This is a genomic window from Streptomyces sp. NPDC091280, from assembly GCF_044768565.1.
In the GTDB taxonomy this organism is placed as follows: Bacteria; Actinomycetota; Actinomycetes; order Streptomycetales; family Streptomycetaceae; genus Streptomyces.
In genome coordinates, this window is the sequence record NZ_JBIVUZ010000004.1 from 1 (window position 1) to 57,671 (window position 57,671).

Annotated in this window: 39 protein-coding genes and 1 tRNA gene (1 of these 40 running past the window's edge); 14 read left to right on the forward strand and 26 right to left on the reverse strand. The window is 73.1% G+C overall.

Features of this window, described 5'->3' with window-relative positions; translation table 11 throughout:
- From ACIQPR_RS13435 to zapE, 5 genes are all read right to left on the reverse strand, one after another.
- The coding region (locus ACIQPR_RS13435; protein WP_403646502.1) for an SPFH domain-containing protein at positions 1–250 on the reverse strand (250 nt) is incomplete at its 3' end.
- 97 nt (positions 251–347) lie between these two features.
- Positions 348–1,838, reverse strand: coding sequence for a SulP family inorganic anion transporter (locus tag ACIQPR_RS13440; RefSeq protein WP_403646504.1), 1,491 nt, complete (start codon positions 1,836–1,838; stop codon positions 348–350).
- Positions 1,839–1,846: 8 nt separating this feature from the next.
- Complete coding sequence (locus ACIQPR_RS13445) at positions 1,847–2,425, reverse strand: carbonic anhydrase (protein ID WP_403646507.1); 579 nt, start codon at positions 2,423–2,425, stop codon at positions 1,847–1,849.
- Between the two features lie 87 nt (positions 2,426–2,512).
- Positions 2,513–2,911, reverse strand: a complete 399-nt coding sequence (locus ACIQPR_RS13450) for a hypothetical protein (RefSeq protein WP_403646510.1) — start codon at positions 2,909–2,911, stop codon at positions 2,513–2,515.
- Between the two features lie 154 nt (positions 2,912–3,065).
- Positions 3,066–4,172: a cell division protein ZapE gene (gene zapE / locus ACIQPR_RS13455; RefSeq protein ID WP_403646513.1), complete on the reverse strand. Its 1,107-nt coding sequence runs from the start codon at positions 4,170–4,172 to the stop codon at positions 3,066–3,068.
- A gap of 37 nt (positions 4,173–4,209) precedes the next feature.
- On the opposite strand from zapE, the gene ACIQPR_RS13460 reads away from it, so the two are divergent.
- The 4 genes from ACIQPR_RS13460 (at position 4,210) to msrB (ending at position 7,555) form a co-directional block, all read left to right on the forward strand.
- Complete coding sequence (locus tag ACIQPR_RS13460) at positions 4,210–5,004, forward strand: pyrimidine reductase family protein (RefSeq protein WP_403646516.1); 795 nt, start codon at positions 4,210–4,212, stop codon at positions 5,002–5,004.
- Between the two features lie 155 nt (positions 5,005–5,159).
- Positions 5,160–5,633 carry an indole-3-glycerol phosphate synthase gene (locus tag ACIQPR_RS13465; RefSeq protein ID WP_403646519.1) on the forward strand — a complete coding sequence of 158 codons (474 nt, stop codon included), beginning with the start codon at positions 5,160–5,162 and terminating at the stop codon, positions 5,631–5,633.
- A gap of 112 nt (positions 5,634–5,745) precedes the next feature.
- Complete coding sequence (gene murC, locus ACIQPR_RS13470; RefSeq protein WP_403646521.1) at positions 5,746–7,134, forward strand: UDP-N-acetylmuramate--L-alanine ligase; 1,389 nt, start codon at positions 5,746–5,748, stop codon at positions 7,132–7,134.
- A gap of 13 nt (positions 7,135–7,147) precedes the next feature.
- Positions 7,148–7,555 (forward strand): peptide-methionine (R)-S-oxide reductase MsrB, encoded by a 408-nt coding sequence (msrB, locus tag ACIQPR_RS13475; RefSeq protein ID WP_403646523.1) that lies wholly within the window; start codon positions 7,148–7,150, stop codon positions 7,553–7,555.
- Positions 7,556–7,621: 66 nt separating this feature from the next.
- On the opposite strand, the gene ACIQPR_RS13480 is transcribed toward msrB, so the two are convergent.
- Positions 7,622–9,184, reverse strand: a complete 1,563-nt coding sequence (locus tag ACIQPR_RS13480) for a hypothetical protein (protein WP_403646525.1) — start codon at positions 9,182–9,184, stop codon at positions 7,622–7,624.
- 197 nt (positions 9,185–9,381) lie between these two features.
- Here ACIQPR_RS13480 and ACIQPR_RS13485 point away from each other — a divergent pair, with 197 nt between their 5' ends.
- The 3 genes from ACIQPR_RS13485 to ACIQPR_RS13495 all read left to right on the forward strand — a co-directional run bounded on the left by ACIQPR_RS13485 (position 9,382) and on the right by ACIQPR_RS13495 (position 16,049).
- Positions 9,382–11,223 carry a putative T7SS-secreted protein gene (locus tag ACIQPR_RS13485; protein ID WP_403646528.1) on the forward strand — a complete coding sequence of 614 codons (1,842 nt, stop codon included), beginning with the start codon at positions 9,382–9,384 and terminating at the stop codon, positions 11,221–11,223.
- 71 nt (positions 11,224–11,294) lie between these two features.
- Positions 11,295–11,588, forward strand: a complete 294-nt coding sequence (locus tag ACIQPR_RS13490) for a WXG100 family type VII secretion target (protein ID WP_403646530.1) — start codon at positions 11,295–11,297, stop codon at positions 11,586–11,588.
- A gap of 72 nt (positions 11,589–11,660) precedes the next feature.
- Positions 11,661–16,049, forward strand: a complete 4,389-nt coding sequence (locus ACIQPR_RS13495) for an FtsK/SpoIIIE domain-containing protein (protein ID WP_403646533.1) — start codon at positions 11,661–11,663, stop codon at positions 16,047–16,049.
- Between the two features lie 64 nt (positions 16,050–16,113).
- Here ACIQPR_RS13495 and ACIQPR_RS13500 read toward each other — a convergent pair whose 3' ends face one another.
- Positions 16,114–16,746, reverse strand: a complete 633-nt coding sequence (locus tag ACIQPR_RS13500; RefSeq protein ID WP_403646536.1) for a hypothetical protein — start codon at positions 16,744–16,746, stop codon at positions 16,114–16,116.
- Between the two features lie 3 nt (positions 16,747–16,749).
- A complete protein-coding gene (locus ACIQPR_RS13505; protein ID WP_403646539.1) occupies positions 16,750–17,046 on the reverse strand; it encodes a hypothetical protein in 297 nt (98 codons plus the stop codon).
- A gap of 114 nt (positions 17,047–17,160) precedes the next feature.
- Between ACIQPR_RS13505 and ACIQPR_RS13510 the strand changes: the two genes are divergently transcribed.
- Both ACIQPR_RS13510 and ACIQPR_RS13515 read left to right on the forward strand, forming a co-directional pair.
- Positions 17,161–17,850 (forward strand): hypothetical protein, encoded by a 690-nt coding sequence (locus ACIQPR_RS13510; RefSeq protein ID WP_403646542.1) that lies wholly within the window; start codon positions 17,161–17,163, stop codon positions 17,848–17,850.
- A 156-nt stretch (positions 17,851–18,006) separates the two neighbouring features.
- Complete coding sequence (locus ACIQPR_RS13515) at positions 18,007–19,266, forward strand: alpha/beta hydrolase (RefSeq protein WP_403646546.1); 1,260 nt, start codon at positions 18,007–18,009, stop codon at positions 19,264–19,266.
- Between the two features lie 51 nt (positions 19,267–19,317).
- Here ACIQPR_RS13515 and ACIQPR_RS13520 read toward each other — a convergent pair whose 3' ends face one another.
- On the reverse strand, positions 19,318–19,776 hold the full coding sequence (locus ACIQPR_RS13520; RefSeq protein WP_403646548.1) for a cupin domain-containing protein: 459 nt from the start codon (positions 19,774–19,776) through the stop codon (positions 19,318–19,320).
- A gap of 165 nt (positions 19,777–19,941) precedes the next feature.
- On the opposite strand from ACIQPR_RS13520, the gene ACIQPR_RS13525 reads away from it, so the two are divergent.
- Positions 19,942–20,562: a TetR/AcrR family transcriptional regulator gene (locus tag ACIQPR_RS13525; protein ID WP_403646551.1), complete on the forward strand. Its 621-nt coding sequence runs from the start codon at positions 19,942–19,944 to the stop codon at positions 20,560–20,562.
- A 37-nt stretch (positions 20,563–20,599) separates the two neighbouring features.
- Here ACIQPR_RS13525 and ACIQPR_RS13530 read toward each other — a convergent pair whose 3' ends face one another.
- The 3 genes from ACIQPR_RS13530 to ACIQPR_RS13540 form a co-directional block, all read right to left on the reverse strand.
- Positions 20,600–22,981, reverse strand: coding sequence for a hypothetical protein (locus tag ACIQPR_RS13530; protein ID WP_403646553.1), 2,382 nt, complete (start codon positions 22,979–22,981; stop codon positions 20,600–20,602).
- A 3-nt stretch (positions 22,982–22,984) separates the two neighbouring features.
- Positions 22,985–23,057 (reverse strand) — tRNA-Gln (locus ACIQPR_RS13535).
- 98 nt (positions 23,058–23,155) lie between these two features.
- Complete coding sequence (locus ACIQPR_RS13540; protein WP_403646556.1) at positions 23,156–24,187, reverse strand: YbhN family protein; 1,032 nt, start codon at positions 24,185–24,187, stop codon at positions 23,156–23,158.
- Between the two features lie 221 nt (positions 24,188–24,408).
- Here ACIQPR_RS13540 and ACIQPR_RS13545 point away from each other — a divergent pair, with 221 nt between their 5' ends.
- Positions 24,409–25,884, forward strand: a complete 1,476-nt coding sequence (locus ACIQPR_RS13545; RefSeq protein WP_403646559.1) for a glycoside hydrolase family 3 N-terminal domain-containing protein — start codon at positions 24,409–24,411, stop codon at positions 25,882–25,884.
- A gap of 3 nt (positions 25,885–25,887) precedes the next feature.
- Here the strand turns inward: ACIQPR_RS13545 and ACIQPR_RS13550 are convergent, their stop codons facing one another.
- A complete protein-coding gene (locus ACIQPR_RS13550; RefSeq protein WP_403646562.1) occupies positions 25,888–27,144 on the reverse strand; it encodes a glycosyl hydrolase in 1,257 nt (418 codons plus the stop codon).
- Between the two features lie 8 nt (positions 27,145–27,152).
- Between ACIQPR_RS13550 and ACIQPR_RS13555 the strand changes: the two genes are divergently transcribed.
- Positions 27,153–28,181 (forward strand): N-acetylglucosamine kinase, encoded by a 1,029-nt coding sequence (locus ACIQPR_RS13555; protein WP_403646565.1) that lies wholly within the window; start codon positions 27,153–27,155, stop codon positions 28,179–28,181.
- Positions 28,178–30,400 carry a glycoside hydrolase family 3 N-terminal domain-containing protein gene (locus ACIQPR_RS13560; RefSeq protein WP_403646568.1) on the forward strand — a complete coding sequence of 741 codons (2,223 nt, stop codon included), beginning with the start codon at positions 28,178–28,180 and terminating at the stop codon, positions 30,398–30,400. Before ACIQPR_RS13555 ends, ACIQPR_RS13560 begins: the two co-directional genes overlap by 4 nt.
- Here ACIQPR_RS13560 and ACIQPR_RS13565 read toward each other — a convergent pair.
- The 6 genes from ACIQPR_RS13565 to ACIQPR_RS13590 form a co-directional block, all read right to left on the reverse strand.
- Positions 30,390–31,274 carry a carbohydrate ABC transporter permease gene (locus ACIQPR_RS13565; RefSeq protein WP_403646571.1) on the reverse strand — a complete coding sequence of 295 codons (885 nt, stop codon included), beginning with the start codon at positions 31,272–31,274 and terminating at the stop codon, positions 30,390–30,392. The two genes, ACIQPR_RS13560 and ACIQPR_RS13565, sit on opposite strands and share 11 nt — an antisense overlap.
- Positions 31,271–32,287 (reverse strand): carbohydrate ABC transporter permease, encoded by a 1,017-nt coding sequence (locus ACIQPR_RS13570; protein ID WP_403646574.1) that lies wholly within the window; start codon positions 32,285–32,287, stop codon positions 31,271–31,273. Before ACIQPR_RS13570 ends, ACIQPR_RS13565 begins: the two co-directional genes overlap by 4 nt.
- Positions 32,287–33,657 carry an extracellular solute-binding protein gene (locus ACIQPR_RS13575; RefSeq protein ID WP_403646577.1) on the reverse strand — a complete coding sequence of 457 codons (1,371 nt, stop codon included), beginning with the start codon at positions 33,655–33,657 and terminating at the stop codon, positions 32,287–32,289. The genes ACIQPR_RS13570 and ACIQPR_RS13575 overlap by 1 nt, the downstream gene beginning before the upstream one ends.
- Before the next feature lie 128 nt (positions 33,658–33,785).
- Positions 33,786–34,418 (reverse strand): peptidyl-prolyl cis-trans isomerase, encoded by a 633-nt coding sequence (locus ACIQPR_RS13580; protein ID WP_403646580.1) that lies wholly within the window; start codon positions 34,416–34,418, stop codon positions 33,786–33,788.
- Positions 34,415–38,647, reverse strand: a complete 4,233-nt coding sequence (locus ACIQPR_RS13585; RefSeq protein ID WP_403646582.1) for an NEW3 domain-containing protein — start codon at positions 38,645–38,647, stop codon at positions 34,415–34,417. The genes ACIQPR_RS13580 and ACIQPR_RS13585 overlap by 4 nt, the downstream gene beginning before the upstream one ends.
- Before the next feature lie 132 nt (positions 38,648–38,779).
- Positions 38,780–39,664, reverse strand: a complete 885-nt coding sequence (locus ACIQPR_RS13590; protein WP_403646585.1) for a MurR/RpiR family transcriptional regulator — start codon at positions 39,662–39,664, stop codon at positions 38,780–38,782.
- Between the two features lie 133 nt (positions 39,665–39,797).
- Between ACIQPR_RS13590 and ACIQPR_RS13595 the strand changes: the two genes are divergently transcribed.
- Positions 39,798–40,562, forward strand: coding sequence for a sugar isomerase domain-containing protein (locus ACIQPR_RS13595; protein ID WP_403647893.1), 765 nt, complete (start codon positions 39,798–39,800; stop codon positions 40,560–40,562).
- A gap of 64 nt (positions 40,563–40,626) precedes the next feature.
- Here the strand turns inward: ACIQPR_RS13595 and ACIQPR_RS13600 are convergent, their stop codons facing one another.
- The 7 genes from ACIQPR_RS13600 to ACIQPR_RS13630 form a co-directional block, all read right to left on the reverse strand.
- The gene (locus ACIQPR_RS13600; RefSeq protein WP_403646587.1) at positions 40,627–43,725 is read right to left on the reverse strand and encodes a beta-N-acetylglucosaminidase domain-containing protein; all 3,099 of its coding nucleotides are present in this window, start codon (positions 43,723–43,725) and stop codon (positions 40,627–40,629) included.
- A gap of 98 nt (positions 43,726–43,823) precedes the next feature.
- Entirely contained in the window at positions 43,824–44,906 is a 1,083-nt protein-coding gene (locus tag ACIQPR_RS13605; RefSeq protein ID WP_403646590.1) for a class I SAM-dependent methyltransferase, read from the reverse strand.
- Positions 44,903–46,105 (reverse strand): glycosyltransferase, encoded by a 1,203-nt coding sequence (locus ACIQPR_RS13610; protein WP_403646593.1) that lies wholly within the window; start codon positions 46,103–46,105, stop codon positions 44,903–44,905. Before ACIQPR_RS13610 ends, ACIQPR_RS13605 begins: the two co-directional genes overlap by 4 nt.
- Positions 46,102–46,914 carry an alpha/beta fold hydrolase gene (locus ACIQPR_RS13615; protein ID WP_403646596.1) on the reverse strand — a complete coding sequence of 271 codons (813 nt, stop codon included), beginning with the start codon at positions 46,912–46,914 and terminating at the stop codon, positions 46,102–46,104. The genes ACIQPR_RS13610 and ACIQPR_RS13615 overlap by 4 nt, the downstream gene beginning before the upstream one ends.
- Before the next feature lie 3 nt (positions 46,915–46,917).
- Positions 46,918–47,220: an acyl carrier protein gene (locus ACIQPR_RS13620; protein WP_403646599.1), complete on the reverse strand. Its 303-nt coding sequence runs from the start codon at positions 47,218–47,220 to the stop codon at positions 46,918–46,920.
- On the reverse strand, positions 47,217–51,716 hold the full coding sequence (locus ACIQPR_RS13625) for a beta-ketoacyl synthase N-terminal-like domain-containing protein (RefSeq protein ID WP_403646602.1): 4,500 nt from the start codon (positions 51,714–51,716) through the stop codon (positions 47,217–47,219). Before ACIQPR_RS13625 ends, ACIQPR_RS13620 begins: the two co-directional genes overlap by 4 nt.
- 1 nt (position 51,717) lies before the next feature.
- Positions 51,718–57,671: the 3' portion of an SDR family oxidoreductase gene (locus ACIQPR_RS13630; RefSeq protein WP_403646605.1), read on the reverse strand. The gene runs 913 nt beyond the window's last position; only the last 5,954 of its 6,867 coding nucleotides appear in the window; its start codon lies off the right edge, out of view — the gene reads right to left on this strand; the stop codon is at positions 51,718–51,720.

A 57,671-nucleotide genomic window follows, 5' to 3' on the forward strand; every position in this document is an offset into this window, starting at 1 on the left:
TGACGTTGTCCCGGGTGATGCCCTCCTGCGCGGGCACCGGCATCGTCACGATCTGCATGTTGACCTTGCGGAGCTTGTCCACGAACGGGACGACCGTGGTGAAGCCCGGCCCCCGCACCTCGCCGACCGCCCGCCCGAGCCGGAAGACGACCCCGCGCTCGTACTGCTTGACGACCCGGGCCGCCGCAGCGACGTAGACCACGCACGCGGAACCGGCCGCCGCGCCCGCCACCAGCAGTTCCTGGAGCATCCTGACCCCCTAGCGGAGAGGCCTTTTGTCTGCTCCTGCAAGGGTATGCCCGGTGCCCGCCCCGGGGCCACGATCCCCGGAGCGGGCACCGGCACCGCTACTTCACCGCCGTGACCTCCGGCGGTGTCGTCATCGCCGGTGTCATCTTCACCGGCTCGGTGCCGGCCGCGCTGTGCCGGCCGGCCCAGTTCTCCAGGGCCGTACGGCAGGCGTGGTCCAGGTGGTGCAGGCCGGAGAGGTGGAGTTCCACCGGCCGGTCCTGGGGGAGTGCCTCCAGGCTGTCGAGGATCTTCGGCAGCCGAAGGAAGGTCGCGTTGCCCGAGAGGTAGGCCTGCACCGGGCCCGCGCCCTTGTCGACGACCTCCAGCTTGATGTGCGAGGCCTCCCACGCCGTCTTGCCGATGGCCAGCGCGAGCCCGATGAGCACGCCCTCGAACATGCTGACCGCGACGATCGACACCGCCGTGACGACCAGGATCAGCGCCTCGCCCCGGTGCTCGCGCCACAGCGACACGATCGACCGGACGGAGATCAGCTTGGCGCCGGCGTGCATCAGGATGCCCGCCAGGGCCGGGATCGGGATGTAGGCGAGGACGTCCGGCAGCAGGGCCGCGAACAGCAGCAGCCAGACACCGTGCATCACCCGGGACGCCTTCGTCCGGGCGCCCGCCTGCACGTTCGCCGCGCTGCGCACGATCACGGCGGTCATCGGCAGCGCGCCGAGCAGTCCGCAGATCGCGTTGCCAGTGCCCTGGGCGACCAGTTCCTTGTCGTACTCGGTGCGCGGCCCGGAGTGCAGCCGGTCCACCGCCGCCGCGCTGAACAGCGACTCCGCCGACGCGATCAGCGTGAACGCGACCACCGTGCCGAGCAGTCCGATCTGCGCCAGCTCACCGAACGCGCTCAGCGGCGGCGGCTGGATCGAGCCGAGCAGCCCCTGCACCTCGACGGTCGCCACCGGCAGCCCGAGGACGAGCGCGGCGAGCGTCGCCAGTCCCACGGCGGCCAGCGGGCCCGGCACCGTACGGACCCTGGCCGGCAGCCGCTTCCACAGCACGAGGACGGCGATGGTCGCGGCACCGAGCGCGAGCGAGGTCAGCGCCTTCGTGTTCCCGGCGGCGTCCACGAGCGCGCCGGGCAGCTCGACTATCTTGTCGACCCCCGAGGCGGGGGCCTTCGCCCCCGCGACCGAGTACAACTGCCCGGCGATCAGCACCAGTCCGATACCGGCGAGCATGCCCTCGACGACCGAGACCGAGATGGCCCGGAAGTAGCGCCCCAACTTCAGGACGCCCATGAGGACTTGGAGGACACCGGTGGCGAGCACGATGACCCCGAGGGCGGGCAGTCCGTACTCCCGCACCGCCTCGAAGACCAGCACGGTCAGACCGGCGGCGGGCCCGGACACCTGGAGGCTGCTGCCCCGCATGAGTCCGGTGACGATCCCGCCCACGATGCCGGTGACCAGGCCGAGTTCGGCCGGTACACCGGAGGCGACGGCCACGCCTACGCAGAGCGGGAGCGCGACCAGGAACACGACGAGGGAGGCGGCGAAGTCCTGCCTCAGACAAGGGAACTTGGTCATCATCGGCGCGCTCACAGGGCCTTGAAGGCGTCGGCGGCCGGGTCGTGCACCTGGACCGCGCCGGTGTGCACCTCGTAGAACCAGGCGTGCAGGGCGAGTTGACGGTCCTTCAGCTTCTTCTCGATGTACGGGTACGAGCGCAGCCTCAGCAGCTGGGTGAGGACATGGCTCTGGACGCCTTCGGACACGGCCGGGTCCTCGACCGCTCCCTGCGGCTTGGGGGTGGCCCGGGTGAGCCAGTCGCGCACGGCGGGCACGGCGTCCAGGTCGTCGCCGCGCACCAGGGCGCCGACCGCGCCGCAGTGCGAGTGGCCGCAGACCACGACGTCGGAGACGCCGAGGACCTCCACGGCGTACTCGATGGTGCACGCCTCGCTCGTGGGGTGCTCGGAGGCGTAGGGCGGGACGATGTTGCCCGCGGTGCGCAGTTCGAAGAGCTGGCCGGGGCGGGCGCCGGTGATCAGGGCCGGTACGACCCTGGAGTCGGAGCAGGTGATGAACAGCACCTGCGGGGACTGGCCTTCGGCGAGTTTGGCGAACTCCTCAGGGCGTTGTCCGAACGTACGGGCGTTGTCGATGAGGGGCTGCATGGCGTGAGTACTCCTCCTGGCGCGCCCTCTGGGCGCGTCGGGCTTGCATGACAGTGTGCGTGGGGGAAGTGACTGCCTGCTCGGCTCTCAGCAGCGGAAGACCTGAAGTGCCGCCGGAGAGTGCGCTGTCGAGGATCTCGCTGTGCGGTGGTGCGCCGCGCCGGGCGCCGGCCGGGTGCCTACGGCCGCCGGATCCTCTTCCAGCAGGGGGCGTTCGGGCGTCTCGGGTCCGCAGTCGACGGTGCGGAAACGGTCGCGCAGCCGCATCGGGGCGGTGGGGGTCCCGGCGGCGCCGCAGTCTCGGAACGTGATCGTCTCGGCGCGCGGGGCCTTGCCGATGGCCTTGGGCGCGGGCTGTGCTTTGGCCTCGGCATGACGCACTGTGTGCGCGGATGCGAAGGAAGTGGTGGGCGCGAAGAACTGGAGCGCGAGCAGGACGGCGGTCAGCAGGGTTACGACGGTTCTGGCCGTCCTACCTCGGAACATGCGCCCCCCTTCGGCCCGTTCGTGTTTCTCGTGCAGACCAAGGCCTGGTCAATGGCTGGTCAAGTGACACGGTATCCCGGCGAAGTTGTTTGCAGGGTTAACGGAACGTTTCCGAACCAAGAGAGCGTGAAAAGAGCGCCTGGGCTGGCGTGAACTAGGCGGTTTCGACGAGGCCCTTGGCGTCCCGGGCCAGCGCGGTGAGGCGCGAGATCGCGCGGAAGTACTTCTTGCGGTAGCCGCCGTTCAGCATCTCCTCGCTGAACAGCCGGTCGAAGGGCAGACCCGAGGCCAGGACGGGCACTTCACGGTCGTAGAGCCGGTCGGCCAGGACGACGAGCCGCAGGGCGGTCGACTGGTCGGGTATCGGCTGGACGTCGGTGAGGCAGACCGCCGTGAGTCCGTCGGTCAGGGCGCCGTAGCGGCTGGGGTGGACCTTGGCGAGGTGGGCGAGCAGGTGCGGGAAGTCGTCCAGGGAGGCGCCCTCGGTCGCGTACGCCGCCTTCGTGACCTGCTCGTCGGTGAACGGCGCCGGGGCCTGCGGCAGGCCGCGGTGGCGGTAGTCGTCGCCGTCGATGCGCAGCGAGCGGAAGTGCGCGGACAGGCCCTGGATCTCGCGCAGGAAGTCGACGGACGCGAACCGGCCCTCGCCGAGCTTGCCTGGCAGGGTGTTGGAGGTGGCGGCGAGCGCCACGCCCGCGTCGACCAGCTTGCCCAGCAGGGTCGACACCAGGACGGTGTCGCCCGGGTCGTCCAGCTCGAACTCGTCGATGCACAGCAGGCGGTGGCCCGACAGCGTCTGGACGGTCTGCTGGAAGCCGAGCGCGCCCACCAGGTTCGTCAGTTCGACGAAGGTGCCGAAGGCCTTGAGCGCGGGCTCGGCCGGGGTCGCGTGCCACAGGGAGGCCAGCAGGTGGGTCTTGCCGACGCCGTAGCCGCCGTCCAGGTAGACGCCCCGGGGGCCCGCCGGGGTCCTGGTCTTGGGCGCCCTGCCGAGGCCCAGGAAGCCGCGTCGGCCGCTGCCTGCCGCGTGCGCCCCGCCGAGGCCGGCGGCGAAGCTCTCCAGAACGCCGACCGCCTCGGTCTGGCTGGGCTGGTTCGGGTCCGGGAGGTAGGTGGCGAAGCGCACCGAGTCGAAGCGCGGCGGCGGCACCATCTCGGCGACCAGCCGGTCCGCGGGGACGTACGGCTCGCGGGCGCACAGGGACAGCGGGGCCGCGTCTGCTATCGGGCTGATCCCGGAGGCGGCGGAGGAGGACGACACGGTTCACCACTCTAAAGGCCGTGCCACACTGCACGACATGCGACGCCTGTTCCCTGTGACCGACGAAACAGCAGCCCAGGCCTCGGACGGGGCCCCCGATACGGGTGGGACGGACCGGGAGTGGGGGCTCGCGGAACTCGCGAAGGCGTACGCCTATCCCGCCGCCGACGGGCCCTGGCTGCGCGCCAACATGGTGTCCACGCTCGACGGGGCCGGTCAGCACGAGGGCCGCTCGCAGCCCATCTCCGGGCCCGCCGACATGCGGATCTTCGGCACCCTGCGGGCGCTGGCGGACGTCGTGGTGGTCGGCGCGGAAACGGTACGCCAGGAGGGTTACCGGCCCGCACGCGCGCGTGCCGAGTTCGCCGGGGCGCGGGCGGCGGCCGGGCAGGGGCCCGCCCCGGTGATCGCGGTCGTCACCGCGAGCCTCGACCTGGACTTCTCGCTTCCGCTTTTCGTCTCGCCCCTGGTGCCGACGCTCGTCCTGACGGGCGCGGAGGCGGCCCCGGAGCGGATCGAAGCGGCGCGGAAGGCGGGCGCCCGGGTGGTGGTCGCCGGTGACGGCGCGGGCGTGGACCCCGCACGGGCCGTACGGGCGCTGGCCGAGCTGGGGCACACCCGGCTGCTGACCGAGGGCGGGCCGCGGCTGCTCGGGCAGTTCGTGGCCGCCGGGGTGCTCGACGAGCTGTGTCTGGCCCTGTCGCCGATGCTCGTGGCGGGGGAGGCGCAGCGGATCGCCGGAGGGCCGTCGGTTAGGGTTCCTCAGCGCTTCGAACTGGTGTCCCTCCTGGAAGAGGCCGGGTTCCTGTTCGGTCGCTACCGCCGGACCTGAAAACGGGGCGGAATGATCCGTTCCGTTTGTCTTTCGGCGGGCACACTAAATCCGGCAGTACCCGTGCGATCACGGGGCAGGATGGTTTCCGCAGGGCCTGGACGGCCCACGGAGGAGAGAGGGCCCACGGGTCCTCGAAGGAGAAGGGGCGCCTGGTGTTCACAAGCGTACTGATGATCGAGAAGGCCCTTACGTCCGCCGACGTGGAGTTCGTCACCACCTTGCACGGTGACGAGACCGTCTCCTTCCACGTGCTGCTCCAGCCCCGCGGCGACCAGGCGGACCGCCTGCTGCGGGCCATCGACGACGTCGCCCTCGGCGAACTCGACGAGGCGGCGCACGAGCGCAGGACCCCCGAGGGCAAGGACGCGGCGGAACTCGGCGCGCAGGCCCTGTCGGTGTCCCTGGACGCCCTGCGCGCCGCCGGCAGCGCGGCCGAGGGCCGGCTCATCGAGGACCACCCGCTGGACGCCCTCAAGTCCCTGGTGGACGAGATCGGCGCCGACGAGGTCATCGTGCTGACCGACCCCCACTACGTGGAGGAGTTCTTCCACCGCGACTGGGCCTCGCGGGCCCGTCACAAGGTCGGCGTACCGGTGCTGAAGCTGTTCTCGCACAGCAAGGAGTAGCGGGCGGAGAGCGGCGGCGGACGGGTGTCCGTGATTGTCGGTGGCACCGAATAGGCTGGCCGCCGAACGTCCGCCGTATCCGTACGGAACCAGCACGCACAGGGAGACACACATGGCACCCGGCCTTCCCACCGCCATGGACCGACCGCACTTCATCGGCATCGGCGGGGCCGGGATGTCGGGGATCGCCAAGATCCTCGCGCAGCGCGGGGCCGAGGTCGCGGGCAGCGACGCCAAGGACTCCGCGACCGCCGACGCGCTGCGCGCCCTGGGAGCCACCGTCCACATCGGACACGCGGCGCGGCACCTCGCCGACGACGCCACCTGCGTGGTCGTGTCGTCGGCGATCCGCCAGGACAACCCCGAGCTGGCCCGCGCGGCCGAGCTGGGCATCCCGGTCGTCCACCGCTCGGACGCCCTGGCCCGTCTGATGGACGGTCTGCGCCCCATCGCCGTGGCCGGCACGCACGGCAAGACGACCACCACGTCCATGCTCGCGGTGTCCCTGTCCGAGCTGGGCCTGACGCCCTCGTACGCGATCGGCGGCGACCTGGACGCCCCGGGTTCGAACGCGCTGCACGGCGACGGCGAGATCTTCGTCGCCGAGGCCGACGAATCCGACCGCAGCTTCCACAAGTACGCCCCCGAGGTCGCGATCGTCCTCAACGTGGAGCTCGACCACCACGCCAACTACGCGTCCATGGAAGAGATCTACGACTCCTTCCAGACCTTCGCCGACCGGATCGTGCCCGGCGGCACGCTGGTGGTCTCGGCGGACCACGAGGGCGCGCGCGAGCTGACCCGCCGGGTGTCCGGCGCGGTGCGGACGGTGACGTACGGCGAGGCGCGGGACGCCGACGTGCGCATCCTCTCCGTGGTCGCGCAGGGCCTGAAGAGCGAGGTGACCGTCCTCCTGGACGGCACGGAACTCACCTTCACCGTCTCGGTCCCCGGCCGCCACTACGCGAGCAACGCGGTCGCGGCCCTCGCCGCGGGCGTCGCGCTCGGCATCCCGGCCGTCGAACTGGCGCCCGCGCTCGCCGCCTACACGGGCGTGAAGCGGCGCCTCCAGCTCAAGGGCGAGGCGGCCGGCGTCCAGGTGATCGACTCCTACGCCCACCACCCCACCGAGATGACCGCCGACCTGGAGGCCATGCGCGCGGCGGCCTCCTCCGCGCGGCTGCTGGTCGTCTTCCAGCCCCACCTGTTCTCCCGCACCCAGGAGCTCGGCAAGGAGATGGGCCAGGCCCTGGCCCTCGCGGACGCCTCGCTGGTCCTGGACATCTACCCGGCCCGCGAGGACCCGATCCCGGGCGTCACCAGCGAGCTGATCATCGAGGCCGCGCGCGTGGCGGGCGCCGACGTGACCCCGGTCCACGACCCGGCGGACGTCCCCGAGGCCGTCGCGGGAATGGCGAAGCCCGGTGATCTGGTTCTCACCATGGGAGCGGGCGATGTGACAGACCTCGGCCCGCGGATCCTGGACCGTCTCGCGAAGTAAGGGGCTGAGCTGCATGTCGTACGACGTCGAAAAGCCGGACGAGGAATGGCGCGCGGAGCTGAACCCGGCCGAGTACGCGGTGCTGCGGCAGGCGGGCACCGAGCCGGCCTTCGTCGGTGAGTACACCGACACCAAGACGAAGGGCGTCTACTCCTGTCGCGCCTGTGGCGCCGAACTCTTCACCTCGAACGAGAAGTTCGAGTCGCACTGCGGCTGGCCGAGCTTCTACGACCCGAAGGACACCGACGCGGTCGAACTGCTCCAGGACCGCTCGCACGGCATGGTCCGCACCGAGGTGCGCTGCGCCCGCTGCGGATCGCACCTCGGTCACGTGTTCGAGGGTGAGGGGTATGCCACGCCGACCGACCAGCGGTACTGCATCAACAGCATCTCGCTGCGGCTGACGCCCGACGAGAGCTGAAGGCACCGTCGAGTCCCGGCCGACACCGCACCCCGGACGGCCCGCGCGCCGAGGCCGGGCAGGGGCTCACGCCGGGACGGTGAGCCGGACGTCGAGGACCGGGATGTCGACATGGCCCTCGGCGTCGGTGTGCCAGCGCCAGTGCGCGCCGTCCGCCTCGCCGCACACCAGGCCGGTCCAGCCCGCGCCGCCCGGCCCGCACAGGGCGGCCAGCTCGGCGGCCTCCCGCTCGCCCGGCGCGCCGGCCATCACGACCAGTCCCCGCACCGGCCGCCGTACGGCACCGGCACGCACCGTCGTGTGCTCCGCGCCGGGGGCCACCGGCGCGGGCGCCTCGACCCGGGGCAGCTGCCGCAGCGGGGCCGGGACGGCGAGCGGCGGCGCGCCGTCCGCCCCGCGCAGCACGGTCACCGGAGTGTCCGGCCGGGTGCGCGCGATCTCCGCCAGCAGATTCCGTACGACGTCCCGTGCCACGGCCTTGTCACCGGCCACGCTCAGGACACCGTCCAGGCGGCTCAGGTCCACGAACACGGGCTCGTCCTCGGCGTCCGTGCCCGCCCGGACCAGACAGGGCTCGGCGATCGAGGACTGCGCGGACTGTGAGGGCTGCGTGTAGGGCGAAGGCTGCGCGGGCTGCGAAGGCTGCGCGTACTGCGGGGTGGTGCCGGTGGCCTCGCCCGGGTTCAGCCAGCCGGGGGCGGTCGCGGGGCGGCGCCAGCGCGTGCTGTCGATGTTCGTCCACGGCGCGTCGGCCGAGTCGGAGGCGGTGAGCCACACCGTCACACCGGAGGCGTCGACGCGCAGCGCGTGCACCCCTCGCTCCGGTCGCCGTCCGCCGGGTCCGAACTCGCCCAGGACGCCGTAGGCACGTCGTACCGACTCCGCGTCGGTCGCGAACCGGCGGCCCGTCGCCCGGCGTGCCGTCAGCCGGCGGCGGCGCCGTATCGGCTCGCCCAGCCTGCGGACGGCGCGCGCCACGACGGCGTACGCGGCGCGGACCTTCCGCCTGCCGACGATGCCCGCGGTGATCAGCGCGAGCAGGATCGCGCCGAGCAGCGCGACGGCGGCGGCCAGCGGGAAGGTGAAGGCCGCGGACCGCCCGGTGCCCGGCGCGGACGACGGTCCCGAACTCGGCGCTGCGGAAGCGGAGTTCTGGCTCCCGGTGTCCCGGGCCAGCTGGACGTCGGGCCCCGAGGCGTCCTGCGGAAGACGCAGGATCCAGCCCGGGTGCAGCGGGTCGTCCGCGCTGTTCAGCGCCCCGCCGTCCTTCTGCGCCTGCCCCTGGTTGAGGCCGAGGATCTCACCGGCCCGCGACGCGTCGCCCAGCGTGGCCGCGGCGATCGACCGGAGGGTGGCGGGCTGCCCGCCGCTCCGCGCCGGGTCCGGGACCACGAACACCTTGACCAGGTCGTCGTCGGCGGGCGCCGCGCTCGCGGCGGCGGCACCGCCGAGTGCCATGAGCGCCACGATTGCCACGAGCGCCGTGAGCGCCGTGAGCGCCGTGAGGCACGCGGCCAGCGGCGCCGCCCGCAGCGCCGTCAGGGCGGGCCGGAGCGTCCGTGGCGGGCGGTGCGCCCCGCCGCCGGTCGCCGGCCTGTGCTCGGGACTGCCGCCCGTGCCGTTGCTCATCGTGTCCACCCATGCCCTCCGGAGGTTCCCTTGCACGGGCTACACGGCGCGGCCCGGGGAGAACGTTCGAAGCGAAGTCGCCCGAATCCCCCGGGACTTGGCGCGGATGTGCGACGCGAACCCGGGTGAACGTTTCCGGACGCCGGTCCCGTGTACCTGGCGACCACACGTCACAGGCAGCGCACCGGGGGATCGCGATGGCACGTCGGCACTCCAGGCCGGAGGACTTCCAGCTCGTCGGCATGGACTCGGACCCGACACCTGGCGACCCCGACCTGATCCAGGGCGTGATGCAGCGCTACCGCGACATCGGCGACGCCGCGGAGAAGGCGCTGAACGTCCTGAAGCGGGACGGTTCGATCTCGCAGGGCCGCGGTTCGGCGATGGACGCGCTGAAGAACAAGATCGGCGACGACCTCCCGGCCAAACTCACCAGGACCGCCACCTCCTACCACGACGCCGCCCAGGCCTACAGCGACTACATGCCGCGGCTGCGCGAGGCCCAGGACACCTTCGACCGGGCCGTGGACCAGGCACGGGCCGCCGCACCGCAGGCGAACCAGCCGCCCAGGGAACTCGGCGCCGATCCCACCGACGCGGAGAAGTCGGCGGCGCGCGGCACCCAGGACGCCATCGACGCCGGAAAGGCTCAACTGAGCGCCGCCAGAAGCCTCGCCGAACAGGCCAGGGCGATGCGGGAGAGCGCGCAGCGGCAGGTTGAACAAGTGCTGGACCAGGCGGCGCAGGAGGCGATTCCGGAGCGGAACGTCTTCCAGAAGATCGCCGACTTCTTCAAGGACTTCCCGTTCGTCCAGATCCTGATCGCCGCGCTCATCGCCGTCGTGGCGGTGTTCGTCCCGGTGGCCGCCGCGCTGCTCGGCGGGGCGCTGTTCGTGTTCAACCAAGTCGTCGCCAGTCAGACCGGCGGGGTCAAAGCCGGCGACTTCATTCTCGGGCTGATCGGGATCGTCCCCGGCGGCGCCCTGCTGAAGCTCGGCGGCAAGGCCGTCCAGGCGATCGCCCCGGCCGCCGTGGCCGCCGTGAAGGGCTCCGGGTTCATCACCAGGGCCACCGGGACGATCACCAAGATCGGCGAGTCCCTCACCCACAGCCGGATCGTCGGCGGTGTCCTCGCCAACCCGATCGGCAAGGTGGCCACGGACGTCACCGGCAAGTTCCTGGCCAACTCGGCGCTGGAAGCGGCCGGGAAGGCGGCCAACGGCGACCAGATCACCCCCGCGGGCGTCTTCGCCGGAGCCGCCGCCGGGGCCGTGGCCGGTATCGCCTTCAAGGGCGGCGTCGGCGCGATCGGCAAGCGGCGCGGCAACCCCGAGGTGGAGGAGGGCAAGGGCGGCCGGTTCGGCGACACGACGGAACCCGTCGCCGCGGACACCAGGGGCAAGCGCGCCTCCGACCAGCTCGGCAACTTCGTCGAGGAGGGCGCGACCCTCGGCACGAAGATCGGCGTCGGCGTCGCCCAGGGCGGCAAACCGAACGAGGTGGCGGCCGGCGAGATCGCCAACTCCGCGTCCAAGCTGGGCGTGGGACCGGTCGGCAAGGCGGGCCTGGGCCGCACGATCGACGGCCTCACCGACAAGATCCCGGTCAAGGGCAGCCCCAGACCCGCGCCCGCTCCGCCGGACGCCCCCGTCGCCCCGGCCGCCCCACCGCCCCCCGCGCCGCCGCGGCCCCCGGTTCCCACGCGTCCGGTGCCGCCGATTCCGGTGGATCCCGCGCACGCGCCCCTGCCGGATCCGTCCACCCGGCCGGCCCCGACGCGTCCGGTGCCCCCGGTCCCCGCGGACCCCGCCCACGGGCCGACACCGCCGTCGCCCACCACCCAGGACGGCGGCGGCAGCGGACGGCCCGCCGTACCGCCGATCGACACCACCGGCGCGCAGCCGCACACCGGTTCCGACCCCGCGTCACCCTCCGACGGCTTCACCACCGCGCCGACCAGCCCCACGTCGTCCGACGGCTTCACCACCGCACCGACGAGCCCCACGGACGGCCCCGCCAACGGCAACGGCAACAGCTAGCCGTTCGCCACCCCGTACCTCCGCCCCGCAGGGGCGGACCGCACCGCCGACAACCAGCAAGGAGTACTCCCATGCCCAACTACGCCGTCAACTCCGACACCACGTCGTCCACTTCGCAGGCGCTCCTCAACGACTTCTCCCAGCTCCAGGACAAGCTCAACGAGGTCAAGGGCAAGATCTCCAGCCTGCTCGCCGACGGCTACAGCACACCGGCCGCGCAGCAGAAGTTCTCCCCGTTCTTCGACGAGTTCGCCAAGGGCTTCGACCAGGTCAACCAGGGTCTCCAGGGCATCGGCCAGTACGTGAAGGCGGTCGGCGAGGCCTTCGACCAGACCGACAACCAGCTCGGCTCCAACCTCGGCTGACCCACCGGCCGGGTCCGCCGCCACGGCGGACGGTGCCGTACCTCCACACCAGAAGGATGATGAGCAGTGCGATTGACCGTCAGCGTTCGTGATCCGCAGGTCGAGGGGGTGTCCACCACCGTCGCCGTGGAGACCGAACCCTCCGCGCGGGCGGGCCGGTTGGCAGCCGAGCTGGCACGCGCGGTCGGGTACGCGGGGGCGGCGGCGGGGGAGCCGCCCCTCTACATCGGCCCGACGCCCGTCGAACCGCACACCACCCTCCAGGCGGCCGGGGTGCGCGACGGCATGGACCTCGGACTCGGCGCCCCCCTGCCCCGGGAGCCCGAGCCCGAGGGCCGCACCGAGGTCCGGGTGGTCTCCGGACCGGGCGCCGGTACGGTCTTCCGGCTCGTCCCCGGCGACTACGACATCGGCAGTGGCCCGCTCTGCCGGATCCGCCTCGCCGAGGGCACACCCGCCCTCGCCGCCCGGGTCCGGGCCCGCCTCGACGGCGGCGCCCAACTGGTGCTGACGGACGGCGCGTTGCTCGACGGCAAACCGGCACCGGCACCCTCCCCGTGGCGGGAGGGCAGCCAACTCGCGGTCGGCGACATCCTGTTGGAGCTGACCTCGCAGCACACCGCCCGCGCTCCACTGACCCCGGCGCAGGACGGCCTCGGCCTGGAGTTCAACCGGCCGCCGCGCTTCCTGCCCCCCGCCGCGGGCGCCAAGTTCCGACTCCCGACCCCGCCGGTCAAGCCCGACAAGCGGCCCATTCCGCTGCTGCCGATCCTGCTGGTGCCCGCGGCCAGTGCCGTCATCGCCATCTTCGTCACTCACCGCTGGACCTTCGTCTTCCTCGCGCTGCTCTCCCCGGTCGCCGCCCTCATCACCCAGTTCGGCGGACGCAAGCAGGCGATGCTCAAGTACCTTGAGAAGAAAGAGGAGTACGAGCAGACGCTGGCCCGGGTGCGCGCCGACGTCGACGCCGCCGTACTCGGCGAACAGCACAACCTCCGCCTCTCGCTGCCCGATCCGGCCACGCTGCTCCAGCTCGCGGTACAGCCCTCGGAGCGGCTGTGGGAACGCCGTTGGCAGGACCCCGACTTCCTCTCCGTCCGGGTCGGCACCGCCGACCTGCCCTCCTCCAGCAGCGTCGACGACCCGGACCAGGACGAGCACCGCCGCTCCACCGTGCCGACGCTCAACCAGGTGCCCGTCAGCGTGGCGCTGCGCCGGGTCGGCGTCGCGGGTGTCGCCGGACCGGGCGCGACCCGGCTGGCCGGCTGGCTCGCCGCGCAGGCCGCCGCCCTGCACAGCCCCACCGATCTGCGGCTCGTCGTCCTCGCCGGACCGGACGGCGAACGCGACTGGTCCTGGATCCGCTGGCTGCCGCACACCCAGGCACAGGGCGAGGACGCCTACGCCCTGATCGGCTCCACCGCCGAGTCCCTGGCCCGGCGCATCGGCGAACTCGGCCAGCTCGTCGCCTCCCGCGTCGCGGCCGGACCCGACGTCACCCGGGGCGGCGCCAACGGCTACCCCGACATCCTCGTCGTCCTCGAACAGGCCCGCCGCGCCCGCTCGTTGCCCGGCGTGATCGCCCTCCTGCGCGACGGCCCGTCCGTCGGCGTGCACACCATCTGCATCGACCGCGAGGAGCGGCTGCTGCCCGAGGAGTGCGGCGCCGTCGTCGTCACCGAGGCGGGCGCCACCACCTCCCGGGTGCGCACCGGCTCCGGCGCCGCGCTGGAGCACGTCCGCAGCGATTCGCCCGAGCCCGACTGGTACGAGCACCTCGCCCGCGCCCTGGCCCCGCTGCGCGGCGTCGGCGACAGCGACGAGAGCGCGCTGCCCGGCGCCGTACGCCTGTTGGACCTGCTGGGCATCGAACCGCCCACCGCCGAGGCCGTGGTGGCGGGCTGGTCGCTGGGCGGTCGCAGCACCCGGGCCGTCCTCGGCATCGGCTACGACGGCGAGTTCGCCGTCGACCTGGTGCGCGACGGGCCGCACGCGCTGATCGCGGGCACCACCGGGTCCGGCAAGTCCGAGCTGCTCCAGACCCTGGTCGCGACCCTCGCGGTGGTCAACCGGCCCGACGAGATGACCTTCGTGCTGGTCGACTACAAGGGCGGCAGCGCCTTCGCCGAGTGCGCCGACCTGCCGCACACCGTCGGCCTGGTCACCGACCTCGACACCCGGCTCGTGGAACGGGCGCTGGTCTCCCTCGGCGCCGAACTGCGGCGCAGGGAGACCCAGTTGGCGCAGGCCGGCGCCAAGGACATCGACGACTACCTCGACCGGCGCTCGCGCGGCGGCGACGTACTGCCCCCGCTGCCCCGACTCCTCCTGGTCGTGGACGAGTTCGCGTCCATGGTGCGCGAACTGCCCGACTTCATCACGGGGTTGGTCAACATCGCCCAGCGCGGCCGGTCCCTCGGCATCCACATGGTGCTCGCCACCCAGCGCCCCGGCGGCGCCGTCACCCCGGACATCCGCGCCAACACCAATCTGCGGATCGCGCTGCGCACCACCGACACCACCGAGAGCCGCGACATCATCGACGCGCCCGACTCCGGCGACATCTCCCCGGCCAACCCCGGCCGCGCCTACGCCCGGCTCGGCCCGTCCGCCCTGCTGCCCTTCCAGTCCGGCCGGGTCGGCGGTCGCAGGCCCGGCGGCCGGCCCGCCGAGGGAACCGAGATCGCCGTCCACGCCGAACCGGTGACCTGGCAGAACCTCGGTGGCCCGCTGCCGGGTCCACGCTCCCGGGGCGGTTCCACGGCCGCGCGGACCGAGGCCGTCACCGACCTCGCCGTCCTCACCGGGGCCATCGCCGAGGCGGCCCGGCTCGCCGACGTACCGCGGCAGCCGAGCCCCTGGCTGCCGCCGCTGCCCGCCGTGCTCCTCTGGACGGCACCGCCCCCGCCCAAGCCCACCGCCGAACGCGAGGCGGCCCTGCCCGCCGTCGAGTACGGGATGGTCGACCTGCCCGCCCGGCAGACCCGCACCGCCCTGGTCCTCGACCTCGACCGCTCCGGCCATCTGCACATCGTCGGCTCGCCCCGCAGCGGACGCTCCCAGACCCTGCGCACCCTGGCCGCCGTCCTCGGCCAGGCCCACGGCGCCGACGACGTCCACCTCTACGGCATCGACTGCGGCAACGGCGCCCTCAACGCCCTGACCGCGCTGCCGCACTGCGGCGCCGTCGTCGACCGCAACCAGATCGAGCGCCTCGGCCGGCTCCTCGACCGGCTCGGCGCCGAACTCACCGCGCGCCAGGGCGTCCTGGGGGCCCGGGGCACCGCCGACCTCGCCGAACTGCGCGGGTCCCAGCCCCCGGAGGAACGCCTCGCCCACATCGTGCTGATGGTCGACCGCTTCGAGGTCTTCGAGCGCGAGTTCGCCACCTACGACAACGGCAGCTACATGGAACGCATGATCCGCCTGCTGCGCGACGGCGCGGGCGTCGGCATCCATGTCGTGCTCGCCGGTGACCGGGTGCTCGGCAGCGGCCGGTTCTCCGGCACCACCGAGGACAAGATCGTCCTCAGGCTCAACGACCGCCAGGACTACTCCGGTGTCGGCATCCCCACCAAGTCCGCGCCGACCGACCCGGCACCCGGGCGCGGCATCCGCGTCCAGGACCTGAGCGAGGTGCAACTCGCCGTACTGGACGAGGACTTGTCCGGCACCGCCCAGGCCGACGTCCTGCTCCGGCTGGGCCGGGAACTGACCGCGCGCGAGGCCGCCGTCCCCGCCGCGCGCCGCCCGATCCGCCTCGATGTGCTCCCCGACCGGATCGGCTACGAGGAGGCCCTCGCCCTGCACACCCGGGGCGGGCCGATGCGCCCGCTGGTCGCCGTGGGCGGCGACGTCCTCACCTCGCTCGGCCCCGACCTCACGGACGTACCGACCTTCGTGATCGCCGGACCGCCGCGCACCGGACGCAGCACCGCCCTGCTCGTCGCCGCGGAGTCGCTGCTCGCGGCCGGCGCCGGCCTCGTCGTGCTGGCGCCCCGGCGCTCGCCGCTGCGGCGACTGGGCGGCCGGCCCGGCGTGGCCGCCCTCATCACCGACGCCGAGGTGACGGTCGACGAGTTCCGGCAGACCCTGGGCAGTGTGCCCGAGGACTACGGCGTGATCGTCGTCGACGACGCCGAACTGTTCATGGGCGCCGAGATCGACTCCGACCTCGCGCTGCTCGCCCGCGGCGGCGCGGGCACCGGCTGGGGCGTCCTCGCGGCCGGCAACGCGGAGTCCCTGGCGCTGAGCCTGGCCGGCTGGATGGGCCAGGTGAAGCGCAACCGCACCGGCATGCTGCTCTCCCCGCAGGGCCTGAGCGACGGCGAGGTCATCGGTGTGAAGCTCACCCGGGGCGTCGTGGGCCAGGCCCCACAGCCGGGCCGCGGCCTGCTGCACCTGGGCGACGGCACACTGCGCGTGGTCCAGGTGCCGCTGCTGGAAGCGGACACGGACTAGGGCCGGGCACCGAAGCCGAAGGGCGGCCGGACCGTGGTGGTCGGGCCGCCCTTCGGTGCGCGGCTCAGGCGGCGACGCCGTCCGGGGGCACCTGGACGCCGTCGTCCGTCACGAAGCGGAAGGTGCCGGTGACGGCGTCGAAGAGGTCGTACACCTCGTTCCGCAACGGGAGGTTGGGGCTGGCCAGGGTCACCACGAGGAAGTCCTCCGTGCTGCCGGGCACCGGCATCATCGTGTGCATCGTCAGCAGCTTGACGTCGATGTCCCCGGTCAGCCGGGTCACCTCGGTGCCGGTCACCCGGGCCACCGTGCCCACGTGCGGCACCTTCGCCGACGTGATGACCCGGTCCTTGGGCGCCACCCCGTCCGCCGAGGAGACGCCGAGCCGCGCGGACAGCACGGGGAGGGTGAGTTCCTCGCCCCGGGGCGTGGTGACGGCGAAGACCATGCCGTACGCCATGAAGAGGCCCTCGGTGTACATCGTCGCCGTGCCCGCGGCCAGCAGCGCGCCGTACCGGCGGGCCGCCCGTGTCACCTCCCGGCCCTGCCGGAACATGTCGTTGATCCGGGCCTTCTCACGGGGCTCGTCGGTCGAGGCCAGGGCCTGCGCGCGGGCCCTGGCCAACTCCTCGCCGGTGACGTCGACCTGGTTCCAGGAGTCCGGGATGTCCAGCAGGAAACGCTGTGCGGTGTTCATCGGTCAGCTGCCGCCTTTTCCGTTGTCGAGGTTGGACACCGCGTCCAGGTCGGTCTTCTCGAAGGCGTCGAGGATGCTGCCGATGCCGTCCTTGATGCCCAGCACCTGTTTCTGCAAGCGGCCCTTGCCGTCGTTCCACCTGTCCTCGAAGTTCTGGGCGGAGCCGCGGGCGAGCTCGGGCCCGAAGGCCGCGTCGAAGTCGAACGTGGTGTGTCCGATGTCGATGAAGTTGTGCACGAAGCCCAACATGTCCTGGGCCTCCTTGAGTTCGCTCCCGGGGATGTTGACCTCCGACGCCATGGCGGGCCCCGTCTCTGTGCGGTGGGGAATCGTGTCCGTCCTGAACACGAGGTCGCGGCCCCCGAACGTTCACCCCTGTTGAACCTTCGCGGGCGGCTGTCTCGTGTTGCCCACATGACCGCGCTCCAGACCCGCCCGCGCTCCTCGAAGAGCACCGCACGCCGTGCCGTCGTCGCCTCCCTGCTCGCCCTGTCCGGCGTGGCGGGCCTTACCGCCTGCGGCAAGACGATCTCCATCGGCGACACTCCGGCCGCCTCGTCCCCGGCCGCCTCGTCCCCCGCTCCCGCGTCCCCCTCGGCCCCGGCGTCGGCGTCGGCATCGGCTCAGGGCGCGGGCAACTCGGCATTGCAGGTGGTCGATTCGACGGCGAAGGACGCCGGTCTCAGCGGCACCGGCGGGACCGTGGTCGGGGCGGTGGTGCAGGAAGCGCCGCCCAAGTGGGTGCAGTTGTCGGCGGTGACCTCGTCCTCGCTCTCCTCGCCGCACCTCATCAACATCAACCAGGCGGCGCTGTACCGCTTCGACGACGACACTGCCGCCCCCTCCCGGTCGACCTGCAACGACGCCTGCGCGGTGAAGTGGCCGCCCGTGACCGTCGAGGAGGGCGGCAACGTCTACCTGGCGGGCGTGGACCCCAAGGAGGTCGGGGCGATCCGCCGTGAGGACGGCCAGGTCCAGATCACCGTCGGCGGCCTGCCCGTCTACCGTTTCTCCGGCGACAGCAAGCCCGGCGATCTGAACGGTCAGGGCGTCGGCGGCACGTGGTTCGCGGTCGGCCCGACCGGCAAGAAGGCGACCAGCTGAACCGTCCGGCCGCGCCCGCCGCCGCGGCCGGATGTGGAAACGGTAAGAGACCCGCTTCTTTGTCCTATTCGCGCTCGTTGAGGAACGCGAAGGGGTCCGTAGCCCTCCTTCTGTGTGAAGGATCGAGCACAGGCAAGGAACCGGGGACTGAGTGGCATGGGTTTGACCAGCGAGACTACCGTTTATGTGATGGCGGCCGTCGCCGTCGTCTGCGTGGCGCTGCTTGTCTGGGTATGGCCGCGGCTCGCCAAGCCCGGGGTGCGGCAGGTGCTCGGACGGCTGACAGCCATCGGAGTGACGCAAGTCACGATCATCGCCGCGTTCGCGTGCTGGCTGAACTCCTCGTACCAGTTCTTCGGATCGTGGGACGAGCTCTTCGGCAACACCGACACCGCGCCCGTGGGCGTGACGCAGGCGGCGGACCACAGCGGCGGCGCGACCGGCGTCTCCGTGAAGGGGGCGCTGGTGCAGCCCGCCTCCGACGAGCAGTTGAACCGGGTCAGCGGGCTGCCCACCGGCAATCCCGCGGTCAACGGCAAGGTGGAGTCCGTGAAGGTCATCGGCCGCCGCACCGGCGTCGTCGACCCGGCCTTCGTCTACCTGCCCCCGCAGTACTTCCAGAAGGCCTACGCCAGGCAGCGCTTCCCGGTCGTCGTCGCGCTCAGCGGCTACCCGGGCAGCATCTTCAACCTCGCCCAGTACCTTCGGGTCTCGCAGACCGCCGGGCAGTTGCAGAAGAGCGGCCAGATGCAGCCGACCATCATGGTGATGATCCGGCCCACCATCGCCCCGCCCCGCGACACCGAGTGCGTGAACGTCCCCGGCGGACCGCAGACCGAGACCTTCCTCGCCAAGGACCTCCCGCAGGCTCTCAAGGCCACCTACCGGGTCGGCCACGACGCCAGCGCCTGGGGCGTCATGGGCTACTCCTCCGGCGGCAGTTGCGCTTTGCAGCTGACGATGCGCAACCCGCACGTCTACACCACGGCCGCCGCGCTCTCGCCCGACTACCGGGTCAAGGACGACCCCACCACCGGCAACCTCTTCGGCAGCGGCCTGGGCCGTGTCAACCGGGTCAACGGACACGACCTGATGTGGCGGCTGAAGCACCTGCCCGCACCCCAGGTCTCCGTCCTGGTCGCCGAGAGCAAGCACGGCGAGCGCGGCTACCCGCAGACCCTCGCCTTCATCAAGGCCGTCAAGGCGCCCATGCGCGTCGTGTCCATCCTGCCCGAGTCCGGCAGCCACAACTTCCCCACCTGGGTACGGGAGATGCCCGCCGCCCTGAAGTGGATGAACCAGCAACTCACCTTCCCCCAGGACGTCGTGCCCCGGCACCTTCCCCCGAAGAAGGGCCACAGCACCGTGCGTGCGGAGGGCACCGAGCCCACCCCGACCGCCCGCACCCACAAGTAGCCCCCGCCTCAAGGGCGTTGGCCCCGCGGTCCCCGGCCCCACGGCCTCGCCTCAGGCGTAGTCGGTGGCCGGGACCGTGGCGTAGCGGCTCATCGTCTCGACGGTCGACTCGGTGTTGAACTCACGGCCGCCGGCGATCATGTCCCGCAGGTCACGGAAGTACTGCACGAACAGGTCGGGCGTGAAGGTGTTGATCATCACGGCGGGTTCGTCGCCCGGGTTGGCGAAGGTGTGCGGGGCGCCGGGCGGGATCATCGCGAGGGTGCCGGCCGGGGCCACGTGGACGGTCTCGCCGATGGTGAAGTGCACGGTGCCGGAGACGACGTAGAAGCCCTCGTCGTGCCGGCCGTGGCGGTGCTGCGGCGGGCCCTGGGTGCGCGGGGCCATGGTGATCTCGCCGATGCCCAGGCGGTGGCCGGTGGTGCTGCCGTCCTCCAGGATGCGCATCGTGACCGGGCCCAGCCGGATCGACTCGCCGTCCTGCGGACCGACCACGGAAACCTCGTTCATCTCCGACTCCCTTGTGTTCGCCGTGTGTTGTGCGGCTGGGGACAGGAGGACAGTAGGCGCGCCGCCCGCTTCGTGCAAGTGAACTCTCATGACGAGAGTCGATCGTGATAACGTGCGGAAGGGACGGACGGCAGCGACCGGCGAAAACGGGGAAGTGACGCACCGATGGCGACAACGCAGACGGACACGGGCCGCAGCAATCAGAAGAAGCGCACCCGTACGGCGATCGTCGACGCGGCCCGGACGCTGATCGGCACGGGCAGCGAGGTGACCATGCCCGAGGTCGCCCGCGCCGCCCTGGTCTCCGAGGCCACCGCCTACCGCTACTTCCCCGACCTGCCGTCCCTGATCGGCGAGGCGCTGGCCGGTGTCTGGCCCGAGCCGGCCGAGGCGCTCCAGCCGGTCGCCGACTCCCGCGACCCCGTCGAACGGGTCGCCTACGCCTGCGAGTTCCTGCTGCGCGGCATCCTCGCCCGCCAGGGCGGGGTACGCGCCATGATGGCCGCGACCATCGTCCGCCCCGACGCGGAGAGCATGCGGCCCGGCATCCGCTTCGGCCTCATCGACCACGCCCTCGACCCGCTGCGCGCCACCCTCGGCGCGACGGACCCGGACGCGTTCACCCAGCTCAAGCGGAGCCTCGCCGTGGTCGTCGGCGCGGACGCCCTGTTCACCCTCACCGACCAGCTCGGGCTCACCCCCGACGAGGCCGTCGCCAGCGCCGTCCGCACCGCGACGACCCTCACGGAGGCGGCGGTGCGCACGACGGCGGCCGACCGGGTCTAGGGCCCGGACCGGGTCCCAGGACCCGGTCCGCGACCACTCAACTTGCCCGCGGTGCCCGGCCGGTCGGGTCGACAGCCAGCCAGTGGCCGTCCGTGGTCCAGCCGAGCAGCCGGCGGGCCCGGCCGCGGTCCGCCGTACCGTCCGGGCCGAAGGCGCCGCCGTCCGCGACCAGCCGCAGCCCCGCCAGGGCGGGCCCGAGCCGGGCGGCCACATGGGCCGGGTGACGACCCGTCTCCGCGTCCAACTCGGCCAGCACGCGCCGCTGTTCGGCGGGCGGGCAGAGCGAGAGATGGAACACCGACTGCCGCCAGGCGTAGGCCGCGTCCTTGATCGTGGCGTACGGCCGCGGGTTGTGGTGCACCCGGCCCGTCAGCCGGCACACGGTCACGAAACAGCGCCGAGCCAACGCGTCCCAGCCCGGCCCGGGCGCGATGCCGACCCGGTGGACCAGCGTGGCCAGATTGTGCGTGGTCAGGATCTGCGACTGCTCGATCACCTTGCCGTTCTCCGCCACCCAGGACCCGTGCGCGGCACCGGACTTCGGCCCGGCCGGTGCCGAGGACGCGGTCCGGGCCCGCTCCGCGCACAGCTGGCCGAACCCCGGAGAGGTACGGGCCCTTCTCGGACCGCGCGCCCGCTCGGTGCCCGCTCGCTCCGCGCCCGCCCGCTCGGCGCTCGCCAGCTCACCGATCGCCGCGTAGTCGATGCCGTAGTACCGCTCGTAGAGCGAACCGCCCAGCAACTCGCCCGCGATCAGGGCCGCTTCGAGGAACTTCGGCCCGAAGCTGTTCATGAAGATGTCGGCGGCCAGCTCCTCCACCAGCGGAGCGCCGAGGCCCGACTGACGCGCGAGCACGCCGAGTTCGCGTACGAGCGGATTGGGGAGGATCGTCCCGGGGAACCCGCGCACCGCCAGCCCGCCCAACTGCCGCAGCACCAGGGCCGCTTCGGCGGAGCCGTCGCCACGCCACGCCGCCACCGCCCGCACCCAGGGCAGTTCCTCCGTCCGGACCTGCCGCTCCAGGTCGAGCAGGAGCAGTGAACGCCGGTTGCGGAACGCGCGGTAGTTCGCGGCCATCAGTGTCCGCAGCGCCTCGTCGGCGTAGGCCCGCGCGCCCGTGACGGCGACCAACTGCGGTACCAGTTCGGCCAGTACCTCCGCCGAGGGGACGACACCCCGCTCGACCAGGACGTCGACCGGTGCGCTCAGCGCGTCCTCGACCACCCGGCGCAGCACGAGCGGGAGCCGGGCTCCGGCCGGGACCCCGGTCTCCCGCTCCTCCGGCACGGACACCGGGGCGAGCACGGGCGTGGGATCGGCGATGCCCGAGTCCTGGGGCAGCGTGGCGAGCCGCCCCAACACCACCTGCGCCAGGGCGTGATGGGAGGGAACGGCGGCCTGGACCCGCTGCGCGCGCCGCAGTTCGGTGTGCGCGGGCGATCCGGGCAGACCGCGTCGGCGCACCATCGAGGTGACGGCGTGCCGCAGCAGCCCGAGCGTGCGCGCGTCCAACTCCCGCCCGGCGACGGTCTCTTCCAGCGCGCCGCGCAGAATCCCGAGGTTCCCCTTCGGGCTGCGGTGCTTCCCGCAGCGGGTGTGCTCCCGGGCCAGCGACCGGTAGCGGCCCAGCAGCTCGCCGCCCCGCGCCGACCAGCCGTCGTCCGGGGCGAGTCCGAGCACTCGCCCGTCCGCCCCGCCCGCCGTCTCCAGCCAGTGCGCGAGCAACTCGTCGCCGAACGGCTGCCAGACGGTCAGCGCCTCGCGCTGCGCCTCCACGGCGTCGTTCGGACGGCGCCGGACCAGCCTGCCCACGGTGTCGTCGACCGTACGGCGGTGCAGCGCGTCGGTGACATCCGGCGCGGCCCGACCGGCCGACGGGCGCGGCAGGAACCGCAGTCGGTCCGTGAACGGCTCCAGCTCCGCGACCAGGTCCAGCGCGGCGGCCGTCTCCCCGTGCCGCACCAGCCAGGCCATCGTGAGCAGCGCGCCCTCCTCCGGCACGGTCACCTCGTACCGCCCGCTGTTCAACTGCCCCCACAGCCAGGTGAGTCCGGCGTCCGTCAGACAGTGCGCGAACAGCGCCCGCCGGTCCGCGGGCACCCCGAACCGCTCCGCGAGCCGGATCTCGTACGGCTGGAGCGGGCCGCCCGCGCTCGGCGAGCCGGTGGCGAAGCCGCCGCGCACCACCTCGGGGGTGACCCAGGCCGGAAGCCCGGCCACCGGGGTGCGCGAACCGACCGCCAGCCGCCCGCTCGCCATGCCCGCGAGCACGGCTCGCCAGCGCCGGGCGCGGCCCTCCGCGCGACGGCGGGTGTCGGCGTCCTCGTGGGTCAGCGCGGTCGTGAAGGCCTTGGCCAGCTGGCCCAGGGCGTAGCCGGGGGCCGCGGTGAGGTGCTGCTGCTCAGCGTCGTCGTCCATAAGCCGACGTGGCGGGTACCGCCCCCGCGCCCTCCGGGTCCAGAGCCCGGTGCTCTCCTGACTGAGCTACACGTCGATGAGCAGCGACGTTAGAGGTGCGAGGAGCGGCCGTACAAGTGGATTTCGGTCAGAGCACCTTCCTGTCACAGCACCTCCGTTCAGCGCACCTTCCGTTCAGAGCACCTTCCGGTGCACCAGCGCCGACAGCATCAACGCCCCGGGCAGCAACGGCACCCACACCGTCAGGACGCGGTAGCCGATGACGCTCGCCGTGGCCAGGTCCATGGGGGCGCCGAACGCGACCATCGTGAACACCGTCGCCGCGTCGACCGGACCGATCCCGCCGGGCGCGGGCACGGCGCCGACCGCGGTGCTGGCGGCGAGGAACGCGAGGACCACCTGCGCCCAGGGCAGCGGCAGGCCGAGCGAGGCCCCGACCGCGAAGATCACGGTCGCCTGTAGCACCGGGGCGGCGGCGGCCCCGCCCCACAGGGCGAGGATCCGGCTGGGCATGGTGTGCAGCTGTCGTACGTCCGTCAGGGCGGTGCGGACGCAGCGCAGCACCGGGCTGCGCAGCCGTCGCACCGCGCACAGCAGGACGGCGGCCGTGGCGAGCACGGTCGTCAGGCCGCCGACGGCCAGCAGCAACGACCAGCCTCTGGGGGCGAGTTGGCCGAAGCGCAGCATCTCGGGGAAGGAGATCAGGAAGACCAGCAGCACCAGCGTCTTCGCGATCGGCCTGACGAGCGAGTACAGGGCGAGCGAGGCGGTGGCGCGGGCGAGGGGGATGCCCCGGCCCTGGAGGAAGCGCAGTGTGACGGCGTGCGCGCCGATGCTGGCCGGCAGGGCGTGGTTCGCCGCGCCGGCCGCGAACTGGGAGGCGATCAGCAGACCGGTCGGCAGCCGTTCCGGCACGGCACCCTGGCGGACCAGGGCGGCGGTGCCCCAGCCGAGGCAGGTGAAGAAGAACGCGGCGAGCAGCCACCAGGGGTCGGCGGAGGCGAGCCGGGCCGTGCCGTCGTACATGGCACGCCAGTCGACCGCCGCCCACACCGCGATCAGCAGCAGCGGCAGCAGGGTCAGGACCTTGGTGGCGAGCCGCGCGGCGGCGGGGAGACGGAAGGGGACGGGGGCGGGAGTGGGAGCCGGGCCGGGGGTGGTGGCGGGGAGCGGCCCGGGGATCTCTTCGAGCGGAAGCAGGGACACGAGGCGAAACGTTCCCATCCGGTATGACGCAGTGGTGTCGGGAAGCGGAAGGGGCGCGGGCGGCTGAGCGAATCGGACGGCACGGATGAACGGGGAGCGGATGGCGCGTATGAAGGGGAGCGGACGGCACAGGTGAAGCGCGGCCGGGTCGGAATCATTGCCTGAATCAACAATCCATCGGTTTGTTGACTTTAGGTTGAGCGAGCCATTTGAATTCCAGTATGACCCACGCCGAGACCTCGTCCGCCGCCCTCGCCCTCCCCGTCGACCTCGACGAGGCGGCCCACCGCTGTCTGGTCGCCGGATTCGACGGCGTGACGACCGTGCCGGACACCCTCAAGCGGCTCATCGACCGCGGCCTCGGCGGAGTCATCCTCTTCACCCGCAACATCCGGGACGCCGCACAGGTGCGCCGGCTCACCGACGAACTCCGCGCCCTGCGCCCCGACCTGCTCGTGGCCATCGACAACGAGGGCGGCGGCATCGGCCACCTGGTGCGGGCCGACGCCCCGGACGTCCCCGGCTCCTACGCCCTCGGGGTCGTCGACGACCCCGCGCTGACCGCCCGGTGCGCCGACGCCCTCGCCGGCCACCTCGCCACCCTCGGCATCACCGTCTCCTACGCGCCGGTCGCCGACCTCCAGCACCAGCCGCGCAACCCGATCGTGCGCACCCGCTCCTTCGGCGCCGACCCCGAGCCGGCCGGCCGCCAGCTGCGTGCCTGGATCACCGCGACCGACGCGCGCGGCATCGCCTCCTGCGCCAAGCACTTCCCCGGCCACGGCGGCACGATCACCGACAGCCACCACGGCCTCGCGATCGACCCCCGGCCCTACGACGAACTCCTCGTCGACCTCGAACCGTTCCGCGCCGCCGTCGCCGCGGGCGTGCCCATGCTGATGAGCGCCCATGTCGTCTTCCCGGCCCTGGACGCCAACCGCCCGGCCACCCTCAGCCGTCGCATCCTCGGCGATCTGCTCCGCCTCGACCTCGGCTTCGACGGCGTCCTGGTCAGCGACGCGCTGGAGATGAAGGCCATCGCCGACGAGTACGGCGAGGCGGCCGGCGCCCGGATCGCGCTCGCCGCCGGGGCCGACCAAGTCATCGTCGCCGTACCGGACCTGGCGGTCACCCTGGCCTGCCGGGACGCCGTCCTCGACGCGTTGCACGCCCGCATGCTGGCGGAGGAGCGGGTGTGGGAGGCGGCCGGCCGGGTGCGCCGGCTCGCCGAGCGGTACGCGACACCCCGCCGGACGGTCGCCGCCTGGGACGCGGGCGCCGGACTGGAGGCCGCGCGCCGCGCCGTCCGCACCCGGCCGCTGCCGCCGCCCGTGCGCGGCGCCCATGTCGTCGACCTGTTCCCGGCCCCGCACCCCGCCCTGAACTGGGGCGGCGAGGACCTCCTCACCGAACTCCGCGCCGTCGACCCCACGGCCACCGGAACCGCCCTCAACGCCGAACCGGCCGACCCCGCGGCCCTCGCCGACACCATCGCGGGCCGCGGCGGACCCCTGGTCGTCGCCACCTCCGACGCCGTCCTGCACCCCTGGCAGGCCCGGCTCCGCGACACGTTGGTCGCCCGGCGACCCGACGCCGTACTGGTCGACACCGGACTGCCGGAGGGCGGCGCCCTCTGCTCCTACGGGCGCGGCCGGGTCAACCTGCGCGCGGTCGCGGAGGTACTGGCCGACGCGTGAGCGTCATGCCGGGTGGACGACTTCCTTGATGCCGCGTGCCGCCAAGTACCCCTGGTCCTGGGCCCGTTCGGCGAGCACCACGGCCGGGCGCAGGCCCTCCGCGCGCAGCCTCATCCACTCCTCGAAGTACGCGCCGCCCGGACCGGACACCGACCGGGTGCCCGGAGCGCAGTCCAACACGAGGGCCGTTTCCCTGGGTTGTACGGTGTGCGGCTCGGCGATCACTTCGGCGAAGGCCTCGGCGATCGGCTTGGCACGGCCCGCCGAGTCGAACAGGCCCAGTGTGTATTCGAGTTCGGGATAGTCGGCGAGCGAGCGGTCCACGTCGTGCGAGCACCACCACGTCACCCCCCACAGGCCCTCGCACTCGGCCGCGTTGCGCACGGTCGCGCGGGCGAACTCCGGCGCGTCGGCGGCCGGGATGTGCGGTTCCGGCGCACCCGTCTCCTGGACCCAGACCGGCCGGCCCGGCTCGACGGCGTACGCCTTCGCCAACTCCGTTCCGTACTCGGCGAGATGGAGCACCTGCGGGGAGCGCGGACCGTAACGGCGGGCGCAGTCGCCCGAGAACACCCACGGGTGGACGGTGGTCAGATCGCCCTTGCCGGCCGAGGCCCGCGGGGTGAACGGATGGTCGTCGCCGTACCAGGCGGCGTCGTACGCGGAGTGCGTGACCAGCCGGTCCGGCGGCAGCTGCGCGCGGGCGGCGGCCAGCAGGGTGTCGAGATAGTGGTCCACCTCGTCCGCCGTGACCGGGTTGTGCTCCACCAGGTTGTTGAGCTCGTTGCCGAGTTGGAGGCCGATCAGGTTCGGGCGGTCGGCCAGGGCGCGGCCCAGGGTGCGCAGCAGCTCCGCCTGGGCCGTGATCGCGTCGGGGTCGGTGAACACGTTGCGGTGGTGCCAGCTGCGGGTCCACTCCGGGTAGAAGTCGAAGCTGGAGAGATGCCCCTGGACGCCGTCCACGAGGACGTCGAGCCCCGCCTCGCCCGCGAGGTCGACCAGGTGCACCAGCTGGTCCACGGCGGTCGTGCGGATCAGGGCGCGGTTGGGCTGGAGCAGCGGCCAGAGGTGGAAGATCCGGACGTGGTCCAGGCCGAGCCCGGCTATCTGGGCCAGGTCCTCACGGGCGTGCGCCGGGTCGAAGTCCTGCCAGGAGTGGAACCAGCCGCGGCGCGGCGTGTAGTTGACGCCGAAGCGAAGCGTAGGAATGGGATCCTCCCCGGGTCCGGTCTTGCCCTCCGTGAATGTATCAACCACCATAGTCAGTAATGAGCAATGATTTGAACCAGGAATTCCGTGGTGATGTCGTCATCGGCCTCGACGCCGGCGGCACCCGCACCCGCGCCGTCCTCGCCGCCGCCGAGGACGGGCGCCCGCTCGGCGAGGGCGCGGCCGGACCCGGCAACGCCCTGACCGTCCCGGTGCCGCGCCTCACCGACCACCTGGCCGACGCGATCGCGCAGGCCGTCCCGCCGGCCGTGCGGGCCCGGGTGGTCGCCGTGTCCGGCGGCTTCGCGGGCGCCACGGCGGCCTCCACCGAGGAACCGGGCCATGTCAACGCCCGCACCGCCCTCACGGCGGCGCTCCGGCGCCTCGGCATCCCGGCCGACCGGGTCCGCGTCCGCAGCGACATCGAGGCGGCCTTCGCCTCCGCCCCCGGCACCCCGGCCGACGGCCTCGCCCTGGTCGCCGGCACCGGCGCGGTCGCCCTGCGCATCACCGACCGCCGCTCCACCGCCACCGTGGACGGCGACGGCTGGCTCCTCGGCGACGACGGCAGCGGCTTCTGGATCGGCCGCGCCGCGGTACGCGCGGCACTGCGGATGGCCGACGGCAGGGGTACGGCGACGGCCCTGGCCGCGCTGGTGGGGCGGGCGCTGGGAGTCCCCGGCGACGCGCTCCCCGGCGACGGCGACGCCCGTGGCGACGGCGCCTGGTCGCGCGCCCACCGCGAGGCCTACCGCATGCACGTGCTCCCCGCGGTGATGGCCGAACTCCCCATCCGCCTCGCGCGTTTCGCCCCGCTGGTCGTCGAGGCGGCCCGCGCTCAGGACACCGTGGCGGCCGGGATCCTCGACGAGGCGGCGGACCAACTGGTGTCCACCGTACGGGCGTTGCATCCGACCCCGGGCGAACGCATCGTCGCCACCGGCGGTCTGCTCGGCCCCGAGGGCCCGCTGACGGCCCCCCTCACCGACCGTCTCCGTCCCCTCGGCCTGACCCTCGACTGGGTACCGGACGGCTGCCGGGGCGCGGTCGCCCTCGCCCGGCTCGCCCACGCGGGTGACGACCGATGACCGACACCGCCACGCCTCTCTACCGCGACCCCGACGCCCCCGTCGACGCCCGGGTCCGCGACCTCCTCGCCCGGATGACCCTGCGCGAGAAGGTCGGTCAGCTCAACCAGCGGATGTACGGCTGGGACGCCTACCGCCGCACACCCGAGGGCTTCCGGCTCACCGACGCCCTGCGCGCCGAGACCACCCGCTTCGCCGGACTGGGCGCGCTCTACGGCCTGTTCCGCGCCGACGCCTGGTCCGGTGTCGACCACGGCAACGGCCCCGGGGCCCAGGACAGCGCCGCCCTGGCCGAGTCGGTGCAGCGCCATGTGATCGACAGCAGCCGCCTCGGCATCCCGGCCCTGTTCGTCGAGGAGGTGCCGCACGGCCACATGGCCCTGGACGGCACGGTCCTCCCGGTCAACCTGGCCGTCGGCGCCACCTGGGACCCCGACCTCTACGAGCGGGCCGCCGCCCACGCGGCGGCCGAACTCCGCGCCCGTGGCGCCCATGTGGCCCTCGTCTCCGCCCTGGACATCGCCCGCGACCCCCGCTGGGGCCGCACGGAGGAGTGCTTCGGCGAGGACCCGCACCTCGCCGCCCGCCTCACCGAGGCACTCGTCAACGGCATGCAGGGCGACACGACGGCCGGGTTCGCCCCCGACAAGGCCCCCGTGGTCCTCAAGCACTTCGCCGGACAGGGCGCCACGGTCGGCGGCCGGAACTCCGCCGAGTCCGAACTCGGCCTGCGCGAACTCCACGACATCCACCTCCCCGCCGCCCGCGCCGGAGTCCGCGCCGGGGCCGCCGCCGTCATGTCCGCCTACAACGAGGTCGACGGCCTGCCCTGCTCGGGCAATCGCGCCCTGCTCCACCAACTCCTGCGCGAGGACTGGGGTTTCGAGGGCCTCGTCATGGCCGACGGCCTCGCCGTGGACCGACTCGCCCGCATCACCGGCGACGCCGTCTCGGCGGGGGCCCTCGCCCTCAATGCCGGAGTCGACCTCAGCCTCTGGGACGAGGGCTTCACCCACCTGGAGGAGGCGGTCGAGCGGGGACTGGTGACCGAGGAGGCCGTCGACACCGCCACCGCCCGCGTCCTCCGCCTGAAGTTCCGCCTCGGCCTCTTCGAACGCCCCTACGACACCTGCGAGTTGCCGTCACCCGAGCGGGGCAGGGAGCTGTCCACGGCCCTCGCCCGCGCCGCGGTCACCCTCCTCCGCAACGACGACGACGTCCTGCCCGTCCGGCCCACCGTCTCCCGCATCGCGGTCCTCGGCCCCCAATCGGCCACCCACGCCCACCAGTCGGGCGACTACACGGCACCCCAGCGCTCCGGTGTCAGCGTCCTGGACGGCCTACGACGGCTCGCCCCGCCCGGCACCGACATCCGCCACGCCCCCGGCTGCGCCCTGACCGGCGACGACCTCTCCGGCATCCCCGAGGCGGTCGCCGCTGCCGCCGCCTCCGACCTGGCCGTCCTGGTGCTGGGCGGCAGCAGCGCCCGTACCGCCGGTACCGACTTCGACGCCAACGGAGCGGCGCGCAACGCCGTTTCGGAGATGACCTGCGGCGAGGGCGCCGACCTCGCGGGCCTGCGCCTCGGCAGTGCCCAGTACGCGCTGCTCGACGCGGTCGCCGCGACCGGCACCCCCACCGCCGTGGTCCTGATCCAGGGCCGCCCGCACCTCGTCCCCGACCGCGCGGGCGCGCTGCTCACCGCCTGGTACCCCGGCCCCTGGGGCGGCGAGGCCGTCGCCGAGATCCTGCTCGGCCGAGCCGAGCCGACCGGCCGCCTGCCCGTCTCCGTGCCCCGCTCGGTGGCCCAACTCCCCGTCTACTACAACCACAAGGACATCGAGTACGGCGGCTATGTCGACGCCGACGCCGAGCCGCGCCACTCCTTCGGGCACGGGCTGTCGTACACGAGCTTCGCGTACGGTCCGCCGCGGCGGGCGGGGAGCGCGATCGAGGTCGAGGTCACCAACACCGGGCGGCGGCCCGGCCGTTCGGTCGTCCAGGTGTATGTCCGCCGGCTGCTCACCCCGGTCTGGCCGCGCACGCTCGAACTGCACGGGTTCCGGAGCGTGGACCTGGCACCGGGCGAACGGCGCACGGTGGCCGTCCCCTTCGGCACCGACCGGTTCGGCCGGGCCGGTGCCGTGGAGGTCCGGGTCGCCCGGTCCGCGCGGTCCGCGCTCGCCGCGGAACCCGTCGTCGTACGGCTCAGAGCTTGACCGCGCCGGCCGACACGCCCTTGTAGAACCAGCGTTGGGTGATGACGAACAGGACCAGGACCGGGATCACGGAGATCACCGAACCGGCCATCACCACCCGCTGGTCGTAGCCGAACGACGAACTCTGCAAGCGGGACAGGCCCAGCGTCAGGGTCATGTGGTCCTCGGAGCGCAGCACGATCAGCGGCCACAGGAAGTCGTCCCAGGCGCTGATGAAGGTGTTGATGGTGACCACCAGGATCGCGCCCCACGCCGACGGGAGGTAGAGGTACCGGAAGCGCTGCCACTCGCCCGCGCCGTCCAGCATCCCGGAGTCCTCGATCTCGCGCGGTACGGCGAGGAACGCGCCGCGCATCAGCAGGACGTTGATCGCGCCGACGAAGCCGGGCAGCCAGACGCCCACCACGTTGTCGACCAGGCCGAGGTCGCGGATGCTCAGGAACAGCGACACCATGATCGACTCGAAGGGGAACATCATCGAGGCGACCAGCAGGACCCAGACCGCGCGGCGGCCCTTCCAGGCGGGCTTGGAGAGCATGTAGCCGGCCGTCGTGGAGAACAGCAACTGGCTCACGACCGACAGGACCACGACGATCAGGCTGTTCCTGATGTACGTCACCACCGGGACCTGGCTGAACACCTCGCGGTAGGCGTGCAGGGTCGGGTGGTGCGGGAGCAGGGAGGCGTTCGCGCCGAAGACGTCCTCGCCGGTGCCCTTCAGCGAGGCCAGGAACTGCCAGATCAGCGGGCCCACGGTGAGACCGAGGACGAGCAGCAACAGGAGGTAGCGCAGGACGAGTTCGCGGGGGCGGCCGTAGTCCCGCCAACGCGGGCCCGGGCGCCGGGACTCGGGCCGCACGGCGGTCGTCGTCATGACTCGTCCTCCTTCGTCAGGCGCTGTGCCAGCAGGGTCAGGCCCAGGGTGAGGACGAACAGCGCCACGCTCACCGCCGAGCCGTAGCCGGCGTTTCCGGTGATCGGGTCGAGGCCGACGTCCCGGATGTAGAAGGGCAGCGTGCGGTCCGCGCCGCCGGGGCCGCCGGTGGAACTGCCGAGCATGTAGATCTCGGTGAACACGCGCAGCGAGCCGATGCCGGTGAGGGTGCCGACGAGCATCATCGCCTGCCGTACGCCGGGCACGGTGATGTGCCAGAAGCGGCGGGCGGCTCCGGCGCCGTCCATGGAGGCGGCCTCGTGCAGCTCCTTCGGCACGTTCCCGAGGGCGGCCAGGTAGAAGACCATGTACCAGCCGAGGCCCTTCCAGAGGGTCAGGCCCATCGCGGAGAGCAGGATCAGCCACGAGTCGGACAGGAAGGGGATGGCCGACCGGATCACATGGGCCTTCTCCAGCCAGGTGTTGACCAGTCCGTCGTCGGCGAGCAGCCACTGCCAGCTCAGGCCGACGACCACGCTGGAGGCGAGGACCGGTGTGTAGAAGGCCGAGCGGAAGAAGCCGATGCCGGGCAGGTTCTTCTCCACCAGGACGGCGAGCAGCAGCGGCAGCAGCACCATCAGGGGAACGACGATCACGGCGTACAGGACGCTGTTGCGGGTCGCCAGCCAGAAGTCCGGATCGTCCAGCATCCGGGTGTAGTTGGAGAGCCCGACGAAGCCCGCGGCACCGCCGAGCGGCTTGGCGTCGGTGAACGACAGCAGCACGGTGTTGAGGAACGGGAACACCCCGAACACCGCCGCGCACACGATCGCGGGCGCGGTCCACAGCCAGGGCAGCCACCAACGGCGGTACAGCGCGGCCCCGTTGGCGTCCGAGGCGGGGCCGGGGAGGACGGCCCGGAGGAACGTGCGCGGGCGGGTCGTGCCCGGTGCGGAGGCGACGGCCTCGGCACCGGGCACGGTCACCGGCTTCGCGGTCTGCGTCGCCACCATCAACCGGCCTGCTTCAGCAGCTCGTTGGCCTTCGCCTGGGCGTCCTTCACGGCCTGCGCCGGGCTCTTCTTGCCCTGCATGGCCAGCTGCACCTGGGACACGATCGCGTTCTGCACGGCCGGTGAGAGGTTGGTCTGGTAGGCCGTGGTCGTCTTGAGCTGGTCGGCGACCAGCTTGCGGGCCTGCGCGAACTGGTCGTCGCCGGTCACGTCCTGGAAGAACGGGTCGTTGAGCGAGGTGGTCGTGGTCGGGAAGATCACCACGTCCGGGTCCTTCGCCCAGGCCGTCTGGTTCTCCGCGTCGGTGAGGAACTCCGCGAACGCCAGCGCCACCGGCGCGTGCTTGCTGGTCGCGGCGACCGAGATGTACTGGGGTGCCCCGGTGGTGTGGCCGAGCGCGTCGAAGGGCTGCTGCCCGACGGCCGTCTTGGCGTAGATCGAGGGGCTGTTCTGCTTCACGAACCGCACATAGCTGGGGTTGGTCGAACCGTAGGCGACCTTGCCCTGCGTGTACGGCGTGGACGGGTCGTTGCTGGAGGACAGCGAGTCCTTCGGCATCGCGCCCTCCTTGTACAGCTTCGCCATCCAGGCGACCCACTGCGTGGTGCGCGGATCGTTCGCGAACACCGCCGACTTGCCGTCGCTGGAGAGGGTCTTGATGTTCATCTGGTCGAAGTCCGCGGGGATGCGCCAGATCGGGTTGGCCATCGTCGCGTAGTACTTGCCCTTGGCGGACTTGGCGATCTTCTCGTAGTCGGCGAACAGCCCGAAGATCGTCGTCGGCGGCTTCGCCGGGTCGATGCCGGCCTTCTTCAACAGGTCGGTGTTGTACGTCAGGACGATGCCGCCGGTGTACCAGGGCAGCACGGTGTGCAGCGCGGAGCCCGAAGCGTCCTTGAAGGTGCTCGACTTCCAGAACGCGGGGACGAACGGCTTGCCGGCGTCGGGGTCCTTGACGCCGAGGTCGAGCAGATAGCCCGCCTTCGTCAGGGCCGTGGCGGTCTCCGCGTTGAGGTTGATGACGTCCGGCAGTGTGCAGGCCTGGGCGTCGGCCACATTGCGCTGGGTGAAGGTGCTGTCGCCCGGGTCGTCGATCCACTTCACCGAGGTACCGGGGTGGGCCTTCTCGAAGGACTTGATGACCCCGTTGAAGAACGTGCCGAAGTCCTTCTTCAGGTTGGTGGTCTGGAAGGTGATGGAGCCCTTCACCTCACCGGTCAGCTTCCCGGACCCCACATTGCCCTTGTCGACCTTGCAGCCGCCCGCGGTGGAGTCGCTGTCGCCCGAGCCGCCGGACAGCCCGCAGCCGGCGGCCGTCAGGGTCAGGGCGATGATCCCCACCATCGATCCGGTCAGTCTTCCTGTGCGCATCGCTGCCCTCCTGGGCGTCGGCCAACATCTGGTTCAATCAACCAACTTCGACTCCGATTGATGAAAAGGTGGACCAGAATTCATCGGAGGTCAATGGTTCTCGTGTTGCTTTTAGGTTCCGGACGAGATCAGTGCCGGTGCTCGTGGTCCGGGTGCGCCGGATCGCCGGGGTGCTCGTGCCCAGCGGCGTACACGACTCCGACCTTGGCCTGGTCCAACCAGCCGAACAGGGCGCGTCGCCCCGCCGCCCGCCGCAGCTCCCGCGCGACCCCCACGCGGACCTGCTCGTACGGCACGAAGTCCTCCGACGACACCGGGCCGAAGGGGTCGACACCGCGCCGTAGCGCCTGTGCCGTGCGGAAGCGGTCCCGGTTGCGGTCGTAGTAGTCCCGCACGGCCGCCTCCGCGATCTCCTGCTCGCCCTCCAGCTCGGCCAGCAGCAGCCGGACGGCCGGGGAGTGCGCGAGGGCCGCCGCGACGATGCTGCCGAGATCCGCCACATCGGTCTCCGCGACGGCGAGCACCCGCTCCGGCGCCACCTCCGCGGGCGGCTTCAACCCCCGCTCCGCGCAAGCGCGTTGGGCCAGCTCGTCGATCACCACCACCTGGGTGGCCCAGCGCCGCCGCTGCCGCTCGGCCCGCGCGAGCGCCTCGGGCCGGGCGGCCTCCCGGCCCCGGGCCGGTACGGCCGCCAGCAGCGCGTCCACCCGCCCCTTGGGGACGGCCGCGCCCCGCACCACGGCCGCGTGCTCCGCCGTCACGGCGTCACCTCCAGCGCCACGGCCTCCGTATAGGCGACGCACCCGTGCCAGGCGACCTTCACGAGCAGCCAGTACGACCCCGGCGGCACCGCCGAACCGTCCACCTCGATCACGCACTCCCGCTCCGCGCCCCCGGCCACCGTGAACCCCTGGACGCCCGGCCCGACACCGGCCCAGGTGCCCCACGAAGAGACGGCCCACAGAGTGCCGTTGACGGGCCCGCGGGTGGTGTTGCGGACGGTCACCGGGACACGGGCCCGCTCGCCCGCCCGCACGGTGACCGTGTCGACTCCCAGGCGGGACACCAGCGTCGGCCCGAGCCGCCCGTCCGGCACGTCCAGCGCGACGGTGTCCTCGTACGTCTGCCCGCCGTACGCCAGCCGGGCCGCGAGCCAGTGCCGGCCGGGAGCCGGGTCCGGCGGCGGTGTCACGGTCACCTCGGCCAGCGTGAACCCGCCGGGCCCCAACGTGTACGGCAGTTCGGCGGGTTCGGCGGTCCATCCGTCCGGCACCTCGAAGGTCACCGCGCCCAGCACCGGGGCGTCGGTGAGCTCCGAGCCGACCCGGACGGTCGCGGTGACCGGTCCGGCGGCGGTGAGGGTGGCGGGGGAGAGGTACACCGACACCGGCATGTTCCCGCGCGGCGCGGGGCCGGAGTTGTGCAGCCAGTAGCGGGTGTGGACCGGCTGCGCGGGCTCGTGCGCCGCTGTTCCGGGCCCGGGCCCGGTCGTGGAAGCGGCGCTGGTGGCCGCCAGCACGGTCGCGACCTCGAAACCGGTGAGGTCGACGGCGAGCCCGCCGTCCCGCTCCGGCGTCAACTCCGCGCCGGGCGCCTCCAGTACGTCGGCCCGGGAACCCTCGGTCCACTCCCGCGGCCCGTGGATCCGGGCCCGCACCGGCCGCCCGTTCACCTCGTGCATCCGTACGACGACACCGTGCCCGGGGTCGGCCGGTACCGCGCTGCCCCGGGCGAGCGGTGAGCCGAGCGGCTTGAGGGCGTCGAGGACCACCTCGCCCGCCGGTTCCAGGCCGAGCAGCGCGGACTTCCTCGGCAGGGTGCCCTGTCCGGGGGAGGTGCGCAGCCGGGCCGTGAGCGGGTGGTTGAACTCATGTCCGGCCCGCGGCAGCCCGACCTCGCGCCAGTCGCCGGCGCCCGCGACCACCGCGTACTCGAACTCGTGGGTCCAGCGCTGGAGTTGGAAGGCGGAGCCGTCGGGCGCGGTACGGCGCGGCGGGTCGACCCAGATGCCGGAGGGCCAGCCGGTGCAGGAGCGCATCAGGGACATGTGGAGGTCGCCGTCGGAGGTCACGACACAGCCGGGAGTGCCCCGGTTCAGGACGGCGAAGGTGCGGCCGTCCCAGGTGTCTCCCGGCGGCAGCGCCTCGCCGCCGCCCGCCGCCGTGGCCGTCAGGACCGCGTCGTCGAGGTCGGCGACCAGCGCGTCGACCGCCTTGGCGTCGTCCTCGGGCCGGGCGCCCGCCACCACGAGCAGCGGCAGCCGTTCCAGATCGCGCAGATCGGCCCCGGGCACCCACTCCTCGCGCAGCCCGGCCCGCGGCGCGACCCACACCGCCGCCACCCCCCGCTCGGCCAGCTGGCGGCGCAGCTCGCGCCCGGCGGCCGGGTCCCAGCCCAGCGCCTCGGCGACCACGGGGTTGCGCTCGGGCGCTCCCACCGCGATCCGGAAGTCCGGGAGATTGGAGTCGACTTCGAGATCGCCGTAGCGCGGACCGCCCGCGACGGTCGAGGTCGCGGTGACCCCGGCCCGGACCAGGGCCGCCGCGAGCGGGGCGCCGAGTTCACCGGCCGCCTCCCAGTCGGTGTGGACGAGTTCGGCGACACCGATCGACCGGTGGCCGAGCAGGCGTCCCGTCTCGTCGTGCACCGCGACCCGCGCGGTGGAGCCGAGGCCGAACCAGGTGTTCGCCGGGTTGTCCAGCGTCCACGGGAACTCCTCGCTGTCCACGTCCACGAAGCCGAACCCGCGCCCGATCACCGCGTCCGCCACCTCGTGCACCGGCAGCCCGCCGGTCACGTCGGACGGCCAGCGCACCCGGATCAGCCGGTCGGCGCCGTCGTAGCCGTCGATCGTGGTCGTCACGTCCAGGCGCGCCACCCCGGTCCACAGCGTCAGCCGCTGCGTGTACCGGAACAGTCCCAGGTCGGCGGTGACGGTGATCCGGGCACCGGCGGGGGAGTGCCGGACATCGATGTCGGCGGTGACGTCCCGGCTGCGGGCGGCGGTGGTTCCGGTCGGCGTGAGGTGCCAGGGGCCCTCGCCGAAGCGCGGGTGCCGGGCGTACTCCTCCTGCACGACGAGTTCGTTGCCGATGTCGCCGGCGCGCAGCAACTCCCGGCCGCCGCCCGCCAGTTCGCGCAGGCTGCTGACGCCGCCGCCGCGCGCGGGGTCGACCGTCACCTCGTAGAACTCGTTGCGGATGGTGAGGCCTTCGCCGGGGGTCCAGCCGGGCACCGAACCCTCGGCGAGCGGGAGGGCCTTGAGGCCCAGGCCGGGCACGTCCGGTACGACCAGCCGGAGCAGGTCCCCCTCGCGTACGGCCGGGAGCGGCAGGCCGGTGTCGTCGAGCGGGACCAGACCGGGGTCGGCGACGGTCAGGACGTCCCGGCGCTCCCAGGTCGCCGCGTTGAACACCACCAGGTCGGCGCCTGCGCCCGGCAGCGGGGCGACCTCGGCGGCTATCGCGTCCGTGGCGTCGGCGTGCACCGCTTCCGCCAGGTCGTACAGCTCGCGCCAGCCGGTCATCAGGTCGATGTACACCTGGTCCGACTCGGAGCCGGTGATCGCGTCGTGGTGGGCGCCGTAGATCAGCTGCCGCCAGGCCTTGTCCAACGCGGCGTCCGGGTAGGGGTGTTCGGCCACGAGCGAGGCCAGGGTGGCCCAGGCCTCCGCGTCGGCGAGGAGGGTCTCGCCGTAGCGCTGGGCCTGTTTGGTGTCGATGTAGGAGACGTCCTTGCCGGTGTAGACCGGGTTCATGTCCCGGGTCTGCGGGGAGGCCTTGCGGCCCTCCTCGGCCAACTCGGCCCGCACGGCGGCGAAGAAGTCGCGGGGGATGCCGCTGACGAAGCGCGGCCAGACGTAACGGGCGTTCCAGTCGCGGTGGATGTCCATCACCCAGCGGCACGGCGGGGCGTAGTCGCCGCCGACCGGGAGCAGGACGTTGCGGGTGAGCGCGACCTTCTTCAGGCCCCGGAACAGCTTCAGCGCCGCCGCCTCGGCCTCGGGGAGCGTGGGCGCGTTGTCGATCGCCCAGCCGGCGCCGTAGTGGTTGACCATGTAGGCGGTCAGCAGGCCGCGTCCGGAGGGGGCGATCCAGCTGAACTCGGCCGGGAACTGCATGCGTCGGGGGTCGCGCGGCTCCTCGCCGAAGACCGAGAGCGTCGGGCCCCACTGGTGGAACGGCCCGCGTGCCCAGGAGCTGGAGGAGATGCCCGCGTCCGCCATCAGCCCGGGGAACTGCGGGTCGTGCCCGAACGCGTCGAGCTGCCAGGCGGTTTCGGGGGCCGCGCCGAGGATGGCGCGCTGGAAGCCGTCCCCGTACAGGGCGTTGCGTACGGTCGCCTCGGCGCCGGTCAGGTTGGTGTTGGGCTCGTTGTAGGTGCCGCCCATGATCTCGACCCGGCCGGTGCGGATCAACTCCCGCAGAAAGGCGCGCTCTTCGGGGAAGGAGTCCCAGTACGGCTTGAGGTAGTCGACCTCCGCCAGCACGAAGGTGTACGCCGGGTCGCGGCGGGCCAGGTCGCAGTGGGCGCGGACCAGGCTCATCCCGGACTGGCCGCGCGAGTCGAAGGTGCGGGCGGGGAGGCCGGTGGCGGCCGGGTCGTCGGCGGTGTCCCAGGTCTCGGTGTAGGCGCCCTGGGTGTTCCACCAGACCGGGTCGTAGTGGAAGTGGCTGACCATGAACATGGTCCAGCCGGGTTCGGCGGCGGTGAACTCGGCGGTGCGGGTGGCCAGTTGGTCGCCGTCGGCGGCCGTCACCTCGACGGTGCACCGCTCGCCGGGTGCGAGGTCGGCCGTCACGGGTATCTCGGCGTGCGCGGTGCCGTCCTCGCCCACGACCGTCTCCGCGCCACCGCGCACCCCCGGGCCCTCGACCGTGAGGCGGACCGGCCGGCCCGGGACATGGGCGAGTTCGGCGGTCACCACCTGGAGCGGGAGCTCGGCGGTGCCGACGAACAGCTCGGTCGACTGGGCAGCGGTCACGCGCATGGGTCTCCTACCAATGGCTCGGCGGAGCGCCCATCCTGGCACCGCGAAGATGATTCAAACAACCATCCCCGCGTAACTTCGGTGGTTCATCCATGCAGACTCGGCCGTGCTCACGGCCGGTCCCGGCTCAGGTCACCGGCCCCTGCGGGACTTCACCGTGTGCTCCCCGGCGATGTGGTCGGTCAGCGCCAGCGAGGCGCTCGCGCGCTGGTAGGAGAGCTGCGCGATCCGGACGTAGAGGCAGTCGATGAGGACCAGCACCGAGTGGCGGGCGCCGATGATGCCGGTGGGGAAACTCGTCGCCGAGGACGAGGAGATGAGCCGGATGTCGGCGGCGCGGGCCAGTGCGGAGCGCGGGTCGGAGGTCAGGGCGACCGTGGTGGCGCCGCGCTCCTTGGCCAGTTCGAGGGGCTCGATGGTCTCGCGGGTCGAACCGGAGTGGGAGATGCCGATCGCCACGTCCGCCGGGGTGAGCAGGGCGGCGGAGGTGCTCGCGGCGTGCACCTCGGTCCAGCCGCGCACCGCGCAGCCGATGCGGAACAGCCGGGTCTCGGTCTCCTGGGCGACCGCCCCGCTGCCGCCGATGCCGTAGACGTCGATGCGCCGGGCGCGGGCGGCGGCGGTGGCCGCGCGCTCCACCGCGTCGAGGTCGATCCGGTCGATGGTCTGCTGCACCGCGCGCAGGTCGGCGCTGCCCACGACCTGCACGACCCGCTCCAGATCGTCGTCCGGGGAGATGTCCGGGCCGATCTCGGCGGTGCCCCAGTCGGACACCTCGCCGCGCCCGCGCTCCTGGGCGAGTTCGATCAGCAGATGCTGGTACGAGTCGAGGCCCACCGCGCGGCAGAACCGGGTCACCGTCGCCTGTGAGGTGCCGGTGCGGCGGCCCAGCTCGGCGGCCGAGCAGTGGGTGACGGCGGCCGGATCCTCCAGGATCAGCTCGCCGACCTTCCGCAGCGAGCCGGCCAGCCGGGGCAGCTCCGTGCGGATCAGGGTGGTGACGTCTGTCGGGGGCATGGGAAGAAGGTATCAGCCACCCCAGAGGCCATCGATTGAATACCAGGACCGTGTGTGATTTATTGATTCATTGATCGGGAAAGAACAGGTGGTTTGATCCACCGGTGGGGAGTGTCGTGTGTCCGCCGAGTCCGTGTCCGCCGAGTCCGTGAGCGCCGAGATCTTCGCGCGCGAGAGCCTGGCCGTCCTGCAACACATCACCGAATCCAGCCGCGAGAGCGTGTCCCGCGCCGCCGCACTGATCGCGGACTGCGTCCGCGCCGACGGCGTGATCCAGGCCTTCGGCACCGGCCACTCCCAGGCCATGGTCCTCGAACTCGCGGGCCGCGCCGGGGGGTTGGTGCCCACCAACCGCCTGAGCATCGCCGACCTCGTCCTCTACGGCGGCGACGCCCCGAGCGTCCTCGACGACCCCCTGCTGGAGCGGCGGGCCAACGTCGCCGACCGGCTCTACGACCTGGCCGCGCCCCACCCGCAGGACCTCTTCGTCATCGTCTCCAACTCCGGTGTCAACAAGGTCATCGTGGAGATGGCCCTGCGGGTGAAGGAGCGCGGCCACCGCCTCCTCGCCATCACCTCGCTCGCCCACACCCACGCCGTCCCCGCCGGACACCCCAGCGGCAAGAAGCTCGTCGACCTCGCCGACGTGGTCCTCGACAACGCGGCCCCGCGCGGCGACGCCCTCCTCGAACTCCCGGGCGGGGGCGCGGTGTGCGCCCTGTCCACGCTCACCGGCGCGATGCTGGTCCAGCTCACGGTCGCGGAGGCCGCCGCCCAGCTGCTCGCCACCGGGGACCGGCCGCCCGTGTACGTCTCGGCCAATGTGCCGGGCGGCTTCGAGGGCAACCTGGAGCTGGAGAAGCGGTACGAGGGGCGGATCCGGCGGACGGCGAGCTGACCGTCTTAGGCGCGGGGACGAGCGGCCGGGACCCCCGGAACGGGGCCCCGGCCGCTCGTTCCGGTCACTCCACCGGTACGGGAGTGAGCGCCACGGCGAGCGGATAGGCACCCGTGGTCAGGGGAGTGCCCGTGGTCCCGGACGCGGTGTCGAACGGGACCAGCGCGCCGGCGTCGGCGGTGGTGACGTACGCCGTGGCGCCGTTCCAGTCCAGGGCGACGTCGAAGGCCGACCTCCCGACCGTCACCTTGGTGCCCGCGGCGCCGGTGACCGTGTCGACCGGGGTGACGGTGTCGCCGTCGCTGGCGCTGACCCACAGGGTCCGGCCGTCCGGGGACAGCGCGAGGCCGTAGGCCTGGCCGGAGACCAGGAGGGTCGGCTCGGTCTCATCGGTGGCCGTGTCGATCGGAGTGACCGTGGAACCACCGGAGTTGGACACGTACACGGTCCTGCCGTCGGGTGCGGCGACGACGTTGAAGGGGCTGGGCCCGACGGGGATCGCCGGCCCGGCCGTCCGGTCCGTGAGATCGACCGGGGTGACCGCGTCGTCGTGGATGTCGGCCACGTACAGCGTCTCGCCGTCCGGGGTGATCGCCATGTTCTCGGGCCCGGAACCCACGGCGACGGGTGTGCCCGCCGTCAGGCTCGCGGTGTCCACCGGCTGCACGGTCCCGTCCGTGTAGTTCGCGACCCACAGCGTGCCGCCGTCCGGGGTGAGCGCGAGGCCGGCGGGGACCTTGCCCACGGCGACCGTGGCGGTGACGGTGCCCTTGGCCACGTCGATCACGCTGACGGTGTCCGAGCCCTGGTTCGCGGCGTAGGCGGTGCGCCCGTCCGCGCTCACGACCACGTCGCCCGGGTTGTTCCCGACGGCGATCTCGCCGCTCTTCCCGGAGGACAGGTCGATCGAACTGACCGACGCGCCGCTGAAGTCGGCGGTGAGCGCCCTGGCGGTACCGCTGCCGTCGGTGACCCGGACCGGGAGCGCCCGGTCGAGGACGCCCGTGCCCGAGACCACGACGGAGTGGACGCCCCCGGAGCGGGCGGTCAGGGTGACGGTGGCCGAGGCGCTGCCGCCCGCCGGGACGGTCGCGGTGCCCTCGTCGGGCGAGGCGGTGACCCCCTCGGGCACGTCGAGCTTCCAGGTGACCGTGCGGGCGGCGGTGGACCTCGGGTCGGACAGGGCGAGGGTCACCGTCTCCGACGCGCCGGGCCTCAGGGTGAGGGAGGCGGGGGCGAAGGAGGCGTCGACGCCGGGGTCGGGCGCGTTCTCCAGCATCGTCGTGTAGAGGAACTGGTCCATGACACCCGGCGCGACCTGCTGGGGGATCGCGTCCAGCGCCTTGCGCTCGTTTCTGAGCCGGTTCCAGTACGTGGTGACGGCGTCGGTGTCGCCCCGCTTGTCGGCGAGCAGCAGGCGTACGGCCGTCCCGCCGGCGGTGCCGTAGTCGCCGAGCTTGTCCAGCCAGGCCGAAGTCTCCTGGAGGAAGCCGGAGTTGCGCAGCCGGGCGCGCAACTGGGCCGGGGTGGCCGCCATGTCGGCGAAGTAGGCGGCGAGGGCGTCGGCGGCCCGGTCGAGGCCGCTGTCGTGTTCGTAGGCGGTGCGGAACCCGGCGATGAGCCGGGTGAGCGTGGGGGACTCGGTGGCGTCGAGCTGCGAGGAGTAGTTGTTCTCGGCGAAGATCCGCAGCCAGGTCGCGGTGCCGGGGGCGGAGCCCGCGGCGAGATCGCGGACGGAGGCCAGGAAGGCGGCCCGCGGGTCGTAGGCGTCCGGGTTCCACAGATAGGCGGCCGAGGTGAACAGGGCGATCCGGCTCGCCTCGCCCTGCACCATCGGGTTGGCGGTCACCCCGGTCGCCGCCGACGCCACGCCGGGCTCGCGGCCGGTGTAGGGGCCGAGCAGGAGACGGCTGGTGACGTAGTCGTTGACCGGGTAGTTGTCCCAGACCAGGATCGGGTGGCCGTAGACCGCGCGGGCCCGCGCCACCTGGTCGGCCGTGATGGTCGGCGCGATGACGCCGACGCCGGTCCACTCCACGACCACCTCCGGGGCGAGCCGTTCCCGCAACGCCGTCTTGTAGGGCGAGTCGGCCAGGTCGGAGTACTCGGTGGGGACCATCTCCAGCGGCTGGAGGTCCGGGTGCGCGGCGGAGAACCGCTGCCACACCTGGTTGAGCAGGTGAGCCTGCGCCGCGCCCGCCGCACCGCCGCCGGTGCCGAACTCCTTCTCGTCGGCAGCGCAGTTCCACTTGGTGTAGCTGATGTCGTCCAGCGGGATCGCGAAGGAGCGCACGCCGATGGCGTACAGCGACGCGAACTTGTCGGTGAGGGCCTGGACGTCGGCGGCCGAGGAGTAGCAGACCGACAGCCCGGGGGACAGCGCGTAGGTGAAGCGGACGTGATCGGCCGCGGCCCGGTCGACGAGTTCCTTCAACTGGGCCAGTTCGGCGGCCGGGTACTCGTCGCGCCAGCGGGCCCGGAGGTAGTCGTCGTCCTTGGGGGAGTAGACGTAGACGTTCTGTTTCGTACGGCCGTAGAAGTCCAGCTGGTCGAGCCGCTCGGCGTGCGTCCACGGAGTGCCGTAGAAGCCCTCGACGACTCCGCGCAGGGCGGCGGTCGGCCAGTCGCGGACGGTCACGCGGGGCAGCCGGGATCCGGTGACGAGCTGGCGCAGGGTCTGGGCCGCGTAGAAGGTGCCGGTGGTGTCGACGCCGGAGAGGGCGACGACGGCCCGGCCGCCGGTGCGGCCGGTGGCGAGGGAGTAGCCGCCGGAGGGCAGACCCGCCGGGGACGCGGCGCCCAGGCTCTTCAACACCCGTGCGGTGGCGGGGTTCTCGGACGGACCGCCGACGTAGACCGTGAGGGCGGCGGGCGCGGGAGGGCGGTCACCGGGGCCGATCGCGGTGACCGAGTCGGCGCCCGCGTCCCGCAGGACGGTCTCGACGAGGCGCCGGGCCGAGGGATCGGTCCCGGCGCCCACCACCTCCACCACCCGCTCGGGGACGGTGAGTTGACCGGGCTCCGTGTGCAGGGACTTGGGTGTGGGCCACACCTGGGGCTGTGTTCGCGCGGACGGTGCGGCCGTCGCCGTCGTGGAGAGCGACGGGACGGTGAGACCTGCGGCCAACAGCAGGGCGGCGGCGAGGCGGGCGGCTGGAGCCACGGGTTCCCCTTCTGGCACCAAGAATAAATGGAATCACCGAGGGATGCTAGAGATGGTGAATGCATCATTCAATGGTGCGTCGGGGCGCCCGCCGCCGCTCAGTCCCTTCGCGCCACCAGCCGGTACGCGTTGGACACGCCAAGGCGGTGCGACAGCGGCTTCACCGCGAACCGGTCCAGCAGCGTGCCCAGGACCAGCGCCGGGATGCCCGCGATCAGCACCGCCGCGCGCAGCGCGCGGGCCGAGCCGGTCGGGGGCTTCGGCAGCCACGGGAGGTTGTCGCGGGGCGCGACCGTGTCCAGCGCCAGCCAGGTGCCCGCCAGCAGGTCGACCGGGTCGTGCGGCTCCGCGTGCTGTTCCGCCACGACCGTGAAGCCCAGCTCGGTGAGCCGCCGCCGCAGGTTCTCCACCGGCACGAAGTGCAGATGCTGGGGCTGGAGCCACGGCAGCCACCAGCGGCCCAGCAGCCGGGAGTAGCGGCTGTCGGGGTCCGGGACCTCGATCAGCAGATGGCCGCCGGGGCGAACTGCCGTGTGCGCGGCGGCCAGTTCACGCTCCGGTTCGGTGCTGTGCTCCAGGTAGTGGAACATGCTGACGACGTCGTAGTGGCCCGCGAGATCCGCGGCCAGTTCGGGGAAGCTGCCGCGATAGCCGCGCTCCACCCGGCCCGCCCGCTCGGCGAGTTCGGCGCCGTCCGTGAAGTCGAGGCCGTCGAAGGCGGTGTCCGGATACACCGTGCGGGCCGACTCGCAGAAGTGACCGTGGCCGGTGCCGACGTCCAGCCAGTTCTTGGGGGCCGGCGCGTGCGCGAGCAGCGACCGCGCGCGCTGCTCGTACATCTTGGTGCGCGCGGCGAACGTGTTCCCCAACTGCTTCTCGCCCAGGCCGTCGTAGAAGTCCCGGTAGTAGAACTCCAGCCCCGCCGGGCTCAGTCGGGGATTCTGGAACGTGTGCCGGCAGTCCTCGCAGCGGTCCAGGACGAAGGTGCCCGGCTTGTGCTGGATCAGGTCCCTCGTGCGCAGCCGGGGCACCAGCCGCGCCGAGCCGCACCACGGACAGCTCTCGCACCGGGGCTCGAAGAAGCGGTCCAGTCCGTCGGCCAGGTCGGCCTGGTAGACCGGCCGCAGGGCCGCCACCTGGTCGTCGCGGCTCGGTGGTCTCGGGTCGTCCTCGGTGCTCACGGGGTGGTCTCCTTCGGGGACGCGCCGGTGGCCAGCAGTTCCAGATGGGTGGCCGCCGCACGGCTGCCGCCCGCCGCGCGGAACGCCGTGCGGATGCGGTCGGCGGCGGCACGGTGGCCGGGTTCGTGGAGCACGGCGTCGAGCGCCGCGCCCAGCTTCGGCGCGGTTACCCGGCCGAAGCGGACCCGGACGCCCGCGCCCGCGTCGGTGACCTGCCCGGCGATCACCGGCTGGTCGTCGCGGATGGGCGCCACGACGAGCGGGACGCCGTGCCACAGCGCCTCGCACACCGTGTTGTGCCCGGCGTGCGAGACGACCGCGTCCGCCCTTTCCAGCAGCGGGAGTTGGGGAATGGACGGCAGGACGAGGAGGTCCTTGTCCGCGCCGTCCGAGGGCCCGAGCGCGCCGCCCGGGTCCGCGATCACCGCCTGCACCCGGTCCGTTCGGGCCCGCAGCGCCCGCACGCACTCGGTGAGGAAGCGGGCGCCCACATCGGTGTTGGCGGTGCCCAGGCTGACCAGGACCAGGGAGCGGCCCGGATCCAGCCAGTCCCAGGGGAAGTCGGGCGCGGCCGGGCGGGGCGCGATCGACGGGCCGACCCAGCGGATCCGCCCGCCTTGCCGTGCCCCGGGGCCGACGAGTTCCGGGGTGCTGAACGCGAGGACCAGATGCGGCGAGAAGCGCGGGTCGCCGGTGGCGGACGGATCACCGAGGTCGGCGCGGAGCCCTCGCAGCAACTCCTCCAGCCAGCGCCCGACTTTGGGGATGCCCGCGAACACGTCGGTGAACTCGGCCGAGGTGGTGGCCGAGGTCGCCCACGGCACCCCGAGCCGCTCCGCCACCAGACCGCCGGCCAGGGCCTGTTGGTCGGCGACGACCGCATCGGGGCCGAACTCCGCCACGGCGGCGGCGACTCCGGGCGCCATCCGCTCGGCGAGCGGCACGAGGAAGGCCTCCCACAGGAACTTCAGCGCCTCGGGCCCACGCAGGTCGGGCGGCCGTACGCCCTCGCCCGAGCCCGGTACCGGACCGGCGCACGGGAACACCCGCGCCGATGCGCCCGCCAGCCGCCGGACGAGCGCGGGGTCGGCGCAGGCCCACGCCGACTCGTGGCCGCGCGCGGCGAGTTCGGCGGCCACACCGGCCGCCGGGTTGATGTGGCCGACCAGCGGCGGCACGACGAAGAGGAACCGGCTCACCGGACGGCCGCCTCGGTCGCGCCCGCCCCCTGGATCAGCGAGAGGATGTGGCCGCCGACCGTGCCCGCCGCCTCCACCAGCACCGAGTGCTCATGACCGGGGACGACGACGGTCCGGCAGTCCGGCAGCACCGACTCCAGCCAGGGGGCGAGCAGGGCGAGATCGGAGTCGCCGCCGTAGACCCCGAGCACCGGGCAGCGCACCGACCGGATCTGATCCTCCGTCAGAACGGCGCTGGAGGGGATGTCCCGGGACAGCGAGGTCTCCCGCGCCAGCCGTGCCGCGCCCTTGGCGAGGCGGGCGGTGTTGTGGCCGCGGTTCGCGCTGATCCAGGCGATGGCGTCGTCCTCGTTGTGCGCCAGCTCGTGCAGCACCCGGTCCAGGATGCCGCCGAGCTTGGGCGCCCAGGCGTCCGTCGCCGGTTCCGACTCGATGAGGCAGACGCTGGCGGCCCGCTCCGGATGGCGGGCCGCGTAGCCGAACGCGACCGTCCCGCCGTAGGAGTTGCCGACCAGATGGACCGGGCCGGTCACCTCCAGGCGGTCCAGCAGCGCCTCCAGGTCGTCGATGTTGTCGTCGAGGGTGTAGCCGGTCGCCGGCCGCCCGCTGCGCCCGTGCCCGCGCAGGTCGTACATGACCACGTCGACGCCCGCCAGCGCGAACGGCGGGGCGAGGGTGAAGTAGTAGCTGGCGAGGCTGTCGGTGAGCAGACCGTGCACGAGCACCGCCGTGGCGGTCACCGGGCGGCCGTCGGGCGGGCTCATCCTCTGTACGTGCAGCCGGAGTTGACCGGTGTCGACCATAGCCATCGGTCAGCCCGCCTCGGCTGCCTTGAGGCTCTGCACGACGTACTCGACGAGCCGGCCGACGGTGAGTTCGATGATCTCCTCGAACTCCATCCCGGCCAGGAACTCGGCGAAGTTGACCTTCGTGCCGTAGTGCTCCTGGAGCAGCCCGGCCAGGGTCACCAGGTCGATGCTCTCCAGCTCCAGATCGCGGTTGAAGGTCGTCGTCATGGTGATCTCGACGTCGTCGACGCCGTACTCGTCCTCCAGGAGCGCGGTCAGCATGCCGGTGAGGTCGGCGAGGACGGTGTCCTCGGTGGTGGGGGTCATCGGTCGTACTCCTCTTCGTGCGAAGGTCCCGTCGTCCAGGCCACGACATAGGTCCTGTCCGGCAGATGGGGCGGATTGCCGGCCGGTTCGCAGTGCACGGTGTAGGCGCGTTCCAGGCGCCCGGACACCGACAGCCGTGCGTCGGAGGCCACTTGGAAGACGGCGAAGTCGCGCGGCCGTCCGCCGAAGCCGGTGCCCTCCGCCTTGGCGACCGCCTCCTTCGCCGCCCAGAAGCGGGTGAACCACAGCGCCTCCGACTCGCCGGAGGCCGACAACTGGGCGCGCAGCAGCGCGAGTTCCTCCTCGCCGAGCGCGGTGGCGAGGGTCGCGGGCGCGCGCTCGACGACCTCCTCGATGTCGATTCCGGGGCCGGGCCCGGGGACATGCGGCCGGACGATCGCCACGGCCGCCTCGGCGGCATGCGCCAGCGAGACGTCCAGCGGGGGCAGGGCGCGGCCGTGCAGACCGGTGACGTACGGGCGGCCCGTCGCGTCGTTGTGGACCCGGATCTCGGCCGGGAAGACGGGCCCCTCGCCATGGCCCCACAGCCACTGCCGTACCGCGTCCTTCACCGCGATCCGGCCCAGCAGCCACTGCCGGCGACCGCGCGGCGGATGCTCCGCGTACTGCGAACGCTCCACGTCGCTCAGGGAGTTGCGCATGATGAGATCGCGGGAGGCGAGGTCGGGCCAGCGTTCGTGCAGCAGGGTCCGGCCGCCGGGGCGGGCCTCGGAGAGCGTGTTGCGTTCCGGGAAGCGCTCGACCGGCCTGGTCTGCGGGTCGTTGTCGAACCGCCGGTCCTGCCAGCCGGTCAGCTCCGCCCACACCTCGCCGCCGACCGTGAGCCGTACGTCGGCTTCGAGCGCGGAGTCGGTCAGCGAGGTGATCCGCACCAGGCACCCGACTTCCGTGCCCGGGCGCGGATGAGGACCGTAGAAGCGCATCTCGCGCATGCCGACCGGGAAGACGACGGTGCGTTCGGTGCGGGTCGACATGATCCAGTAGCCGAGGATCTGGCCGACGTTGTCGAGCAGGGAGCCCGGGGCGGGCGGGGTGGTGATCACACCGCGCACATGGCGGTCGCCGATCGCGGTGAGTTCGGTGACGCCTTGGAACGCCGGGCCGTGGAACATCCAGCGCTCGTCGTAGAGATGGGACGCCGTGTGGTCGGGGGCGCGCTCGGTGGCCGGGTCCGGGCGGTCGTGGGGAGCGGGCGCGGTGGCGTAGTCCGGGGCCAGTTCGACCACACCGCGCGCGTGCGGGCCGAAGGAGACGGCGAGCCTGCCGGAGGCCTCGGCGACCACCCGCACCGGTACGTCGACGGGCGGTGTCGCGGTCAGCCAGCGGTCGAACCGCGCCTCGTGCACGGCGACCGCCCGCATCCCGGGCACGGCGCGTTCCGCCGCGTCGATGATGTGCTGCACGATCGTGGTGGCCGGGACCACCGGCCAACGGTCCGCCACATCGGGCCAGTCGGGGCGCTGCGGGAAGAAGCAGTGGTCCATGAGATAGGGCATGGACTCGGGGGACACGTGGACCGTGCTCCGCCATTCCCGGGGCGACGCGGCTGCCGGGGGCGGCGCGGGTGACGCGGGCGGCGGGGGCGGCTGCCGGGGCGGCGCGGGTACGGTCGCCACGGTCCCCCGACCGCCCGTGGTGAGGAGCCGGGCGGCCGTGTCGGCGGTCTCCCGCATGAGGGCGCGCAGTTCGGCGGCGGCCGGGAAGCGGTCGGTGAGGGCGTCCAGCGGGGACGCCGCCGCGGGGTGCGGCAGGGGAGCACGCAGCTCCGCCCGGAGTCCGACCAGGGTCGGGGCGTCGAGCGACACCAGTGCGCCGTCCAAGTCCAGCCGCACGGGCGGGCGTTGCCGTCGCGGTGCCGTCCCGGAGCGAGGCGCCGCCGGGTCGACCGGCGCGCCCGCGGCCCACAACGCGACCGCCACGCGCCGGAGTTGGGCCAGCCCCGAGCGGTGCGGCGAGTTCGCCGCGATCACCAGGTGGTCGCGTCCGCCCAGGGTCGCGTCGACGAGGGAACCCAGCTGCCCGGTGCCGACCTGGACGAACGCGCGATGCCCGGCCTCGTACATCGCCTCCACGAGCTGCCGGAAGCGCACCGGCTCCAGCAGATGCCGGACGAACAGCGCGCGGACCGCCGGCTCGTCGGACGGATACGGCGAGGCGGTCGTCCCCGACCACAGGGGGACGGTCGCAGGACGCAGCCGGAAGCGGTTGGCGGCCTCCTCGATCGGCGCGAGGTAGGGCCTCAACATCGGTGTGTGGAAGCCGGACTGGAACGGCAGCACCTGGCTCAGGACACCCTGCGCGCGGAAGGACCGCACGAACGCGTCCACCGCCCGCTCCGGCCCGCACACCATCGACTGGCCCGGCGCGTTGTCGTGCGAGAGGACGATCCCGGCGTCCGGCCACTCGGCGGCCAGCGCGGACACGACGCGCTCGGCGGGAGCGCCGATCGCGCCGAAGGCCAGCCCCGGCACCGTCACCGAGTCGGGGTCGAACGACTCCATGAAGTCGCTCACCTCGTCCGGCGCGTACACCCCGGCGGCCGTCATGGCCGTCCACTCGCCGACACTGTGCCCGGCGACCGCGTCCGGCACCACACCCATCCGGCGCAGCGCCGCGTCCAACAGCCGTCCGACGCCCACCACATCGAAGCCGTGGCGGCCGATGTCCCCCACCTGCGCGGGAGTCGCCGATCTGTTCCCGCGCAGTCCGAAGTGCGCGGCGACGTCCTCGACCCGGGGCGTGAAGTCGCCCTCCAGGCCCGGGAAGACGAACGCCAGCGTGCCGCCGCCCGCGCCCAGCAGCGGGCTCGGCGTGAACCACACATCGCTGCGGCCCTGCCACGCCCGCCCCTTGGCGACCGCGCGCCGGGCGAGCGCGAGCCGCTTGGCGTCCGGGGCGACGATGCCGAGCCGGGAACGGCCGGACGGGGCGTCGGCCGTGGCTGCGGCCAGCAGCGCGGAGTCGTCCGCCTCCAGCAGCGCGGCCAGCGCCTCGGGGCTGTCGGCGGCGAGGGTCAGCACCCGTTCCGGCTCGTCGACGACCGCTCTCGCCGGACGCGGTGCGCGCGTCCCGGGCGCCTCCTCCAGCACGACATGCGCGTTGATGCCGCCGAACCCGAACGCGTTCACCGCCGCCCGCCGCACCGGCTGCGCGGCCGTCGTCTCCCAGGGCGCCGCCTTCTCCAGCGGCCGGAACCGGGTGGCCGCGAGCGCCGGATGCGGGTCGTCGCAGTGCAGGGTCGGCAGCAGCGTCCCGTGGTGCACGGCGAGCGCGGCCTTGACCAGCCCGGCCACCCCGGCGGCCGGCATCGTGTGCCCGATCATCGACTTCACGGAGCCGATGACCGCGTCGCCGTCGGGGCCGAACACCTCGGCCAGCGTGGCGAGTTCGGCCCCGTCACCGGCCGGCGTCGCCGTGCCGTGCGCCTCCAGCAGCCCGAGCGAACCGGGCAGCGCCGGATCCAGCCCGGCCGCCGCCCAGGCCTGCCGTACGGCATGGGCCTGGCCGGACGAGTCCGGGTTGACGAGACTCGCGGCACGGCCGTCGCTGGAGACACCGGTGCCCCGGACCACGGCGTAGATCCGGTCGCCGTCGCGTTCGGCGTCGGCGAGCCGCTTGAGGACGACGACGCCCGTCCCCTCGCCGATCAGGATGCCGTCCGCGTCCCGGTGGAAGGGGCGGATCCGCTGGCTCGGGGAGAGGGCGCGCAGCTGGGAGAACACGCTCCACAGGGTGATGTCGTGGCAGTGGTGGACGCCCCCGGCGAGCATCAGGTCGCAGCGCCCGGCGGCGAGTTCGGCCACCGCCTGGTCCACGGCGATCAGCGAGGACGCGCAGGCCGCGTCCACCGTGTACGCCGGGCCGCGCAGGTCGAGACGGTTGGCGACCCGGGACGCCGCGAGGTTCGGCACCAGGCCGATGACCGACTCGGGACTGTCGGGGCCGAGCCGGTCGGTGAACGCGGTGCGGATCCGGGCGAGTTGACCGGAGTCCAGGTCCGGCAGCAACTCGCCCAGAGTGCGCACGAGTTGGCCCGCCGTACGGACCCGCTGGTCGAGGCGGACCAGACCGGGGGTGAGATAGCCGCCCCGGCCGAGCACCACGCCGACCCGGTGCCGGTCGGGCAGCCGGGACTCGCCGCCCGCGTCGGCGAGGGCGGCGGCGGCCACATGGAGCGCGATGAGCTGGTCGGGCTCGGTGCCGGGCACCGAGTTCGGCATGATCCCGAACCGGGTGACCTCGACCTCGGCCAGCGCGTCGACGAATCCGCCGCGCCGGCAGTACACCTGGTCGGCCACGGCGGGGCCGTCCGCGGAGTCCGGCCGGTAGTAGTCCGCGTCCCAACGCCCCTGCGGCACCTCGCTGATGGCGTCGGTTCCGGCGAGCAGGTTCCGCCAGTACGCGTCGAGGTCGGCGGCGCCGGGCAGCAGCACCGCCATTCCCACGATGGCGACCGGCACTTGACGGTCGGTCATGTCACCAGCCCGAAGCGGTGTAGACGACGGCCCCGGCCGACTCGTCGCCGAAGGCGAGCTCGCGCAGCAGGGCTGCGGTGCCCTCCTCGGGATCGATCAGCGAGATACCGCGCCGCGCGTACTCGCGTCCCAACTCCGGTGTCACCATGCCGAAGTGGCCGCCGGTGGGCGCCCACGGACCCCAGTGCACGGTCAGGGCCCGGTGCCCGGTGCGCGCCGACCAGGCCGCGCCGAGGCCCTCCAGGGCGTCGTTGGCCGCCGCGTAGTCGACCTGCCCGCGGTTGCCGAGCACGGCCGAGATCGAGCCGAACAGCACCGCGAAAGACGGACCGCCCGGCAGTTCCTCCAGCGCCGAGAGCAGCGCCTCGGCGCCGTGCGTCTTCGTGCCGTAGACCCGCTGGAAGGACTCGGCCGTCTTCTCGGCGATCAGCCGGTCCTCGATGACCCCGGCCGCGTAGACGACACCGTCGAGGCGGCCGTGTTCGGCGTGGATCTCCTTGACGGCCTGGAGCGCCGCGTCCGGTTCGCGGACGTCGACGCAGTGGTAGCGGGCCCGGCTGCCCAGGACCGCGAGTTCGTCCAGGGTCGCGGTGATCTCCCGCTGGGCGAGCAGGAGTTCGGCGGCGCGGTTGATCTCGGCCGGTGTGCGTCCGCCCTGTCCGGCGAGGGCCGCGCGCAGTTCGGCCGGGGTGCGGGCACCGGTGGTCGCCGGGTCCTCGGGTCCGGTCGGCGCGGGCGTCCGGCCGAGGAGTTCGAGCCGGCACCGGGAGGCCGCCGCGAGCGCCGCGGCGAACTTCGCGGTGATGCCCCGCGCGCCGCCCACCAGCAGCACCACGGCGTCCCGGTCGAGACCGATGGCGGCGGCCTCGGCGACCCCGTCACCGGCCGGTCCGGCGCCGTTGGTCGCGAGCGCGCCGAGCGGTGTCTCGACCAGCTCAAGTCCGTGCCGCCCGGCGGCCGTTCGCAGCACCACCGGTTCATCGCCGGGCGCCAGGAGTTCGGCGAGCAGCGCGTCGGCGACGGCGGCCGGCGCCGTGTCCGTCACCTCGACGACCCGGGCCACGGTGTCCGGATACTCGCGCGCCACCGTACGGAACAGCCCGCGCAGGCCCGCCGGTCCGCCGTCCGCCCCTTGTACGGCGATGAGTTGGCGCGGCGCCCGGCGCAGCGCGGCCTGGAACACGGGGAACGCGTCGGGCAGTACCGGCGCCGAGGCGGTGAGCGGGGCGAGGTAGAGCACCCCGTCCACTTGGCCGTCCGCGTCGGTGAGGTGGTGCTCGGGATCGACGACCAGGGCCTCGGCACCGTGCGCGGAGAGCCTGGCGGCGACGGTCTCGGCGACCGCTCCGCTCCCGTACAGGACGAAGCGCCGGCCGCCCAGGACGGACGCCGGGTCCGCCGGGTTGTCGACGTCCTGGTGCGTGAGCAGGACCGGCCGCAGCCGCAGTCGCTTGGGTGCCGCGCCGGAGATCGCGTCCTGCGGGGCGCTGTCGGCCGGGGCCGCCTCGGGTGCCGGTGCGGAGTCCGTCAGCCGGGCCGCCAGCCAGCCCGTGACCGAGGCCGCCGTACGGGCCTTCGCCAGGTCCTCCAGTTCCGAGTCGTCCAGCGAGGCGATGTCCGTGCCGCCGCCGACGCCCAGCCGCTGGGCCAACTCACCTGCTATCTCGGCCCGTTTGATGGAGTCGATGCTGAGGTCCGCCTCCAGGTCGAGGTCGGGCTCGATCATGTCGACGGGGTAGCCGGTGCGGTCGCTGATGATCTCCAGCACGACCCGCAGGACGTCTTCCTCGGTGACGGCCTCCGTGACGGCCCCGGGTACCGGTTCCGGCTGTGCGGCGGGCTGCCGGACCACCGGGGCCTCGGCGGCGGGCAGTTGGGGGAGCGCTTCGAGGACGGCGGGCGCCGGAGCGGGAATCCAGGTGCCCTGCGGCACCGCCGCCTGCGTCGCGCCGAAGTACGTCAGCAGCACGTCCCGCTGCGCGGCCACCATCTCCCGGCTGGTGCGCAGGAATTCGGAGATGAGCGCGTCCCTGTTCGCCGCCACGGGGACACCGTCCGGGGAGTTCGTCGTCACAGTCGTCTCCACAACGCGTCGGGCCGGTGCGAGGGCACCGGGGAGAAGGTCTCCGGCGGCGGTGCGGACCAGCTGTCCGTCGACCGTCCAGCCGGGCCGCTTGGGCACGGGGGTCCGGGCCGCGTCGACGGCGTCGCGCCCGTTGAACAGCCATCCGGTGCGCACCGGCACTCCCGCGACGGCGAGTTGGGCCAGCGCGTCGAGCCAGCCGCGCAGCCCGCTGTCCTGCCGGGGCTCGCAGGCGACCGTGCGGTGCGCGCGCTCCCCGAGGATCTGGGCGACCAGCCGGGTCAGCACCGAGCCGGGACCGGCCTCGACGAAGACCCGCGCCCCCGCCTCGTACATCGCCTCGATCTGCGCGACGAAGCCGACCGGTGCGCCGATCTGCGCGGCGAGTTCGGCCCGCACCGCGTCGGCGTCCTCGCCGTAGGGGGCCGCCGTACGGTTGGACCACACGGGGAACTCGGGCGCGCGGACCGGCTGTTGGGCCAGAGCCCGGGCGAACCGCTCGCCCGCGCCCGCCACCAGCGGACTGTGGAAGGCGCAGGCGACCGGGATGCGCTTCGCGCCGAGACCGGCCTCGCGCAGCAGCCGTACCGCCTCCGCCACCGCCTGCGTCGGGCCCGAGATCACCGTCTGGCGGGGCGAGTTGTGGTTGGCGACGACCACCGCGTCGGGCGCGCCCGCCGTCTTCAGGGCCTGCTCGACCTCCTCGGCACCGGCCGCGACGGCGGCCATCGTGCCCGGGTCCTCGGCGCCGGTCGCGTCGAGGATCGCCGCCGCGCGTTCGGCGCTCAGCTCCAGCAGCGCCTCCGGGCCGATCGCGCCGGCCGCGCACAGGGCGACCAGCTCGCCGTAGCTGTGCCCGGCCGCCATGTCGGGCCGTACGCCCGCCTCGGTGAGCAGCGCGTGGGCGGCGAGCCCGGCGACGCCCAGCGCGGGCTGCGCGACCCGGGTGTCGGTCAGGGCGGCCCGCTGGCGGTCGCGGACCGTGTCGTCGAAGGCGGCCGGCGGATACAGCGCGTCGGCGTGGTCGCGGCCGAGGTGCAGATAGTGCTGCACCTCGGGGAAGGCGATGAACACGTCGGCGAGCATCCCGGGCCGCTGACTGCCCTGGCCGGGGAAGAGGAAGGCGACCTTGCCGGTGTCCTGCGGGGGGTCGGCCGCGTGGATTCCGGCGGCCGGATCGTGCTCGCCTTCGAGGGCGCGCCGCAACTGCCCGGCCAGTTCCTCGACATCCGTGGCCACGACGGCCACCCGCACCGGTTCGTGCCGGGCGTCCGAGCGCCGGGACGCGCTCAGGGCCAGGTCGCGCAGCCTCCAGGAGCCCGACTCGGCGAGCTTCAGGATCTCCTCGACGCCCCGGCGCGCCGCGGCCCGGTCCGCTCCGCGGAAGGTGAACAGCTCGGCGGGCCACGCGTCCAGGCCCTGCGCGGGCGGCACGGCGTCGCCGTAGGCCTGGATCACCGTGTGGAAGTTGGTGCCGCCGAAGCCGAACGCGCTGAGTCCCGCGACGCGCCCCTCGGCGGGCGCGGCCCAGGGGCTCGGGCGGGAGTGGAAGACGAACGGGCTGCTGTCCTCCCGCCAGGCCGAGTTGGGCCGCTTCATGTGCAGGGTGGGCGGCTTGACCCCGGTGTACAGGGACAGCACGGTCTTGATGAGACCGGCCAGTCCGGCGGCGCACTTCGTGTGCCCGATCTGCGACTTGACCGAGCCCAGCGCGCAACTGCCCGTCCTGGCACCGGACTCGGTGAACACCTCGCTGAGGATGGAGAGTTCGGTGCGGTCGCCGACGACCGTGCCGGTGCCGTGCGCCTCGACGAGTCCGACCGAGGCGGGGGAGACACCCGCGTTGCGGTACGCCCGCTCCAGCGCGGCCCGCTGCCCCTCCGGCCGGGGCGCCGTCAGGCCCAGTGACCGGCCGTCGCTCGAACTGCCGACGCCCTTGATCACGCCGTAGATCCGGTCGCCGTCCCGCTCCGCGTCCGCGAGCCGCTTGAGGACCACGCAGGCGACCCCCTCGCCGAGCGCGATGCCGTCCGCCGAGTCGTCGAAGGCGCGCGAGCGGCCGGTCGGGGACAGGGCGTGCACGGAGGAGAAGAGGACGTAGTCGTTGATGCCGTTGTGCAGGTCGGCGCCCCCGCACAGCACGATGTCGCTGGTGCCGCCCACGAGTTCCTTGCAGGCGACGTCGACGGCGGCCAGCGAGGACGCGCAGGCCGCGTCGACCGTGAAGTTGGCCCCGCCGAGGTCGAGCCGGTTGGCGATCCGGCCCGAGATCACGTTGGAGAGCATCCCGGGGAAGGAGTCCTCGGTGAGGGTGGGGAGCTGCTCCTCGACGCCCTGCGGTATCCGGCCGTAGTAGGAGGGCAGTACGGCGCGCAGCGTGGTCGCGTTGGAGAGGTCGCTGCCCGCCTCCGCGCCGAACACCACGGAGGTGCGCGACCGGTCGAACTCCCGCCCCCGGTCGCCGTATCCGGCGTCCTCCAGGGAGCGCCGGGCGGCTTCGAGGGCCAGCAGCTGGACCGGTTCGATGCTGCCGAGGGAGGCCGGCGGGATGCCGTAGCGCAGCGGGTCGAAGGGGATGCGGGGCAGGAAGCCGCCCCACTTCGACGGGGTGGCGCCGCTCTTGTCGTCCGCGTAGTGCACGGCCGGGTCCCAGCGGTCGGCCGGGACCTCGCTCACCGCGTCGTGTCCGCCGAGGACGTTCGCCCAGAACGTGGGCAGATCGGGGGCCTGCGGGAACATGCAGGCCATCCCGACGACAGCGATGTCCAGCGGGGCGGGCGGCGCCGGCTCGGCCCGCTCGGCGACTCCCAGGGCGGCGCGGGTGGTGCGCGCGCCGTCGGCCAGGAAGCCGGCGGCCTCCTCGGTCACCGAACGGTGCAGGGCCTCGACGGTGGTGGTCGCCGAACGCAGCACGGCGACCTCACCGGCCATGAACATCCCCTCGGCGAGCTGGCGTCGCTCGTCCACGGCCACCAGCGCTCCGCCGGCGTCCCGCTCCACGCCCTTGCTGGCGATGCGCAGCCGGCCGACGTTGAGCCGCTCAAGGCGCTCCCAGATCTGCCGGTCGGGCACCCCCTCCGCGCGCAACCGGGCCTCGAAATCACGGTAGTTGTCGCTGAAGGCGCTCGGGACGCAGCGGGTCGCGTGGCCGGGCGCGGTCTCCAGGAGCGCGGTGCGGGTGGCCCGTATCACCTGCTCCTGGAAGAGCGGCCGGACCGCCCCGCAGGACACGGCCTCCTCGGTGAACAGGTAGGCGGTGCCCATCAGTACGCCGACGGCCGCGCCGCGTGCGGTGAGCGGTGCGGCGAGCGCGGCCACCATCGCCGCCGAGCGGGCGTCGTGCACACCGCCCGCGAAGAACACCTCGACCTGCTCCGCCGTACCCGCCTCGGCGGTCGCCAGGAAGTCCTCCAGGACGGCGAGTTGGGCCTCCCACAGCGGGAAGCTGGCGCGCGGTCCGACATGCCCGCCGCACTCGGAGCCCTCGAACACGAACCGGCGCACCCCGGCGTCCAGGAACTGCCGCAGCAGCCCCGGCGAGGGCACGTGCAGGAACGTGGCGATCCCGGCCCGCTCCAGCACCTCCGCCTGCGCGGGCCGCCCGCCCGCGATGATCGCGTGCGTGGGGCGCGACTCCCGTACGGCGTCGAGCTGGGCGGTGCGCAGGTCCTCGGGCGCGAAGCCGAGGACGCCGACCCCCCAGGGCCGGCTGCCCACGGTGGCGCGGGTCTCGGCCAGCACCGTCCGCGCCTGCTCGCCGCTCGCCAGCGCCAGCGCGACGAACGGCAGGGCGCCGCCCTCGGCGACCGCCGCCGCGAACTCCGCCTGGTCGCTGACGCGGGTCATCGGGCCCTGGGCGAGCGGGAACCGGG

Bases quoted from the DNA above. Each gene is read 5' to 3' on its own strand.
- ACIQPR_RS13545 (WP_403646559.1), top strand. From the start codon at position 24,409: ATGACCCACGCCGAGACCTCGTCCGCCGCCCTCGCCCTCCCCGTCGAC.
- ACIQPR_RS13490 (WP_403646530.1), top strand. From the start codon at position 11,295: ATGCCCAACTACGCCGTCAACTCCGACACCACGTCGTCCACTTCGCAG.
- ACIQPR_RS13570 (WP_403646574.1), bottom strand. From the start codon at position 32,287: ATGGTGGCGACGCAGACCGCGAAGCCGGTGACCGTGCCCGGTGCCGAG.
- ACIQPR_RS13445 (WP_403646507.1), bottom strand. From the start codon at position 2,425: ATGCAGCCCCTCATCGACAACGCCCGTACGTTCGGACAACGCCCTGAG.
- ACIQPR_RS13440 (WP_403646504.1), bottom strand. From the start codon at position 1,838: ATGATGACCAAGTTCCCTTGTCTGAGGCAGGACTTCGCCGCCTCCCTC.
- ACIQPR_RS13625 (WP_403646602.1), bottom strand. From the start codon at position 51,716: ATGACCGACCGTCAAGTGCCGGTCGCCATCGTGGGAATGGCGGTGCTG.
- ACIQPR_RS13585 (WP_403646582.1), bottom strand. From the start codon at position 38,647: ATGCGCGTGACCGCTGCCCAGTCGACCGAGCTGTTCGTCGGCACCGCC.
- ACIQPR_RS13520 (WP_403646548.1), bottom strand. From the start codon at position 19,776: ATGAACGAGGTTTCCGTGGTCGGTCCGCAGGACGGCGAGTCGATCCGG.
- ACIQPR_RS13515 (WP_403646546.1), top strand. From the start codon at position 18,007: ATGGGTTTGACCAGCGAGACTACCGTTTATGTGATGGCGGCCGTCGCC.
- murC (WP_403646521.1), top strand. From the start codon at position 5,746: ATGGCACCCGGCCTTCCCACCGCCATGGACCGACCGCACTTCATCGGC.
- ACIQPR_RS13480 (WP_403646525.1), bottom strand. From the start codon at position 9,184: ATGAGCAACGGCACGGGCGGCAGTCCCGAGCACAGGCCGGCGACCGGC.
- ACIQPR_RS13560 (WP_403646568.1), top strand. From the start codon at position 28,178: ATGACCGACACCGCCACGCCTCTCTACCGCGACCCCGACGCCCCCGTC.
- ACIQPR_RS13510 (WP_403646542.1), top strand. From the start codon at position 17,161: ATGACCGCGCTCCAGACCCGCCCGCGCTCCTCGAAGAGCACCGCACGC.
- ACIQPR_RS13525 (WP_403646551.1), top strand. From the start codon at position 19,942: ATGGCGACAACGCAGACGGACACGGGCCGCAGCAATCAGAAGAAGCGC.
- ACIQPR_RS13615 (WP_403646596.1), bottom strand. From the start codon at position 46,914: ATGGCTATGGTCGACACCGGTCAACTCCGGCTGCACGTACAGAGGATG.
- ACIQPR_RS13555 (WP_403646565.1), top strand. From the start codon at position 27,153: ATGAGCAATGATTTGAACCAGGAATTCCGTGGTGATGTCGTCATCGGC.
- ACIQPR_RS13620 (WP_403646599.1), bottom strand. From the start codon at position 47,220: ATGACCCCCACCACCGAGGACACCGTCCTCGCCGACCTCACCGGCATG.
- ACIQPR_RS13575 (WP_403646577.1), bottom strand. From the start codon at position 33,657: ATGCGCACAGGAAGACTGACCGGATCGATGGTGGGGATCATCGCCCTG.
- msrB (WP_403646523.1), top strand. From the start codon at position 7,148: ATGTCGTACGACGTCGAAAAGCCGGACGAGGAATGGCGCGCGGAGCTG.
- ACIQPR_RS13505 (WP_403646539.1), bottom strand. From the start codon at position 17,046: ATGGCGTCGGAGGTCAACATCCCCGGGAGCGAACTCAAGGAGGCCCAG.
- ACIQPR_RS13460 (WP_403646516.1), top strand. From the start codon at position 4,210: ATGCGACGCCTGTTCCCTGTGACCGACGAAACAGCAGCCCAGGCCTCG.
- ACIQPR_RS13565 (WP_403646571.1), bottom strand. From the start codon at position 31,274: ATGACGACGACCGCCGTGCGGCCCGAGTCCCGGCGCCCGGGCCCGCGT.
- ACIQPR_RS13450 (WP_403646510.1), bottom strand. From the start codon at position 2,911: ATGTTCCGAGGTAGGACGGCCAGAACCGTCGTAACCCTGCTGACCGCC.
- ACIQPR_RS13550 (WP_403646562.1), bottom strand. From the start codon at position 27,144: ATGGTGGTTGATACATTCACGGAGGGCAAGACCGGACCCGGGGAGGAT.
- ACIQPR_RS13500 (WP_403646536.1), bottom strand. From the start codon at position 16,746: ATGAACACCGCACAGCGTTTCCTGCTGGACATCCCGGACTCCTGGAAC.
- ACIQPR_RS13590 (WP_403646585.1), bottom strand. From the start codon at position 39,664: ATGCCCCCGACAGACGTCACCACCCTGATCCGCACGGAGCTGCCCCGG.
- ACIQPR_RS13530 (WP_403646553.1), bottom strand. From the start codon at position 22,981: ATGGACGACGACGCTGAGCAGCAGCACCTCACCGCGGCCCCCGGCTAC.
- ACIQPR_RS13485 (WP_403646528.1), top strand. From the start codon at position 9,382: ATGGCACGTCGGCACTCCAGGCCGGAGGACTTCCAGCTCGTCGGCATG.